Raw genomic sequence first — 56934 nt, 5'->3', positions numbered from 1 at the left:
ACACCCGCAAGGCCGAGCAGGTCTGGGACTGTTGGAAGGAAGGCGTCCAGGCTGGCCTGCAGCACATGCAGGAGGAGGCGGGCTACTCCCGGGCCGGGCACCATGGCCAGGCCGTTGAGGGTCGGGCGAGCGGCCGGTACGTGGACGCCCATGAGTTCGTCGTCGCTGGATTCGCCCAGCACACGAGCCGTAACGACGACCCCCAGCTGCACGTCCATACGGCCGTGCTGGCCAAGGTCAAGACCGTAGATGTCGATGCGGTCACCGGTCAGGAGAAGACCGTGTGGCGCTCCCTCGACGGCCGCGGGCTGTTCAAGCACAAGCAGGCCGCCGGGCACATCGCCGAGTTAGTCGGCAACGAGGCCCTGGAGCGCGTGATGGGCGTCCGCGTCGAGATGCGCCCGGACGGCAAGGCCCGCGAGATCGTGGGCATCAGCCAGGAGAAGCGTGACCTGCACAGCAGCCGTCGCATGGGCATCCTGGAGGGCGTCGCCGAGCTGGAGAAGGCGTACGAGGAGAAGAACGGCGTCAAGCCGAACGCGTACGTGCTGGCCCGCATGTCGGAGTACGTCACGCTCGACCAGCGCAACGCCAAGAAGCACGACGCCACCACCCGTGACCAGCTGCTTCAGCGCTGGGAGACGGCGACCCAGGACCGCTTCCGTGAGAGCCTCGCGGACATCCCGGACCAGGTCGCCGACCGGTCCGCCGTGCACCAGCTGCACCGGCCGGCCAAGGAGTTCGACCCCGAGGTCATCCAACGCCGGGCGATCGAGGCCGTGCAGGAGGCCAAGCCCACCTGGACCAGGCCCGACCTGATCGTGGAGCTGACCAAGCAGCTGCCCGACACGCTCGGTGGGCTGGAGGCCCACCAGGTCACCGACCTGCTCAACAAGCTGGCCGACGACGCGCTCTCCCCCACCGCCGACAACGGCGTGGTGTGTACGAAGGCCCCGGCCCTGGTCGAGATCCCGGCCGAGCTGCAGCGCCGAGACGGCACGTTCGTCTACGAGCCCAACCCGGCAACCTTCGACCGGTACGCCACCGAGGAGCACATCCGCGTCGAGGAACGGCTGCGGCAGTTCGCGGGCGAGCGCGGCGCCCCGACCGTGCCCGCTGAGCTGGTCGAGGAGGTCATCGAGCGCCGCGGCCTCAAGGGCGCCCAGGCCGACTTCGTCCGTTCCGCGGCCACCTCCGGGCGCAAGGTCGACCTGCTGGTCGGCCCGGCCGGCGCCGGTAAGAGCTACACGCTTGCCGCCCTCACCGAGGTCTGGGAGTCCCACAACGACGGCAAGGTCATCGGTCTGGCCAGCGGCCAGCGCGCCGCCGAGGTCCTCAAGGAAGAGGGCATCGAGAACGTCGCCAACATCGAGATGTTGCTGCTCAAGAACAAGGCCATCGCCGAGGGCAAGAACGTCCCCGACGCCGACAAGTACCGGATCCCCCGGGGTGCCCTGGTGGTCCTCGACGAGAACGGCATGACCGACACCACCGACATCAACGAGATCCGCAAGCTGGTCGAGGCCAGTGGCGCCAAGACCATTCCCGCCGGTGACCCCGCGCAGCTGCCCGCCGTCGGCGCGGGCGGCATGTTCGCGCAGTGGGTTGAAGAGGCGCCGGGCGTGCACTTCCTCGATGAGGTCCGCCGTTTCCGGGACGTCGACCCGGTCACCGGCGAGAAGGTCACGCGGCAGTGGGAGGCCGACGCCTCGCTCAAGCTGCGCACCGGCGACCCCGAGGCCCTGGAGCAGTACGAGCTGCGCCGCCGCTTCCGCGGTGGCTCCGCCGAGGAGATGACCGAGCGCGCCTACCAGGCATGGCTGACCGACCACCTTGACGGCAAGAACCCACTGCTCATCGCTTCCGACAACGCTCAGGTTGCGGAGTTGTCGGCCCGGGTGCGTGCCGACCTGGTCCGTGCCAAGCGGGTCTCCGAGGACGGTGTGGTGCTGCGCACCGGCCGCGAGGACCACGGCATCGAGACCAAGGCAGGTGTGGGCGACCTGATCCAGCTGCGCCGCAACGACCGGAAGATCACTGCCGAGAACGGCGACTTCGCGGTCAACCGCACGGTCGCCAAGGTCACCGGGATCAGCGACAACGGGGCGCTGATGGTGCAGCTGGAGGACGGCGCCCGGATGCATCTCCCGGCCGCGTACGTGAAGGAGCACGTCGAGCTGGCCTACGCCGCCACCGTGCACGGTGCCCAGGGCCGCACGGTCGGGGTGTGCCACTCGCTGGTCGACGAGACGACCAGCCGCGAGGCGCTGTACGTCATGCTCACCCGCGGCGAGGCCGGGAACTTCGGCTACGTCATCACCCATCGGGACGACATCAAGCAGGAGGACATTCCCGACTACCTCGCCACGCTCAACTCGGCGCTGCAGCGCAGCAGCCTGGAGAAGACCGCGACGCGCACGATCGAGGGCGAGCTGGAGCGCCGCGAGCACCTCGCGGTCCTCGAACCCGTCTGGTCGGGGGTCAAGGACCAGCAGGCCGAGGAGAAGTACGGCCGGGCCCTGTACCAGGCGCTGGGCTCCGAGGAGTACGAGCGGCTGTGCTCCGAGGAGTCCTACGGCAGCCTCATGCGGCTGGCCCGGCACGTCGAGGAGCAGGGATACGACGCCGAGGACCTGCTGGTCCGCACGGCCCGTTCCCGTGAGCTGGACAGCGCCGACGACCACGCCGCGACCCTGCACTGGCGCCTTGAGCGGGCCTACGAGCACGCCGAGCGCACCAAGGTCCTCGCCGAGGAAGCCGAACAGCGCGCCGCCCTCACCGAGCAGCGCCAGAAGGTCGACGCGGCGATCGAGGCCGCGCACGAGCCGGTGGACCCGGACGAGCTGCAGCAGCTGGTCGACGAGACCCCGCACGCGGAACTGCTCAAGCAGACGCTCGCCAACCAGGAGTACCTGGAGACGCTGCAGCGCGACACCGACGAGGACGGCCAGGCCAAGCAGCAGGACCAGATGGCCAACGCCCGCGAGGCCGCCGAGGAACTGACCGACGCCGACGTCCAGGGCCTGGTGCTCGACGTGCCCGCGGGCCCCGAGGAGGTGAACCCCCACTTCGAGGAGCTGATGAAGCAGAACGACGCCTTCGCGCTGAACGTGGATGTCCTCCACGCTGGCCAGGACAACGAGGTTGCCCAGCGGCAGGCCGCCGAGCGCGAGGCGCAGTGGGAGGCCACGGATTCCTACGCCTCCCGCACCCCGACGCTCCCGGGCGACCTGGGCCGCTTCATGGACGAGTGGGCCACCGAGATGGACCAGCGCGTCGAGCGGCTCGGTCAGCGCGTCGCCGAGCAGGAGCCTCAGTGGGCGATCGAGCGGCTGGGACCGGTACCCGAGGACCCGATCGACCGTGCGGACTGGGAGCTGCGAGCCGGCCGGGTCGAGCGCTACCGCGAGGCCCACGGCCACGACGACGAGCGCAGCGCCATCGGCCAGGCGCCGCCGCGCGGCTCGGTCGAGGCCCGCGCCGACTGGGAGCGGGCACGCCGCGCCCTGGGCGTCGACGAGCGCGAGGCCGACATCGCCCGCGCCTCGGACGAGACGCTGAACAAGATGGTCGAGCGCGGCGAGCGCGAAGAGGACTGGGCACCGCCGTACGTCGCCGACCAGATGCAGCAGGCTTTCGCCGCGCAGCGCGACTTCGCCGACCAGGCCACGCAGATGGAACTGCGCGCCCAGGAGATGGCGGAGAAGGAGACCGCGGCCCACGAGGAGCGCGTCAACCAGGCCATGTACGAGGTCTCGAAGGCAACCGGCTACAACGAGCACCAGCAGGCCCTCGCCCAGTCGATGGCGCTGCAGCAGGTGCCCACGCTCCAGGCGGAGATCGACCCGAGCGACCTGGTGAAGGACACCCTCGACCGGGCGGAGACCAGCCGCAACATCGCCGAGACGATGGGCGACCGCGCGCTCAAGTACCAGGAGGTCCAGCAGGCCCGGGAGCAGTGGGTCGAGGAGACCCAGACCATCCGGGACGAAGCAGACCTCGCACGCACCGAGCTGGAGCGCCGCGCCCCCGAGCCGACCGTCGCAGAAACAGCTGCAACGGCTCCCGAGCCCGAGGACGACTCGTTGACGGCGATCTACGACCGGGAGTACCTGGAGCGAGCCATTGAGCAGGCTCGGCAGGCCGAGGGAATCCTCGCCGAACGTGTCCAGGAGCGGGAGCAGGCCGCCGAGCGGCAGAGGGAGGCAGAGCGGCAGTCGCAGGCCGAGGAGATCGACCGCGAGCGCCGGGACACCGGGATCGACTTCGAGGCCGAGTACGAGCGGCTGGGCCAGGAACTGGCCGGGCACGACCAGGACATGAACTCGTCGGCCCCCAGCTCCCCCGCCGCTCCTGCGCCGGAGATCGCTGCGCCCGAGCCGGAGCCCATCGCTGTCCCGGCCCCGGAGCCGCCGCCGTCCATGCCGGACCTGGACACCGACATCGACATGTAGCTGAAGGGCCAGCGGAGGCGACCGCTGGCCCTTCGTCCTTCTGCCCCGTGTCTGCGTGGCCCGCTACCGTGCCTGTATGGCTGAGAACCCGATGTGGAACAGGCCCGGCGCCATGCCGCCGGCCGAGGCGCCCGTGACGCAGCAGGGGGTCCCTCCCCTGCCAGATACGGCACCTGCAGAAGCCACCACAGTCGGACGGCGAACCATCGCGGAGATCACGGCCCTGGTTGAGAACATCCAGTACGCCCTAAGCCAGGGCTACGAGATGCCGGAGTTCCACGAGGGCGTGCGGGACGCCTACCGGTGGGTGCTTGGCCAGAGCGCTGCTTCGTACACCGGCCGCATGGGCATTCCTGACGGAGCGCAGCTGAGGGCCGAGGACGACGCTGCCGATGAGGCGCTGCGCACGGGCCCTCGCCGCAAGCACGCCAACGGCGTACAGCACGCCGTGATGTGGGTACGCGGCCTGACCGACGACCAGCCGTGGTTCTGGCACGGCTGAAGTTCTGCCTCATTCGCAGTGAAGCCCGCCCCGGTGAACAGGGCGGGTTTCACTCGTTCCGGTGCCGGGGCGATCTCAGGTCGCGGAGCCTTCCAGATGCTCGGCATTGTCGTGTTCTGCCTGGGTGGGCACGGTCAGGTCCATCGGTCCCGGCGCGCGGTCGGTCACGCCGTTCAGCTCGCGCGTGATCGTGCGCAGGTCCGTGATCAGCGCGCTGTACCGCTCGGGGTCGTGTTCGGCGACCGCCTCCCTGAAGGTGGGCGCCTTGATGGTCTTGCGGACCGTCTTGAGGGTGCGGAGTGCTTTGTCCAGCGCATCGAGATGAGGAGTGACGATCTCGGCCTCGACGACGTCGTCCTGCGCTTCCTCGGGCTCCCCTGCGGCCCCGTCCTGGGCTTCGGGACCAATTGGTCCAGCGAGCGCGTCGAGCGCCAGCTCCTGCAGGGTGGCCTTCCGCTGCTCGACTTCCTGGGGCAGCCCGGTCTCCTCGACCTTCTTGCGGAAGTTGGCCAGCACCTTCGCGGTCACCTTGGCGCCGGTCGTGTCCGCCACCTCGTTCGCGACGACGTACATGTCCTCGGCGATGTCCTGGGGCAGGGTCTTCTTCTCCTTGCCTTTGGCCCTGACCAGTTCGCGGATCTGCCCCTCGACGGGGGCCGTGCCGGTGCGGGAGGTGATGGCCAGGGCGAGTGTGGAGCCCGTCACCCAGCGGCGGGCCTGACGTGGTACCACCTCCGGCACCAGGTCGGCCATGTACGCCTCGATGGTGGGGTGGGTTTCGCGGAACCACTGGCCCTTCTTGGCCGCGGCAAAGCCTTGGCCCATCACCCAGATCGCGGCCTTGCCGACCTTGCTTGCCGCGACGATGACGGTCTCGGTCTCCTCCTTCTGCTGCTTCTCCGCGTCCGTCAGCGGGGAGACGTCGCCCTCTTCGACTTCCGCGACGTCGTCGAGGCTGGGCAAGGAGCCGGCCAGGGCCACCACGGAGTCGTAGACGGCGGCAGGGTCCTGCTTCGGGACTTCGAGGAGTTTTCCGGTCTGGGTGCCGACGTCGTCGGTCCCGCTGGATCCGTCGAGGCCGGCGAACTCGTCGTCGGCGACGTCCTGGTTACGTGCCGCCACGTCGTCAGCTCACCTTCTGCTTGGGGGCGACGAGGAGGTCAGCCGCCCGGTCGTAGTCGAGGGTCGGTTTCTCGTTGGGCGTGTGCATTCGCAGCGGGCGCTTCCCCAGCGACGCCCACCCGGCCTGGGTCGACTCGCGGCACGGGACGATCAGGGCGTCGGGGAACGCCTTGTTCATCTCGCGCCCGATCCGGCGGTGCAGGGAGTCCTTCTTGAAGTCCGTGAAGAACACCGCGCGTACCTGCAGCGAGGGGTTCATTCGCTTGCGGACGGTCTTGATGGTGGTGACCACGGAGCCTGTGCCGACGACCTCCAGGCCGCCGTCCTGGACGGCGATGGCGACGTCGTCGGAGGCGACCAGGGCGGCCACGGTGAGCTTGCCGAGGTTGGGGCCGGAGTCGATGATCGTGATGTCCCAGTCTTCGGTGTCGGCCCGCAGCGCGTCGCGCAGCAGCGACTCGGGGCTGAACACCTGCTGGGGCGTGGCGTTCTCCACGTCGCCGAGGCTCGGGTCGGAGGGCACTAGGTACAGGCCCTGGTAGACCGTGGGGTAGGTGGTCTCGCGCAGCGTCGCCTCGCCGAAGAAGACGTCGCGCAGCGTGCGCCGGTCCTTCGCGTCGGCGGGGTAGCAGGTCTCCTTGAGCCAGGCCGAGAGCGCGGCCTTCTGCGGGTCGGCGTCGATCAGCCGCACCCGCAGGCCGCGGGCCGCGTAGGCCATCGCCAGCTCCAGGGCGGTGATGGTCTTGCCCACCCCGCCCTTCTGGTTGGCCAGGGCGATGACGCGCGGCGAGATGGCCGGCCGGAAGGTGGGCGGCACGACAATGCCGGGCCGCCAGTGGTGGAACGTGGTGTCCACGTCCCACTCGGTGACGATATCGAGGAATTCGAGATCCACATCGAGCACCGGCACCGGTACTGTCTGGGGTTGCAGTGCAGTCATAGCCCGGACCGTACCGGGTGCACACGCAGCAACGGCCCGCTCCGTCGTTTGACGGGCGGGCCGTTTGTTGTCTGCTGCAGGCTAGGGCGTCAGTCGCCCGGGGTCTCCTCCTCGCCGTCCTTCTTCTCGGGCTTACGGCGCTTGGCGATGTTGCGCTCCACGTACGGGAAGAAGCCGGGGTCCACGAAGTCGGTGATAGTGAAGGCCGGAGGCGCGGGCGTCTCGTCTCCCACCGTGGGCTGCTTGGGCATCGGCACCGGGTGCTTGGGCTTTTTGAGGTCGTCCCGTGGAAGGCCGCAGTTCTTCAGTTCCTCCTTGAGCAGGGTCTCGGTCTGCGGCCACCAGCGGAACTCCCACTCCAGCGCGCGCGTCGGTGGGACCTTCGTGGTCTCGTACGACCACTGGTGGGCCCCGCGCAGGGCGGTCAGCGCGATGCGCACGCGGGTGTGCCGGTACCAGCAGGGCTTCCACACGTCCTGGGCGTAGATGGGCCACAGGACGTTCTGGCACCACCCGGTCAGCCAGTCCCACAGCTCCCGGGCCTGATCCTGGTCGATGTCGTCGGTCCAGTTCGGGGAGACACCCGGCCAGTCCGGCTCGGGCTCGGGTTCCGGCTCGGCCTGCAGCGCCACGAACGCCTCGGTGACCGCAGTGAGCTGCTCCTTGAGGCCGCCCACTTTGGTGGCCAGCCCCTCCAGCTCCTGCTTGAGTTTCTGGTTCTCCAGGTCCGCCAGGCGCTTGCGGGCATCGGACACGTTGCCCGTCAGCGTCAGCAGCATCTCGCCGACGCTGACCTTCATGTCGTCCGCCATTTAGAACCCTGTCTCGTCGTCGTCGCCCCAGCCGTCGTCCGTTCCGGGGTCGGCGTTGCCGTCGGTGCCGGTCTTGCGCAGCGGGATGGGGGCAGTGCGGTCGGCGGGCTTGTCCGCAGCGGATTCGGGCTGCGGCGGGACCTGCTCGAGGTGACCGGTCGGCTCGAAGTCCGGCTTTTGCGGAACAACGGGGGGCTGCTCGGGCCTGGGCGGTACGACCTCACCGCGGACGACCTGGGCGTCGCGCTGGCCGGGCAGTGGCGCGGGGGACCAGGTGCTGGCCGCCGGGTCGGCCGTCCACGGGCTGATGTCCGGTCCGGTCGGCGCCCACGGGTCCGCGGGCTGCGGCGGACCCCACAGGTCGGCCGGCGCTTCCCGCACGGGAGGTGCGGGGACCGTGGCGGCGACGGACGCCTTGCGCTTGCGGGCCTTGCGTTCCGCTTTCGCTGCCTTCTTGTCCGCCTTCTCGGCGGTCTTGATGTCCTTGCGGTCCCACACCGGGGTGAAGTGCGCGAGGACCGGACCGCCCAGGTGCTTGCGCAGGATCAGAAGCTCTCCGGGCTCCAGATTCATGATCTCCGAGGCCGTCATGGTGTCGACCTCGACCTTGGTCCAGGACACCGACTCCTTCATCGTGCCGTCCGGGCCCGGGGTCCTGGAGCGGCTTTCCTTCTTCTCCTTGTGCTTGCCGCACAGTTCGGACAGGTCTTGCAGGTGCTCCTTGTTGGACAGGCCGCCGAGCACCAACTTCACGCAGTTGTCCCAGATGGTCTGGTAGCCGAACTTCCCCCACCGCTCGTAGATCTGCGCCGGGCTCTGGAAGCACGCGTGGATGTTGATGCCCAGGCCGCGGCTGTCGGCCGTCCACAGCGGCAGCGGCACGCTGCAGATCAGCGCCGCCTCGTCCAGGACCATCGTCCAGGGCGGGTCCAGGCGTCCGCCCCTGTTCATCGGGGCCATCACGCGCGCGGCCTCGTAGATCTCACCGGTGAGGCAGGTGAACAGTGGGCCGATGCTGCCCATGCCGTCCTCGCGGCCGAGCAGGTAGAGAGTGTCGTGCGAGGTGAGGTAGGCGTCGATGTCGAACTGCGGGGTGCCCGGGTCGTGGGCCGCCGCGACGATCTGCTGGACGCGGGGGGCGTCGAGGAACATGAACGTCTTGGACAGCGTGCCGAACACGTTCTCCGACGTCGTGGGCTTGCCCTCGACCTTCTGCACCTGCTCCAGGTCCTCCTTCCAGCCGCGCGGCGCGACCGGACGGGAGGGGTTGAACGGGTCGGGGTGCTCGTACTTCTCGAAGATGGAGATGGCCTCGGTGTTGCGGACGCTCTTGGTCCAGCGGGCCACGTCCAGCAGGCTCAGCCCTTCCGCGTCGGCCGCCCACAGGAACGCCTTGAGCACGCTGTAGGACGCGGTCTGCCAAAAGGTGCGGTTCTCCACGCCCTTGGTCGCGTCGCTGCCTTCGAGCAGGTACTGGGCGCGGCGCATGGACCGTTCGACGCCGAGGTCGCGGTCGGAGCAGCCGATCGTCGGGTCCCACGCGATGTTCGAGGAGCGCCCGGCGATGCCCTGCGGGTTCCAGATCAGGATACGGCCGACGCGGGCCCGCAGCCGCTCCGTCCACTCGACGATGTCGAACTTCGTCGAGGTCGCCAGGACGGCGCCTTCGGCGTCGATGATCCAGTTTGCGATCTTCGCCGTCTTGCCCGCACCCATCGGCGCCAGCATCAGGGAGCTTTCCTCGATCGACATGTACAGGTGCAGCTTGGTCTTGCGGTCCTGCCCGAGGTAGACACCGACGGCACTGGTGGGCACCTTGCGCGCGGGCACATCCGCGAGCGAGGGGCGCAGCGTCTTGCGCTTCTTGACCAGCTGGGCATGACCCAGGTGCTTGCGCAGCTGACGCTTGGCCGCAAACCCGTCCTCGTCCGCGGCGAAGTCGAAGTCCCCCCGGACTTTCATGTAGCCGGCGCCGACCAGGCCCAGGCCCATCGCCACGGTCAGCAGCGGCTGGCTCTCGAACAGCGCCGCCCCGCCGTCGGCGAGGACGCCGAAGATGGTGCTCAGGACGTCGCCAGGGCTGGTGTCGTTGGTCGTGGTCTCCGCCGCGAGGAACGTGGCGGGCACGGTCAGCGCGGTGAGCCGGATGCCGGGCCGGGCCAGGAGGTGAGGGGTGGAGAACAGCACGCTCTTGAGCGCATCGCCCTGGACGGGCTCCCACGTCCCGGGCTGCTCGGCGGATTCCCCGGCCGCCGAACTGGCCGAACTGTTGGTGTCGGCGGGAAGGGTGGTCGAGTGGGTCAGGGTGCTGGCCTTACTGTTGTCGTTCACGAAGGTTCCTTCCTTCGGGCCCCGGTGCTGCAGCCGCCAAGCTTCAGACAGCACTGGGGCCACATCCGTATTCGGTATACGTCGTGGCACTGACAAAAACGGCATGGGTATCGCCGATCGTTACGGACCTGCTGCGCTCTGTCGCGCCGCTTCCCGGCAGGCGGGAGAGCCTGCGAAACGCGTCCGTCGGGCGGGACGCATTCCGTGCCGCGTGCCCATCGTGCGGGCGCGCAGCGAGACCCTCGACGCCGTAGGTGGTCGCCGCTTCCAGCAGCTTGCGCCGACCTGCCTGTGGATAGATTTCGGCGAATCCGGCGATCACGACGGGCCTCCCCGCAGGTACTCCGCCAGCAGCTCCTCGGTGATGTGCGTGCGCCGGACCGTGTCGACCTTCAGCTTGTCGCCGCTGGCCTCGACGATCGCCGCCGCCAGCGGACGCCCCCGCAGCGCCTGGATCTCCCCCGGCAGGCCGCGGTAGATCTCCGCGACCTGGTCCCGAGTACCGCCCCTGCGCCCGGACTTACCGGCCGGAGCCCCGTCCTCGACCTGGTCGTCCTCGACCCGGGCCTGCACGCGCTTGGGCGCCTCGCCACGCGCCGCAGACGCCAGGCCCACCGGCTCGGGCTCGCCCTGGGGGACCTGCTCGGGCACCGGCTCGGGCTGAGTGAGCAGTGCCGACGGCGCGTCAGCCACCTCGACCTGCGGCTGAGCAGCGGGGGCAGAGGCCGTTTCCTCCGGGCGGCCGGGCAGACGCTGGAGGTACCACTGGGCGAAGGCATCCAGGTCCGCCGGCGCCGTATCTCCGGGGACGACCACGCCATACCAGGTGGCGGACGCCTCGACCAGCTGCTCCCAGTCGGGGAAGAACCAGGACTGGTCCGTGCTGTAAGTGGTGGCGTACTGACAGAACACGTCGTACAGGTACTGCTCGGTCAGCTCGAACGGCTCTTCCTGGACCGACGACTGCTCTTCCGCGACCGGCGCTTCGACCGGCTGCTCCGCCTCCGAGACCGCCGTCTCGGCCTCGGTGTCGTCCTCGACGACACGCTCCAGCTCGACCTGCTCCCGGTCGTCCGGGACGCCGGCGGGCGGAAGCTCAGGGGCCCGCTCGCCCGGGAACAGCTCTGCGGGCGCTTCGATCCCCGCCGCAGCGAGCCCGGCCGGGGCCGTCTTCGCCAGCGGCACGCCGTACCGCGCCAAGCGCAGCGGCATCAGCGACTCCACCGGGGCCTTCCGGCGCCAGGTCCGGCCGAAGCGGGAACGCAGCCGGGCTTGGTACACAAGCCGGTCCTGCTCCAGCTGGATGACCTCGTCGTAACTGCGCAGCTCCCACAGCTTCATGCGCCGCCACAGCCGGAATGTCGGTACCGGCGCGAGCAGCCACCGCGTGAAGCGGACGCCCTCCATGTGCTTATCCGCCGTGATGTCCGCGATCCGGCCGACAGCGTGCCGGGCCGCCTCAACCGCGACGACGAAGAGGATCGGGATCACAGCGTGCATGCCCACACCCAGCGGGTCAGGCCAGGCTGCCGCGCCGTTGAAGGCGATGGTCGCGGCTGTCAGCAGCCACGCCGTCTGGCGCAGCAGCGGAAAGGGGATGCGGATCCAGGTCAGGAGCAGGTCCAGGGCCAGCAGGACGCAGATGCCCGCGTCGATGCCGATCGGGAAGGCATAGGCGAAGTCGCCGAACCCCTTCTTCGCGGCCAGCTCTCGCACGGCTGAGTACGACCCGGCGAAGCCGATGGCCGCGATGACGGTGGCACCTACGGCCACCATGCCGATCAGTATTTTGTGTGTCCTGGTCAGCGCCGGTGTCTCGGCAGTCATTCGTCCCTCCCTTCGTCTTCCTTCGGCGGCCCCTGGAGCCGGGCCATGTACGCGAGCGCATGGGCGCGCAGGTCCTCCTCGGTATCCCCCGCGAGGAGTTCGGGGTGCGCGAGCAGCAAGTCGATGCCCACGCGGATCAGGGTGTTCTCTGTGATGCGCTCGATCTTTCGGGTCCGTGCGTCCATCAAGTCCCGGGCGAGAGCGGTCAAGCCGCTGTACTGGTCATCTCGCATCGGCACCCACTTCGGCCGCAGGTCGCTGGCCTGAGCCGAAGAACGCTTGGCCGGCGGGATGTTGTCCGCCATCTGTCCCCCTCGGGATCTTGGGATTGGTGACCCCAAGAGGTTATGGGTCCTGGCGTGTGGATAACTCCCGGTCGGAGCCCGTTCGCGGACCACGGGGCCGATCCCCATCGCCACCTCCTTGTTGTTGGCACAGAAAGAATCTATCCCCTAGACCCTTGAAGTTCAAGGGTCTAGGGGATAGATTGGTTCCGCAAGCGAGAGAGGGCCAGGGCTTGCAGGCCCCAGCCCTCTCTCCGGCCGCGAGTTGCAGCTCCCGGCCACCCCCGGACAGGCGAGCGAACGCCTCCCGGGTTTGGGACACCCCTGACTTGGAGGGATCTCCATGAGCAATTCTCTCAGCCTCATCGCGGGAGTCGACATCAAGGTCGACGACCTCCCGGCCCTTTCCCTGTCGCCCGAGGGCGTCCGGGCTCTGCCGGTCATCTCCGGTCCCCGCCTCGCGGTGACCGGCCGCATCGGGCCGAAGTGGAAGTGCGGCGACTGCCGCGACTTCGAGCGCGTCATCACCCGGACCGGCGTCGCCATCTGCACCAGCCCGGTGCACGCCGCGGACAAGCCGAAGCTGCCGATGCGGCCCACCCCGCACGAGCGGGACGGCCGGCAGGACTCCCCGCAGCCCGCCCGTCCGCATTCGCTGCTGGGGGTCTGACTCACATGGCCTGCATCCAGGACCCCGCCGCGAGCACGCACCTGAACAGCGCCGAGGAAGCCCGCAAAGCCGCCGAGCGAGCCAAGGCTGAGGCCGACGCAATCAGGGCAGCCAGGGCCGCTACGTCCTCGACGACCTCGACGTCGTCCACGACCGGCCGCTGATTCACCCGGTTCAGCCCGGTCCCGGGCGGTAGGCACACGCCGCCGTCCGGGCCGGGCCGCACCCCCCTTCTCTTTCTGCCGCGGAGGCTGCTGTGCGTTCCACCTCTTCCGTCACCACCAGGCTCGCCACGATCCTGTTCGTCTCCCAGGCCCCGGTCGGTGAGTTCACCGCGAGCCCGACCCGGACCCGTGAGCTGATCCACGAGACCATCCGCCAGCTCGGCCGCAACAGCGCCGCGCTCGCGGACGCCGAATTCGCCTACGAGTACGGCAGGCACCCCGAGACCGCCGCCGCCCACATGCGCGTCTGCCTGCAGGCGGTCACCGCGACCCTCGCCCCCGCCGACAAGGCGGTGGCTCGATGAAGACGACCACTCACTTCACCGCCGAGCGCATCACCGCGCTGCTCGCCACCACCGTCGCCGTGCTGGCCGGACTTCTTGCTGCCCGCGTCGGCGCCGGGATCGGCAACATCGCCGCGCTCGCCTTCCTCGGCTACGTGCTCACCATCGTGGTGATCGCCGCCAAGAGGCCGCTACACCTGAGCAAGGTCATCACCGCGACCGGCAAAGGCGCGCTGATCTGCGCCGTACTCACGGTCATCGTGCTCCTCGGGATCGCCCGCTCCTTCAAGGGGCTGGTGTGATGACCATCCGCCTCACCGCCGACCGCGACCTGGCCAAGAAGGTCACCGCGCACGCGCTCGGCGTCGACGACGCCCGGGAGCTGCTGCTCGCCCTGGGCATGGCCGCCGAAGCCCCCGCCGAGCTCGACCAGACCACGCCGGTCGGCAGCGACTACGTGCCGCCCGCCAAGCGCCGCACTGCATGGACTCGGATGGCCGGCGAGATGAACGCCGACGGCAAGACGGTGGCCCAGATCGCCGCCGCGCTCGCCGTGGACGTGGACACCGCCGCTGAGCTGATCGGGGACTACTGGGCGGGGGTCCGCTGATGAACCTGCTCACCTTCGTCACCGCGACCCTGGCCCCCTCTTCTCTCCGGGTAGCCGACTGCCGCACTTGCGGCGAGGTCGCCCGCGTGATCCCACCACTGTGGACGCCGCCGTGCCGGTGCCGCCGTCCCCGGCCGATGTGGCTGACCCGCCGCGCGACCGAGGACGACCTGCTCCACTACCCGCTCTACGTCGTCACCCAGTTCGCGCCGCCCGCCGCCCTCGAACTCCCCGGCGGGGGTGAGGACCAGTGATCTACGCCCTGACCATCCGCCAGCCGTGGGCCGCCCTGATCGCTTACGGGGACAAACGGGTCGAGAACCGGGTGTGGGCCAGCCAGTACCGCGGACCGCTCCTCATCCACGCCGGAAAGACGCTCGACACCAAGGCGATGCGCCTGCCACTGGTGGCCTCCGCCCTGCGCGCACTGCGGGCCCGGGGGGTGGAGCTGACGCTGGGGGCGGTCATCGCGGTGGCCGACCTGGACGGCTACCACGCGCCCGACCACGAGGACGAGCCCTGCAGCCCCTGGGCCTTCCCCGACCACGTCCACTTCGACCTCGGCCAGGTGCTCGCCCTCCCGAAGCCGGTGAGCTGCTCCGGGCGCCAGAAGCTGTGGAAGCCGTCGGAGAAGCTGCTGCAGCGCATCCGCGTCCAACTGAGCGACGAGCAAGCGGGCCGCTTCCTCCGAGAGGAGGCAGCGGCATGCTGAGCGCTCACTCCCTCACCAATCCACTGGGCGCATTTCGCGAGGCGCTGCCCGCCAAGGGAGCCGACGACCTGGCACGCTACGGCGTGGTCCTGGGCCGCCGGGTCCGTCAGGCCCGGCAGTTCCGGCACGTGGGCCTGCCCGCCGGATGGACTGGCCGCGGCGACCGCTTCGGGGTGTGGACGCATGTCGTCGACCAGTACGGACGGACCCGCGCGAGGGTGGGGTGGGAGCCGTTCGACTACCCGCCCGCGGCCCGTACGACCGTCGTCGAGGTCTGGCAGTACGTACTGGCCGCCGCCGAGTTCGCCGAGCCGTTCGCGATGGATGAGGTCTGGGCCACCCCGCAAGCAGTGGCGGACGCCCTCATCGAGCGCATCCGTGGTCTGCGCCAGCTGATCTCCACCGATAACCGGAGCATCGAGCGGTGGGGCGATTACTGGCTGGGTGACCACTTCGGATGGGCCAGTGACCAGCGGCGCAAGCGCGTCGCCAAGCTCGCCGCCAATCAGGCGCTGCTGACCGACGCAGTGGCCGCCGGTGCCCGCCTGCTTGGGGAGGGAGCCGTCTGATGGCCCGAGCATCCAGCAGGAAGCCCCGCACCGCCACCCACCGGCCGGCCGTCAGGCGCCGACGCTTCCGCCACGACGAACACGTCGCCGTCGACCTCTTCAGCGGGTTCGGGGGGCTCACCGAGGGCATCAAGCGCGCCGGGTTCACCACGATCATGGCCGCGAACCACAACGAGTACAAAGTCCAGGTCCACGAGCGGAACCACCCGGAAGCCGAACACTGGATCGCCGACCTGGTCGACCCCGAGGCAGCCGACTACCACTCTGCCCGCGACCTTCCCGCAGCAGACCTGCTCGTGGCGGGCGTGAGCTGCGTCAACCACTCGCAGGCGAACACGATCAAGGCTTACGAGCAGGGCTTGACGTTGTTCGAGTTGGAGGACCCGGAGTTCGAGGCGCGGGTGACGCGGTCCGAGCGGGACCGGGCGACCGCGAACTGTGTCCTGCACTACGCCGACAAGCACCGCCCGCGACTGATCCTGGTCGAGTGCACCACCGAGCTCACCTCATGGGGCAAGGCGGTGCCAGGCAAAAAGTACGGCGACGGATCCACCTACCGGTGGTGGCTCAAGCAGTTCGACCTGATCAACTACCGCCACCGGGTCCTGTACCTGAACTCGATGTTCTTCGGCGTCCCGCAGTCTCGCGACCGCCTGTACATCGCGTTCTGGGACAAGGCGCTCCCCGCGCCGGACCTCGACCACCGGCCGGTATCACGGTGCCACCACTGCGACAAGGACGTCGAGGCGGTGTGGACCTGGAAGACCGGGATCCCCCCGACCGGGTCGGTCCGGTACGGCAAGCAGTACGAGTACCGGTGCCCCAGCTGCCGCCGCGCGGTCGTCCCGCCCATGACCCCGTCGCTGGCCGCCCTTGACCTGACCGACCTCGGGACCCGCATTGGCGACCGGAAGAAGCCGCTCGCGCCCGCGACGATGGCCCGTGCGGAGCGGTGCCGTCAGCGGTTCGCCAACTTCCCGGCTGTGCTCATGCCAGCGAAAGCTGTGCACGGCTCGGAGCGGCATCCGTGGCAGCCGATGGCAACGCAGACCAGCCAGCAGGAGACCTCGATCCTCTCCACCGGCGCGATCCTTGCTGCCGCGGGCAACACGTTCGAGCGTCCGGGATCGGACTGCCGCTCACGCGGCTTCGACCAGCCGCTGTGGGCTCAGCCCGCCACCAACACGACGGGCCTGATCACGCCTCCGGTTGCGGTCGCCACCGGCGCAGTGATCGCGGCGCACCGGCACAACGGCGACGGGCAACACATCGCGCGGCCGATGGACACCGTGACCTCGACCCACGAGAAGGCGCTACTGCTCGCGGTGGACAACTACCAGGGCGGACCGCGCGGGATCAACGAACCACTGCCCACCCAGGTCGGCTCGGAGACCCTCGCCGTGGTGTCCTCCGGAGTCATCCCCTATCGGAAGAACACTCTCCCCGCGGTGCATGCCGAGGCGATGCCGACGTTCACCGCCGAGCAGATCCCCGGCGTCCTCTCCGCCGGCGGCTGGTTCAAGCAGAACGGCGCAACAGGCAACGAGACCGCGCCGCACCCGCTCACCGAGCCGCTCGGCACCCTCACCGCCCGCGACACCACCGGGCTGCTCATGGCCCAGTGGCGGGCTGCGCTGGCGGAACTCCCGCTGGAGGACTGCTACTTCCGCATGATGGCCGCCCACGAGATCGGCAGAGGCTGCGGATTCGACGTCGACTTCGCCGACTACAGCGGCACGTTCATCGTCTGGGGACCCGCCCGCGACCAGGTCGACGGATTCGGTAACGCCGTATCACCGCCAGTCGGCACCTGGATCGGGTCCCGGCTGCGGGCCGTCCTGCACCGGGCGGAGGCGGCATGGTGACCCGGAAGCCATTCGACCCGGAGATGAACGGCGGGCTTCAGCTCGACCTCTTCGGCCAGGGGGTGGCCGTCAGCGCCGAGCATCTGGCCACGACCCCGGGCGTGGCCGGGCCCACCACCGTGGTGTGCCTTAAGGGCCGTCGCGACGACCCCGAGATCCAGGGCGTCGTCTACGTCGGCCGCCCGATGTACCGGGGCGGGTGGCACCTTGCCGGTCACCTGCTTGCCAACCCGTACGTGGTCGGTAAGCACGGCACCGCCGAGGACGTCGTCGCCAAGTACCGCGTGTGGCTCGACAAGCACCGCGACCTGGTCGCGCGCGAGCTTCCCCGGCTCAAGGGCCAGCGGCTGGGCTGCTGGTGCCCCGAGGGCGAGCCGTGCCACGCGCGCGTGCTCGCTGAGCTGGTGGACGCGGCGGAGGTGACGCCGTGACGCTGCCTGAGCAGATCCATGCGTGGGCCGCTGACCAGGGCCTGACTCATCAGCAGGGGGCCGCCGGTACCGCTGTGTTCAGCCCCGACCTGGTCCACCGCTACGCCCTGACCCGCACCTGGGCACCCGGACCGCACCGCGTCTATGTCCTGCTCAACCCGTCGATGGCCACCGCCGACCAGGACGACCCCACGGTCCGGCGACTGGTCGGCTTCGCCCAGCGCGACGGACACGGCGGGCTGGTGCTGGCCAACCTGTTCGCCGTCCGGTCCACCGACCCCAGCATCCTCACCACCGGGCTGCTCGACACCGTCGGCGCCCACAACGACGCGCTGCTGCAGCTGCTGGCCGAGGCCGCCCACGACCTCACCGTCGGCTGGGGTGCGTGGGGCAGGCTCCAGCGCGCCGCCACCGTCGAGAAGGCCCTCACCGCCCACGGCGCTCGGCTGTGGTCCCTGGGCACCACCAAGGCCGGGCACCCGCGCCACCCGCTGTACCTCCCGGCGGTCGTGCCCCTGCACCCGTACGAGCCGGGCGGGGTGGTCCGGTGAAGAAGCTGACGCTCAAGGCCGAGGAAGCGCTGCTCGGGGCGATGCTGCACCGCCCCGAGGCGCTGCCCTCGATGCGCTGGATACCGCCGGGCACCTTCTCCCGCCCGGACTACGCCGCCCTGTGGCAGACGCTGCACCAGGTCGACTTCTCCAAGGTCGCCCCGAATGACGTCCCGGCCGCCGTCACCGCGGCTGTGGCGAAGATCGAGGAGCCGGGCATCCGGCAGACCCTCACCCCGTCCCGCCTGTCCAACCTGGCCAACGCCGGCGTCTGCCCGAACCCCCGAACCGCCCCGCTGTACGGCGGAATGGTGCTGGAGGCCGCGATCCACCGGGCCGTCGAGCACGCCGGCGAGACGCTGCGGGACACCGCCCGGCAGGCCGAGGTCGACCAGGCCCTCAAGGCGCTGGAGCAGGCCGACAGGACCGGGCAGCGCCTCGCCCAGCTGGACGCCGCCTGGAAGACCGCGCCGGAGACCGTGCGCAACCTGCTCGACACCACGCCCGAGCAGGAGGTCACCCCGGTGCCCCGAACCGAGCGGGCCCGGGTCGACATTCAGGCCGAGGGCGAGACCGTTGCTTCCCTGCTCTACGAGCCCCGCCAGCTGCGCGAGGTCACCGGCTGGCTTGAGGACCGGGACTTCTCCCACCCGCAGCTGGCCGCCGTCTACCAGGCGATGCGCACGCTCGACGAGCGGCACGCCCCCATCGACCCGCTGACCGTCGCGTGGGAGGCCCAGCGTCACCCCGGGCCGCAGCCCAGCGACCAGGTCCTCGCCGAGCTGCAGGAGGCCGGGATGGGCGGCAGCGCCGCCTACACCGCCGAGCAGGTCCTGCACACCGCCGCCCTCGACCGGCTCGACGCAGCCGGTCACGACCTGCGCAACTACGCCCGCCACCCGGCCCTGCCGGTCACCGCCCTGGTCGACCACGCCGGGCAGGCCCTGGAACCGGTCCAGGCCGACCACCAGCGCATCCAGCACGCCGAACGCGAGCCGGAGCTGGCCAGCGACAAGGAGCCCGCTCCAGCCGCTCCCTCCCCCACCCGCGAAATTCCCGCCCCCGCACACGAGATGGAGATTGACCTGTGACCCAGCGCGAGCAGACTCCTCCGCCCCCGTTCGCCCCCGCTCTCTACCTGGCCGAGACCGAGCAGCACATCACCGCCCCCATCCACCCGGGCACCGCACCCCTGCCGCCCAGCGGCGGGCTGCGCTGGCTCGGCCACCACTTCCGCCGGATCGCCCCGGGACTGGTGACCTCCGCGGCATGGGGACTGGCCGCCGCATGGCACGAGCAGCTCGAGGCGGGCAGCACCGAGCCGCTGTGGCTCATGGGCGTGCTCACCGCCCTGTCCGGCGCGACCGGGCTCGTCGCCGCCTCCCGCCAGCACGGCAGTTCCGGCGTCATGACGGCCGCCTTCGGTGCCGGCGCCGCGTTCGGCCTGCTGGGCATCGCCGCCTGGACACCGCACTGGCCGGTCAGGGTGCTGATGTGGCTGCTGGGCATCGCCGCCGTCTACGGCCTGTGCGTGCCCCACTGGCGCAAGGACCGACAGCTCCAGTCCGAGCACGAGCGCACGATCCAGCTGGAACAGCTGCGCGGCCTCAACTCCCTGCGTGACACCGCCCTGAAGACCTCCGCCGCTGTGGAGATCGCCCACTCCGCCGAGCGCACGGCCGCCCACCAGATCGACGCGATCGTCGCAGCCTCCGAGGCCCGCACCCAAGAAGCGCTGCTCGCCCGGGACACCCGCAGCCTCGCCCCCGGGCAAGAGCTGGACGTCAAGGCCCTGCTGCGCGCTGCCGGACACACCACCCACCACGATCCGCAGCAACTGGCCGTATCGGCGCAGGACGACGACTTCGATCTCGAAGCCCTGTGGCACGCCACCGCCGACGCCCCGCGCGAGCCGTCCGCCGCCGAACGCGAAAGCCGGGGGCGCCGATGACCAGGGGCATGCACCCGCGCTACTACGAGGACGGCGAACACAGTTGGCGCGAGCACACCCGGGGCGACTGGCAGCAGCATCGGATGGTCGTGCAGCGCCGCGGTCACGAGGTCGCTGTCGACCACCGGGGCTTGACGATCGACGGCCGCAGGATTGTGTCCGACAGCGGGCTCGGCCCCCAGGACGCGGTCCCGCCCACCGCAGATCCCCGCCACAGCACCGCCTTTCAGGTCCTCGACAACGGCGCGGTCGTCTACAAGAACCGCATCGTCGCCGAGCTGACCGGAGGCCAGCTCACCGTGCACGGCGCCGACGGTCCTGTATGGATATCTCCCGGCCAGCTCCCGGCCGACTTACCCGGAGCCCCATCCGACATCTCCTACGAGGAGCAGGAGATCGACCTGTGATGGGGCCCATGGATCTCCTCCAACCGGGATGGCACATGGTCATCGACCCCCGGGACTGGGCACAGGCCACTCGGATGCACGAGAGCACCCACGTCACCGCGAGCGAGGCCCTGGGGATCCCGGTCATCGACGTCTGGGCCAACGTCGACCCGCACGTCGCGCACGGCGGCCAATACCGCAACGGGCTCGGCGACTCCCAGCACCAAGCCACCGTCTATGCGATCGGCTCGGAGGGCGGAGCCCACGAACTGCGCGAACGCGGTTACCCCGACGCCCTCGCCCATGCGTTCACGCTGGCCTGTGGGGCCGCCGACCGGCAGATGGCAGCCGACCTCATTCCCGACGCAGCCGCCCAGGGCTACCGAGTCGATGCCGACCTCGCCTATGACGTCGGTCTGCAGATCCTGCACAGCCCGGGATTCGTCGACACCGCCCGCGCCGTCGCCGACGCGATGGCCGACCGCGGCGACCTCCTCACCGGCACCGATGTCCGCGCCGCCATGGGCGACTTCGAACTCGACCAGGGGCTGTGGCTGCCCACCTCCCCCGATATCACCACCCCCGAAGCGCACCAGCACAGCCTTCAGCCCGCCCTTGAGTACGAGTTCGACGACGACATCGACCTCTGACCCGGCAGGAAGGACTTCGCATGACCGATACCGCCCGCACCCCGGCCGACACGGAGCCCACCGAGCGCGAGCAGGCCGCCGCCGCGGTGCTGCCCGTTCTCACCTCCCTCGACCAGCAGGCCACCGTGTTAGAGCAGGCCAGCGACAAGGGCGAGCAGATCGCCCAGAGCAACGTCGCCGCCTACGAACTGACCGCACACCACGCCAAGCACCTGATCGGCGCAGGCGGACTCAGCACCGACGACATCAAAGCCGCCGCCACGGAACACGGCGGCACCCAGGCCCGGAAAGCAGCCGAACGCGCTCTCGACCACGCCGACCACCCCCGCAACTACGAGACGACCTCGACGGAGGACACACGGGACGTCGAGGAAGAACACGACCTCGACCTGTAGCCGATCCGACCACCAGCCACAGCCCCGGCGGGGCTCTGGCCCAGAAGGAGACCAACGTGACGAACCAGGAACCCCCACCCCCGGCCGAGCTGCTCTACGACCGCGAGAACAGCACCGACGATGTGGGCCCGGTGGACCTGACGACGTGGGACGACATCGAGATCAGCGACACCCGACGGGTGGGCGACACCCAGTACACCCGCGGTGTCGTCAGGGGAACGAGCCAGGAACGGATCTGGGCCGAGTTCGACTTCGGCGAGGGCCTGCGCAACACCGAGGAGGTCACCAACTCCCGCGAGCTGAGCCCGAGTGCCGTCGGACGTGTATGGGAGACCCTCACCGGGCCCGCCGCGCCCACCGACGTGGAACACCAGGCCCTCTACGTGGACACGGTTGTCCTCGGCGAGCGGGCCGAAGAACTCAAGACCCTGCACCTGCACGAGCAGGAACTTCCGCCCGCCCCGGCCGCGCCCGCCGCGGTTGACGTCCCGGACATCGACCTCGACGACGACATCGACATCGATCTGTAGCCCATCCGATGCGCGACAGGCCCCGGCGGTGCTCCGCCGGGGCCAACGCATGTCCGTTACGGTGCGTCCATGTGGGGCAACGGAGCAGAACGCGGCCATGTACTCCTGATCGCGGGAGACCGCGCGGTGCGCCGCCGCACCGTTCAGGTCCTCCCCAGTGGAAACCTCGCCGCCCTCGCCACCGTGCCCACCCCCGTACTGCTCGGCGTCGCCCAGATACCCGCCGACCTGGTTCACCTGGACGGAGTCACCGACCAGAACAGCCTCCGGCTGCGGCTGAGCATCGCTGCCGCCGCCCCCGGCCCGCTGCTGCTGTACCTGTCCGGGCGCCTGACGACCGACCGCAGGACCAACGAGATCTACCTCGCCCTGACCAGCACCAGCGGCTCGAATACCCGCTACGCCGCACTGCCGTGGTCATGGATCCACGCCGAGTTGTCCAGACGACCGCCCGGCACCTCCACGCTGCTCCTCGACCTCGTCGCGGACAAACACGCCTGGCCCCTGCTCCAGGAATACGGCGCGCTGTCCGCCGCCAGTTCCGTCGAGGTCTTCGGTGCGATCGCCCCGCCTGATGCCCATGGGCCCAGCAGCGGCCCGGTCAGCCCCTACACCCGGACCTGGATCGATCAACTGCGCCGCAACCCGCAGCGGCCCACCAACGCCCGGCTGCACGCGCTGACCGTGGGCGCCGCCGCGCTGCCGCCCGGCACGCTCCTCGTGCCCTCCGCCCAGGGGAGCACCGTGCCGGCGGTTGCCGCCCGGCACGCTGCCCAGCAGACCACCCGCCCGCCCATGACGAACCTGCAGCGCATCCTCGCCGGGGACGCGGACTTCATCCGGGGCCTGCACAGACGCCGCCGGGACGCCGCGCCAGGACACAGGCCCCCGGCTCCCCGGCCGGACCTTCCCATGGCTCCGTCCGTGCCGGCATCCACTCGGCCCGGCCCGCAGGCTCCCCCGCCGCCACACCGGCAGCAGCTCACAGAACTCCCCGAGTCCCCGCCGGTCCCGGCTCAGACCCCGGTGCCGGTCCAGCAGCCGCAGCCGTCCCCGCAAACGCAGCCGGATCCCCGGCCGCACATCTACGCCCTGGCCCAGCAGGGGCAGTTCAACGAGGCCGCCCGGCTTGCTCAGGCGTGGGAGACGAACGCGTTGCAGACCTACGGCATCAGCTCGCCGCAGGCCACCCAGTGGGTTGAGATCCGGGCCGACCTCGCCAAACAACAGGAAAACTTCCTGCTGGCAACGCAGCTGTGGATCAGCGCGGGCCGCACTCGCCTCGCTCACCAGCCCGCCGACGCCCCGGAAGTCGTCGCCACCGGCAAGAGCGCCCACTACTGCTGGAGCCAGATCAGCGACCCGGAGAAAGCCCGTGAGTGCGGCCCCGAACTGATCAGCCTGCTGCGGGCTCTTCCCTCGCTCGACCGCAGACACCTGTCGACTGCCCAGCAGCGGCTGGAGTTCCTGGGCAACGCGCCCAGCAGGCGCTGACCTGCGCCGTAACGGCCCTCTTATAAAAACGGGCCCTCGCATGAGGGCCACGCTGCTCAACTCGACCGCACCCCAGGGGCGCAGTCCGTACGATCATCGGCATGACCACCGCACGCCGGCCGCTGGGCCACGGCCCACAGTCCGAGGGCATCGCCGGGCCCTCGCACGGCACGGACCCGCTTCACCGTGTCCGCGCGAGCCAGGCCGACGTCGATGCCGCGCCCCTGTACCGGGGCGGGCTGCCGGAGCTGGAGCAGCTGCGCGAGCGGGGCGTGCTCGGCGCCCCACCCCCGGCGGCGTGACCTGCTTGGGTTCCTGAAATTCGCCCCGGAATGAGGTGCCGTCACCGGGGCAGCCGACGGCCGCGCCCGGAGGGCAGGGCTCCGCGCGATTGCCGCCGCGGCGGCTGGTCATTCCGCTCGACCGTCACCTCGACCCCGTCCGTGACGACGTCGGCCAAGACCTCGATGTAGATGCGGCACCCGGACCCGCGCCGGTTGGGCACCGGGCTGGAGACGTCCCCCACCCGGCACTCGGGCCAGGCCCGCAGCGCCCGCACGACCGCGTCGGCCGTGCGCTGCACGTCGTCTGAGTCCGAGCCCATGAGACGGATCTGCGGCATCAGGCACTCACCTTCTCCGCTTCCTTCGGCTGCGCCCAAGAGGGAGCGACAGCGAGCTGACGGAGGACGTCGAGCGCGGCCAGCACGTCCCCGAGGGCCCGATGCCTGCCGTTGAGCGGCAGCCACTCGCGCAGGCCCTCCCAGGTCGACCGGGCCTCCATGACACAGTCCCAGTTCGCGCTCCGCCCCAGGTGGCCCGCCGACAGTTCCAGCCGTCGGCAGTCGCCCTTGATGGTCTCGCGGTCGTACTCCTCGTTGTAGGCGAGGATCCTCCGGCCGGCCGTGACCCTCAGCAGATCCGGCAGCACCTGGTCGAAGGTGGGCGCGTCGGCGACCATCTCGTCACTGATGCGGTGCACCTCGAACGCACCGTCGGTCACCGGGATTTCCGGGTTCACCAGCGTGTTCAGCAGCGTCTCGCCAGTCGCGCAGTCCACCACGGCGACGTCCATGACGCTGCCCCACAGGGCGTGCGTCTCCGTGTCGATCAGCACGGCGGCGCCGGGCTGCAGCATCTTCCGCGCCCAGTGCACGACGTGGCCCACCTCGCCGAGCAGCTGCACGGTGTCGGCGTGCGGCGCCAGTCCGGCATCGGCAGCGACCAGCGCCTGGACGTCCTCGACCGTCGGCGTGCCGTCCTCGCGCGGCTCCCAGTCGACGATCCAGCGGTTGGCCAGGTTGGCGTACCGGCACCAGGCGACCAGGCCGTGGTCGGCGCGCAGCTGCTCGACGAACGCGCGCACCGCCTCCGCCCTCTTCGGCGCCTGGGAGGCGAACTTCCGCAGAGGGGAGACCTGCCGGGGCTTGAGCGTGCGGACCGTGTCCCACTCGACGTCCTCAATCCGCAGCACCGCGTCCAGGTCCGCCGCCCGGTACAGCGGCACCGTCACCGTCTTGTTGTAGCCGCGGTACTGCCCCGACCACACGGTGCGCCTGATTTGCGAGACGGGCGCCAGCCACCCAGCCTCGATGCAGTAGTCGAACTCCCGGCGCCTCACGCTCATGTACTCCGCCGCCTCATCCGGGCCGAGCATCCGCGCCCCGGCGACATCGGGTTCCTCGACCCCGGCCAGGCGCTCGATGCCCTCCAGCGACCACCGGCCGAACTGCCCCGGCTTCATGCCCGCCTCCCGGGCCCGGTTCTCGAACTCCAGCTCCGTCCAGCCGCAGCGCCCGGCCGCCGCCTCCCGGGTGGCACTCGACGCGTACCAGGCCACCCGCTGCTCGACGATCTCGCGCAGCGCTTCGGCGACCTCCGCTGACGGGGCAGCAGCCACCCGGGGGTCGTACAGGGTGTGGTCCTTCCACTCCCCCGTCTCCTCGATCAGCCCGCGCGCTGCGAGCTGCTCAACGTCGCACGACCACAGCTCCACCCCGGTGGCCTCCTGCAGGAGTTCGGCCGTGCGCTTTGCCCCGAACCCCTGCCGGTCGCCGAGAACCTCGCGGATCTCCCCGCACCGCGCGGCGACGTCGTCCGCCTGCTCATCCGACCACCGCCCCGAAGGCAGCGCCGGCCGAGGCACTAGCCCCTTCACCAGGCCCCGGTCCACCTGCCAGCGGGCCAGCCCCGCGTGGTCGGCCAGCTGCACCGGCCCGAACCCCTTCTGCTTCCCCACGACCGCCTCTCCTTCCGAACCGAAATCCTGTGCTTTCTGAAATACCGTTACTCCGCGAAATGTAAACCCCTCATCGGGGTTTCGCAATCGAAAACAGAAACCCCGGACGAGCCGAAATAAATAGCCGGGCAGAGCCGGAAACGAGTAAACGACGTCGTTAAATTTTTCCGGCTGATGGAGAGTCCGCGGGCTCCTCGTCCTGGAGGACGGGCCAGTGATTCTCGATCGCCTCCCGGGCAATCCGGCTGGACGGGTACAGCTTCGCGGCGAGCCTCTCGCGCTCGGCGCGGGCTTCTTCGCTCATGTCCCGCTGCGGGCCGACCAGGTTCTTGGCTTCCAGCTCTGCGAGAACTGGCTCCGAGATGCGCCAGGCCGCCGTGCGCAGCGCCAGCACCAGGTCTTCATCCAGGGTGAAAGCTCTTTCTGCCGTGCCCCGTTCGCACCCCGACAGACAGGCCGGCCACCGCCCCGACAGCGACAACCTGGTCCGCTCCGACGCGCTCAGGGGCAGCCACGGCCCGGCTGTGTCCGGCAGCTGCAGCCGCTCCTCCAGAGCGCGCTCCAGGAGCACGTCCAGGGACGGCCACCGAGTGGGCCGCATCTCCGCCGCCTCCATACGGGCCTGTCGGCGCAGCCGCGCGACAGCCCGCCTCCACTCCACCGACTCGACGGGCTCCGTCAGCGCCGCCGCCCTCTGCTCCACCAGGCTCCTGGTGAACATTGTTTCGGCTTCCCTGTGGTGCTTTATCAACAGCCGCAGGCGTCCCGCCTGCTGCACGGAGAGCTGCAAGGTGATTCTCTTCTTGGACATGAAATCAGTAAACGACGTCGTTTAATCTCCCGCAAGTACTCTTCCGGCTAATAACAAGCCCTGTGGCGGCGCCACGGCTCCGAACCCGCAGCTCAGAGCAGCAGCCGCAGGAGATGAAGGATCACGAGGATTCCGCCGTCTCGGTGGCGACCGGTGGGGTCTCGGCGATGACGGCCCGGCGCAGCTGCTCCAGCTTGGGCGGGAGCAGGCCGGCGAGCCCGTACCGGGCCCGGCCGCGCCGGTAGCTGGTGATCAGCCCGTTCTCCTCCAGCGGCATCCCGGGCGGGCGGTTGAGGGTCGCGCCCTCCCGGCCGGGGTCGCCGTCGTGGTTGTGCCACAGGGACACCCACAATCGCGAGGTGCCATGGGCGTGTTGGGCCAGCTCCGCGCGTACCGGCAGCCAGCGGCCGAGTGCGGCCCGGGTCAGGGGCGACAGCTCGTACCAGGAGCCCTCGCCGTCCTGGTCGCCACCGCCGCGCTGCGGGCGCCGCTCGATGTACACCGCGGCGATGCCCGCAGCGAGGTCGTCCAGACGCAGCTCGACCAGCTCCCCGGACCGGGGGGCCGCGTCGAGCACCAGGCCGAGCACCGCAGTGAGCCGGGCCTGCCCCGGGGACATGTGCCCGGCGAGGTCCTGGTCAAGCTGACGGCGCAGGGCCGCGAGGTCACCGAACTGCGGGGTGGGCTGGAGCGGCAGCGCCCCGCCGCCGAGCTGCAGCGCGGGCAGCCCGAGCGCCTCGCGGAGCACGTCCAGGACCTGCCGGCGGATCTCGTTGGTGGCCGCCGAGGTGGGCGGGCGCTTCCCGTCGACCAGCCGGGTACGCAGAGCACCGGACTCCGCGAGCCGCAGGTACGGGCCGAGGGAGTCTTCCTCGAGGAGTCGGCGCAGGCTGCGACGGGCGGGGACGGGCAGAGCGCCGCGGGCCAGGGCCCGCAGCAGTTCGCCGCGGACCATGCTCAGCTGGCGGCGCCGCGCCTCGCCGACGACCAGGTCGTCGAGGAGCTGGTCCAGCGCGGTGATTGAGCGGTACTCCGACACGCGCTGATTGTCGCGTACTACCTTTGGCCGCGCTCAGAACAGGGCGGCAATCCGGTCAGCGGCAAGCGTGACGAGGCCCGCTCCCGTGGCGGATGCCGCGCCGAGCGCCGCCCGCCACAGCAGCACCTTTATCCGGCGTCGGCGACGCTCGGGGCGGTCGGCGGTCGAGGGCTTGGTCAGTGAGGTCGTCGGAGCGGGCACAGGTGGTCTCCTTCATCAGGGCGTGGGTGATCGGCACACGGTGAGGTGGCGCGAGGAAGGCAGTCCGCGCGGCGCGAGGTCAGGCCGGACGAACAACGCCGCCCCGGGCATGGCCGGGGCGGCGTGTATCTCGGTGGTGGGGCCCGCAGAGGGAAGCGGGCAAACAGAACGGCCCGGTTGCCGGGCGGGGCGAACGGGCCGTGCGAAGCCGGGGGATTTGGATGGTGCTATCGACCCCGGGAAGGGTGGTGCTGGTCATGCCACGCCCAGTGCGGGACCTCGTGGTTCGTCACCGCGGGCGGTCGTGTCATTCGGTTGTGGGCACCGAGAGTGCCGGGTGAGTCCGTTCAGTGTCAAATCGTGGGCAGACGCGACGAGTTGAGCGTTCCGGTTTCGCTTTTCCGTGGGCAGGGCCCTGTCGGGCCGGGCCATACCCCAGGCCGCCGGCCACGTCACTGACGGCCGGCCGTAGCAGGAGCTGTCATCGCGGAGCCTGAAAGCCAGGCTCCGGCACATGGCGCCCTCGTCCGCTCCTCACCGTTTAGAATCGAACGGGTGAGCGAGGAGCTACCGCCGGACCTGCATCGGCTGCGCGCAGTGGAGACCTATCTACGCCTCCAGCTTCGTACCGTGCAGGCGCGTATCGCGGAGCTGAGGGATGAGCACTCCACCCAAGACGCCGAACCGGCGGCCAGGTGGACACTCCAGCTCCTGCCCAGCCCTGTGGGAGCCTCCCCGCGCGGGTATCTCCACCGTGCCGAGCGGTGCTTCATCCGCGGCGGCCGGGCACTCAGCCGGAAGGAGGCACGGAACGTGCTGACCATGCCCGATGTCGAGGCGTGCGGCGCATGCCATGCCGAGGACGGTTTGCGGTGATCAGGCCGCGCATGATGGAGGCGAGTTCCAGTACAGAGGCGAGGAGCACAGCATGGTGACCAAGCACCTCGCCAGGGTGCAGTTCGCTGTGGGCGGCCCATCCGTCGAGGGCGAATGGGCCGTTCCCGGCACCGCCCAGGACCGGTACACGGAGTGGGTTGGGCTCTACGGGACTAACCCGGATGTAGTGATCCGGCTCATCGAGGAGACAGACGGCCGCCGACGCGTGCGCAAGACCTGGACGGCCCAGGGCGAGGTCGAGGGAACCCGGATAACCTCCCCATATGCGGGATAAAGACAGCACAGCACACCGTCGCGCGGTCGACCTCGCACGTGGCCTGCGAGACAGCCGCGACCACTCGGTGCGATTCGACCTCGCAGAAGAGCTTGAGTTCCTCACGCCGCGGGTTGACACCACAGAACTCATCGAGGCGCTCCTCGACTCCCTTCTCCTCGTCATCGACGAAGCCGCTGCCGAGTCAGGACGGGACGCGGAGGAGTACCTCCTGGCTGTGGAGCTAGAACGGACCGATGCCCATGGGTGATTGACCTGCCCACTCCAGCGGACACAGCCGTCAGGCCGAGCCGTGCTCCAGGACGCTGGCAACGCCGCGGGCCAGGTCGTAGCCAGGACTGTCGTCGAGCAGTTCCTTGCGCCGGTAACGGCTGCCCCCCTTGCACTGCTGTACGGACTTCCGTACAGTCCGGGATGTACGGAAGTCCGTACAGCGACCCGTGAGGGAGATTCACCCATGGATTCCATGGAACTGTCCTCGATCCAGTTTCGCGAAGGCGACGACGCCCGCTTCGGCGGCATCGATATCACGATCAGCCTGACTCGCGACCAGGCCGTAGCCATCCCGGACGTAGGTCTCATGGCCGACGCCGTCCGCGCGGCACTCGACGCACTGGCGACGCTGCGGCTGGGCTACGTGGACCAGAGCCCGTACAACCCGGACCAGCCGCACGCCGACGCCGACGCCGACTACTGGCGCTCCGCCATCTGGGCCCTGGACCGGCGCCTCCTGTCCCAGCTGACGGGCATCCGGGACGCCGCCGTACGCGCCCACATCGACAGCGGCGGGACCGTCGCCGAGACCGCCCGCGCCATGGACGTCGCCCGCAGCACCGCGCAGTACCGGCGCGAGGCCCTCCAGGCCACCGCACCCAGCACCTGGGAGACCTGGGCTACAACCCCGCAACACTGACCCGCCGAACCAGCGCTGAACCTCCGGCACCGAGGAGGCACGTCGAGTCCACGCCGAGCCTGACCGCCTCATCTAACCCAAGGAGTTCGAATCATGAATGACCAGAACCCCGGTGGCTTCGTCAGCACCGAGAAGACCGACGACGGTCAGGGCGCGACCACCGTCATCGTCACCGACCAGGGTGCGACCGCCCACCCCTGTCCCGGCGGCCTCACCGAGGACGAGCTGCTGGACTGACGCGCGGACAGGACTTGTGCCGGAGCCCGTCACCGACCGGTGGCGGGCTCCGTCGCGCCCACTGGGGCGCGCGTGCTGGACTCCGGATAAGCCACGTCCTTTCCGGGGTCTGGCACGGCGCGGTGTTCGACGTCAATAAACCATCGATTCATGACGGGTGACAGACGGAGGTCTGAATCGCCGCGACGCGCCGTCAAAAACCCCGTCAAAAACTCGGAGCGTCAACAACCCACCGGAGGCCCATTTCTGAGAAGATCAGCGAGTGACGACGCTCTCCTTCGATCGCGACGAACTGCTCGCGGCCTCTCCGTCCATCCTGACGGACATCCGGATCGGGTACGCCCGAGTCTCGACCAAGGGCCAGCTGCTCGATCGCCAGATCGATGCCCTGACGAACGCGGGGTGCCGCCGCATCTTCGCCGACAAGAAGTCGGGGAAGAACGCCGAGCGACCCGAGCTCAAAGCCTGCCACGCTTTCCTGACAGAGGGGGACACCCTCGTGGTGCCGAGTCTCGACCGCTACGGCCGGTCCTTGCAGGACCTGGTGAACATGGTCGCCGAGCTCCGGGCGCGCGGCATCGGCTTCCAGAGCTTGCACGAGGCGCTCGACACCACCACCCCCGGCGGCCGCCTGATCTTCCACGTGTTCGCTGCCCTGGCGGAGTTCATCCGTGAGCTCATCGTGGTCGGCACTCACGAGGGCCTGGCCGCCGCACGGGCCCGCGGCAAGGTCGGCGGCCGCCCGACTGTGGTCAATGCCGAGCTGATCCGCGCCGCCCGGGACATGCTGCCCAACCCGGAGAACAGCGTGGCCAGCATCGCCCGCATCCTGGGCGTCTCGGTCGGCACGCTCTACAACCACATCCCGGACCTGCGGGAGTTGAGGGCGAGCCGCCTCCCGCGTCAGATCCAGGCCCCCGCGCAGTAGTCCAGACCGCCGCCCTGACGAGCCGGAGCTGACGCCGGTCGGCGACAGTCGCGAGCAGACCCGTACCCCCCGCCTCGCTCGTGCCTCACGAGGACGGATCAGCATGGGGGTACGGCCGTATCACGGACGTCGAAACAGCGGTACACCCCAAAGGTGCGATGACCAGGGGAAACAGCCGGACCCGTACCCCCGCTGCGCGGAAGAAGGGGAGGGTACGGGTCCAGAGGGTACGGACTGTTTCCCCTGATCAGGCTTCCGCTAACGCTCCGTTCAGCCGTGGAACAGCGAAGACAACGACGAGGAAGCAAAGGGCATAAGGGAACCTGATACCTGCGGACCCTGGGGCGTCGCGTCCTCGTGCTGTCGAGTCGCTCGCGTGTGGCGGGCAGCGGGTCGCGCAGTGGTTGCTCGTTGCGTGACGTCAGCGCGTCGTACCCGTCGGTACAGCTCGCTTTTCCGACGCCTCGACGTGACGGTACTGCCGGCGCCGACGCCGGTAAGCACGGTCTCGACAACGGGCGGAGCAGTACTTTGCGTCCCGTCGCCGGGACCCGGCCGCGTAGGTCATGCGTCCGCACACCGGGCACAGCAACCGACGCAGCAGGCGGTCGTTGTCGGTGGCCACGGCCTTCAGCAGCAGTCGACCGAGCGCGCCGATCCGCTCGGTGATCTGCCGGTCCCTGTACGCCTGGGCCCGGCAGGCCGGACCGCAGTACAGGCGCCGCCGTGTCGCGTTCTTCGGGAGCACGGCGCCGCAGACGTAACAGTGCCAGCGGCGGGCCATACCTCCAGGATCGCTCGTGCGGACGGCTTGCGGTAGCGCCGAGGAAAGCCCCGCCACCTGCACCCTGAAGACCACCGGTTCACGCCACCCGGACGGGTGAATCCAGCCGAACCGTCAAGGTTCCCCTGACGCACAACCCTGTCAGGGCTACCTTTACAGTATGGACGAAGTGAACGAACCCGCCGAGCGCGAGCGGCCCCAGGCCCTTGCCCCGGCCGACGAGGCGATGCTCGCCCGCGCGCAGACCCTGCGCGAGATCACCGACGCCGCCCTGCGCGACGTCGCCCAGCTCTACCCGGCCGACGACCACGGCAGCGTGCTGCGCGACGCCCTGTTCCTCCAGGGCCTCGCCGAGCGGCTGGTCGACCAGGCCGTCGTCGCCGAACGCGAACGCGGCGCCAGCTGGACCGACATCGGCCACGCCGCCAGCAGCTCCCGGCAGTCCGCCCACGAGCGGTGGAACACCACGGTGGGCGCCTGGGTCCTGATGCAGCGCCGGCGCACGGGCATCGGCCGCGGACCGGCCGACCCCGCCACTCACGCCTGCGACCTGGACGAGTGGTACGAGGACCTGGTCGGCGAACAGCGGGCGGTCAGCACGCTGCTGTCTTCCCTGGGCGACGAGGCCGCCCGCGCCGAGGGAGAGACCCGCCGCGCCGAGGCCCGCCATCTGCACGACCGGGCGGAGGAACTGCGCAAGGAGATCGACGCCGCGTACAGCGCGGCGATGGCCGCCACCGGCACCCCGGCCGCGAGGGAGAAGCGGGAGATGTGGGCCGCCAAGCACCTCGCCCGCGCCGCCATCTACGAGCGGCTTGCCACCGTCGAGGAACCGCTCGCCCCCGAACACCGCCGCCGCGCGGCCACCCAGCGCAGCCTCGCGCAGGACATCGCCCGGGACCGCGCCCCCCAGAGCCTGCCCGCGGACGACGGGACCCGCCAGCAGGTGCACGCCGCCTACCTCGAGCTCTCCGACGCCGAGCGCCGGGGCTCCAAGCGCGCCGTGGCCGCGCTGCTCACCGAGCGCCTCAACGGGGTCGGCGCCGACAGTGTCCGCAAGCACCTCGACGCCGTGATCGAAGCAGAACGCACGTCCTACGTCCTCGACATCACCGCCTGCTCGGACCCGGACACGGCCCAGGCGACGGCGACCTCCCTGCTGCAGGACTACGCGCCGAACACCAACTTCTGGCGGAGCCAGAGCCACAGGCTGCTCTCCCGCTACCTGATGGCCGCCGCCCTGGACGACGCCGACGCGGCCACGCTGCACACCTGGATCACCCACCCCGACAACCGCCGCCCGGTGGAACTGCTGCGCTCCGGGCCCATGCCGGAGTGGGCCGACGAGGTCGAGGAGATCCTCTCCTCCCACCGCAAGACCCGCGACAACGTGCTGCTCGTGCTGCAGTCCGTCTTGCAGGCGCGTGTCCCCCCGTTCAAGAGGAGCAGCCGGTGACCGAGACCACCCAGGAACAGCTGACCGCGCAGGTCAGCGAATAACCCACCACGAAGGAGAACCGGATGACATACGAGACCGACCTCGCCGCAGCCAAACGCGCCCGCCGCGCCTGGACGTGCAGGTGTGGCGCCGACAACCCCCCGCACTACGACGCGTGCCACGACTGCCAGCGGCCGTCCTGGACGTGCGCCAGCTGCGGCGCGGTGAACGCCGCAGTGTGGAGCTGCTGCCAGGAGTGCGACGGATCGATCCCCGACGAGGCCATCGGCGACCGCGAGGAGGGATTCGAGATGACCTGGGAGGAGTTCGTCTCCCTCCAGGTGGGCCCCCGCCGGGTCGGAGGCCGCTACGACCACGGGTACGCCGACAGCGAGTACGAGGTCCTCGCCATCGACCGCGGCCCGCGCGAGAGCTGGCCGTCGTGGCAGATCACCGTGCGCGGCCGGGACGGACAGGTGCGCGAACACTGCTCCGGATGGGACTCCCGCAAGGACCGGATCGTCGCCCAGGCGCCGGCCGACGTCACCGTGGTGTCCATCGGCCGCCTGCACGACGACGTCGAGGGCCCGTACGCCGACGTCCTGCAGCATGCGGACATCGCGCTCCGGCTGACCCGGCACTTCCGGGACCCGCACGTGCGCGCCGACCTGCGCGAGCTGACCGCCCACGACCAGGTCGTGCGCGACACCGTGATGAACACCCCGGGCGTCCGGCAGGTCCTCGCCGCGACCGCGCTGCAGGTCCAGGGCTACCTCGCCGGGCCCACGGCCGCGCCGATCACCGTGGTGACGCAGTGCGCCGGCGGACGCCATCGCGCAGCTACTACGGCCATGGCCCTGCGCGCCGTGGTCGCCGGGGACGTCGAGCAGGCCGCCATGTACGGACTGGCCGACAGCGCCAAGGAGTTCGCCGACCAGGACGTGACCGTCGACCTGGTCCACCGCGACCTCGACAAGGACGTCGTCGACCGCTGACCTCCGCGTACAGGAAGGGCGCCCGCAGCCATTGGAGCTGGCTGCGGGCGCCCTTTCGACTGTACCGGCCCCGATCCGTACGGCGGGTGGGTGTCGCACGGTCAGAATCGCGAGGGCTTCAGCCCAGCACCCGCCAGGGCTCCCGGCCGTCCTCGCCGGGACCGGGCTGTGCCCACATCTCACGGTTGAACTGCTCGTACGCCGCCTTCAGGTATTCGGACGACACCCGGGAGCCGCCTGCCAGGGTCTCGAAGGTCTCCCCTTCCGCGAGCGCCCTTTCGACCGCCTCGTGCAGGCTGATCTGAGTCCGGCGGCTGGCTTCGGCCAGGTCCGCGACCAGATCCGTCCAGCGGCCCTCACGCAGGCTCTTCGCAGCGTTGTCGGCGATCAGGTCAGCGACCATGGTCAAGCCCGCATCCATCAGCTGCAGGTCCTCGGACAGTTCCTTACTCTTCTTGCCGGGAATCCTCATGGCGGCACAGTAGAACCCTCTGGCCCTCCCCCGCCGGGGTCTCCTCCATCCCGTCAGCTCGGATGGTCACGCCGCAGGCAGGACATCGGAAGCCCTGGGGGCTTGTGGTGCCCCGGCCGGTGGGCGCCTGACAAAACGACCGAGACCGAGACCGGCACCGCCGCTGAGTGAACCGGTCTGTCCCCGTCCCGGGCACGGCCTACAGACCTACGGCTGGGCAGCGTGGTACCAGGGGCCTTCGCCGGCCCCTGGACCCCGCTGACCCCGTCACTCCCCGGCGCGAAACCGCATCGTCGTGGTACAGATCCGTGCGCGCCGTGAAGCAACGGGGCTGTGGTCAGAAGCTGATCTCCGGTGGCCGCTCCCGCACAAGCAGGGTGCGGCCACCGGCCGTCTGCAGGAACGCGTTGGTCAGCGCCGCTGCCAGGCCCCGCACTTACACGGCTTGTCCTTGTCCTTCGGCTGGATCGGGGCGCCGCAGTTCTGGCACCCGCCTTTCACCGGCATCCTGTGTACCTCCCGTTTCTCGTAGGGCAGTTGGCAGGCTCGCAGCCGACAGAGTGGATCTCAAGGAGAACGGTGATCCGGCGTTCGGTGGCGGGCGTGGCCGACGCGCGGGAAGAATGAGCGGCTTCACCACGAGAGCAGGGGCGGGTACGTGAGCGCGAGCAGGGCCTGGTCGGACGAGTCCTTCCAGGAACACGACGACACCGGGTTCTACATCATCGCCGCGGCCCTCATCCCGGACGACGCCCTCGACCAGGTCCGCGAGCAGATGCTGCACCTACAGGCCAAGCACGCCTCGACGAAGGTGCACTGGACCAAGGCCGACAGCGCCCAGCGCGACCAGCTGGCACGCGCCGTGGCCGCCTTCGACGGGCTGCACGTCGTCGCGGTCGGAGCCCCGGTCAGGCCACGCCGACAGGAACGGGCCCGCGCGCACTGCCTGAATCTGCTGGTCTCCGAGCTGCACGGGTTCGGGGTGGAGCACCTGTTCATGGAGGCCCGCGACCAGGTGCTCAACGCCCGTGACGTTGCCACCGTCCAGCAGGCCCGCTACGCGCTGCCGAAGGACGCCCGCTTCCGCCTGGACCATCTGCTCGGTACCGCGGAGCCACTGCTGTGGGTCGCCGACGTCGTGGCTGGCGCGGTGCGCGCGGAGAAGCTGGGCGACGTGCGGTACCGGGAGATCCTCGGGGAACGGGTCATCGACTTCCCCGTCGACGTGCGCTGAATCCGGGCCCAGACATGCGCCGGGCCAGGCTCCCGGTAATGCCCCAGGTCACCTGGCCCTACGTCTTCCAGGGGCCCACGACCCCTGACGTCCTTATCAGGCTACCGCGCCGGGGCCGCCGACCGGAAGCGCAGCACACCCGGCCGGGCCGCTACGCGCCGCCTACCGGCGCCAGGGCAGCGCGCTGACCTGCGGAAGGAACACTTCATGGAACCGTCCTACGCGTGCGCGCGCGACGAGATGGGTCGGCGAGCCGCTACGGTGACGCCCGTGGAGACCGTGCACCAGCTGAGAGTGTCGATGCCGGACATCGAGCCCGTGGTGTGGCGGCGCATCCACATCTACTCGCACACCACGATGTACGGGCTGCACGCGGTCATCCAGGTCGCCATGGGCTGGGACGACGCCCATCTGTGGGAGTTCGGAGCACGCTGGGAGAGCTACGGCCACAACGGACGGGAAGCCTCCGCGTACACCGTGGCGCAGGTGCTGCCCGAGGTGGGCTCGGGCGCCGGGTACGTGTACGACTTCGGCGACCACTGGGTTCACCACCTCGAAGTCGAGAAGATCCACCGCCCCGCTCCGAACACCCGCTACCCGCGCTGCAGCGCCGGCCGCCGCGCCTGCCCGCCGGAGGACTGCGGCGGGCCGCTCGGCTACGAGCGCACCCTGCGGGCGATCCGGGCCCGCAAGGGAGCGAGGTACCGCGAGCTGCGCGAGTGGGGCCTGCACAAGTACAACCCGGCGCACTTCGACCGCGACGAGGTCAACCGGGCACTGGCCGACCCGCAGTCTGTCGGCTACTCCGAGCCCGCTCCCTGGCAGCGGAAGGTTCTCGACCTCTCCGCCTACCGGTACCCGGGCGAACCCACCACGGGTGGCAAAGGCGTTGACCACCACCCGGCCGAGCCGGAAGAGGAACCCGCCACGCCCGAGCCGGCCGCCGAAGTGGTCAACACGTTGACCACCGAGCCGCCGCCCAGCGTCACCGACGCAGTCGATGCCGTCCTGGACGCCCTCGACAAGGTCGATGAGGCCCGTGCCCGGCTCGGCGCAGCCCTGCGGGCGGAGCAGGCGAAGACCGGCGCCAGCGCCAACGCCCTCGCCGAGCGCGTCAGCGGCGCGATGTCCCGCCCCCTGGTTCTCAGGGCGCTCCGGCAGAAGGACGGGGTCCTGGCTAACGAGCAGCAGCCCCCCGGCACTCCGCAGCCCCGGGCGGAGTGACCACGACGGCGAAGAGTGTCTTCGTCGATAACTTGCTGCTCCCGCCCGGCCCTACGCCCCATCCCTCGGAACCTGAGCCGATGAACGCGGCACCTACCGCCAGGCGCTGGGCGCGGTGGCCAGGGATGTCACGGTGCTGTGCGCAGGTGGTCCCGGCGGGCGGTGACCAGGCCGTGCCATCGGGCGCGAGTCGGCTGTTCTCCATCCAGCCACCGTGCCTGTGAACCGTGCCCGGTGGGGAGGTCGAGGCCGCCCATGAAGTGGGCAATGGGGATGTAGTAGGCGTAGTCGCCGCTGCGGGTGATCTCGCGCAGCCGGGAGATCGTGGCGAGCAGTTGATCGTGGGTGCCGCGGACCGCGTAGTGGAAGGCCATGGCCAGCTCCAGGGTTGCCTCCACGGAAGCCAAGCCGGCGATGCTGATTTCGGTGCGCAGGATGGTGGCGCGGTCCTCCAAGTCGGCGGTGGTGCCGGCGTCACGGAGGAGCGCCGCGATCTGGGTGGTGAGGCCGGTGGCGCGCAGGTCGAGCCCGGACAGCAGCTGCTGGGCCAGCTCCAGTTCGTCGTCGGCAACGTCGGGATCGGTGAAGGCCAGGACGAAGGCGCGCTGCGCCTGGCAGGTAGCCCGCTCCCCGGCGACGCCGTGTTCTTCGGCCTCACCGCGGGCGGCCTCGTACGCGGTGGCCGCGCGGTGCATTTCAGCCTGGACCCACCACACATCGCCTTCGACACGGTGGTGACGGCCGCTCCAGCCGAGGGTGTGGGCGGTGGCCAGGGCGGTGGGGAAGTCGCCGGCGAGGCGGGCGAGGTGGGCCAGGCCGCGCCGGGCCGCGGGGGCGAGGCGGCCGTCGCCGTCGGCGACCAGCTGCATGCCGCGGCGGGAATCATCGGAGTGGCCGAGGTCGCGCTGGGCCTTGGCCTGGTAGTAGACGGCCATCTCGTGCAGGTCGGTGGGCAGCAGGCCGGAGTCGATGACCGCGGTGAGCCGGTCGAGGGTGCGCTCGCGGTGCTCGTGCTGCCGCCGACCGAGGGTGCTGAGGGTTTCGACCAGGGCGTCGGCCGCCGTCTCCAGCCCGGTGGCGGCCGGGCCGTTCGGGGCGGGAGGGGCGAGCGGTTCCCAGATCGAGTCGCTGACGTACGCCCAGGCCGCGCCCGCGAGCCAGTCGAGGCCGAGCCGGAAATCGCGGGCAAGGCGCAGACCCTGGCGCAGGCAGCCGATGAGCAGCAGCCGGTCCTGGGGGCTGGTGCTCCACTGCTCGCCCAGCGCGGCGAAGGCCCGCTCAGCGGCGCCTGCCCAGTCGTTCGGCGACCAGCGGTCGTCGGTTTGGTCGTCGGCGTTGCGGATGGTGGAGCGGATCAGCGCGTGGAGGTGGAAGGGCCACAGGCCGAACCGGTTCTCGCGGACGAAGGGGCGCTCGATCAGCCGCATGGCCGGTGCCTCGTGGGTCATGCCCGCGGCCCGGGTGGCCAGCGCCAGGTCGAAGGCGTCCAGGAGGCTGACGGATCGCAGGACGTGCCGCTCGTCGGGGGTGAGGTCGGACAGGGTGCGGGCGATCAAAGCCGGGAAGTCGTGGTCGAAGTCGGCCGGGGTCGGTGTGCGGCCGGAGCGGCGCAGTTCCAGGAACCGCATCACCGCCAGATCGAGGTACAGCGGCAGGCCGTGCGAGCGGCCGGTGATGACGCGGCGGATGTCGTCGCTGATGAGGGGCTGGCCGTCGCGGGCCAGACGGCGGGCGAGGTAGTCCTCGCAGTCCTCGGGGGAGAAGTCCCCGATCAGGACCTGCCGCGCGCGGCCGTCGGCGGACGAGGTGGTGTGCGTCGGCTCGAGGTCGTGGGTGGCCAGGCCGGGCCAGGCTGCGGGCCCGGTGAAATCGAGCTGGCCCTGGAGGGCTTCGTCGGCCCATTGCAGCCGGGAGCGGCCGGTGATGACGAAGACCGCGTTCGGCATGAGCCACACCACGCGCTGCAGCAGGCGCTCGAAATCGCGGTGGGTGCGGTCGCCGATGTCCTCGAAGGTATCCAGCAGGATCACCGGGGTGACCTGCTTGTCCGCCGGGAGACGGGCGAGCTCCCAGGACAGCAGATGCGGGTAGAAGGACAGCGCCTCCAGGTCCGGCTCCGCCTCCAGCAGGTCGGCGAGCCGTGCGCATCCGGCGAGGGCGCGGACGGTCTGCCGGCGCTCGCGCAGCGCGCGTACCAGGGAGCTGGTCACCTGGCCGACCGCGGAGCCGACGGTGCCCGGCAACAGCAGGGCCTGGGCGACGTCGGACAGCGCGGACTGCATCTGCTGCTGCCCGGCCTGGCCGAACCGGCCCGCGAGCCCGCCGCGGCGCAGGTACTCCTCCAGCGGCTCGCCGGGGTGGTTGTGCTCCCAGTACCGGCGCAGCGCGATGTCGACGGCGGGCAGCGGCCGGCCGAGTCCGGCCAGTGCGAGCCGGATGGTCAGTACCAGGCGCTCGAAGTCGGTTCCGGCCGAGCGGGCGAGGTCGATCCGTATGGGCAGGAAGCGTTCGTTTGACCAGGCGGGCTCGCCCCATTGGACGGGCCGGTGCTCGGCGCCGGTGAGAGCTGCTTCCAGCTTGCGGGAGAGGGTGGTCTTCCCGATGCCGCCGACCCCGTGAAAGACGATCACGTTGTCGCGGGCTGCTTCGAGGTCCTCCACGCTGAAGCCCGGATCGGCGATGCGCCGCAGGTGCTCCGCGAGCGCGGCCCCTACCAGGTCCCACTGTAGCTCGCGGTTGGTGAACGCCTCCGCCGCCGTCAGGCCGCGGTCGTTCGTGCTGAACAGCGCCCTGAGATCCCGACCCGACACGCCCACCCCCGAAACGATGATCACCTGGGCCCAACCTATGCCCGAACCAAGCCCCTTGGAGAAAGCATCCCCTGGATGCTGCGCAGGGCGCACGAGGCGCCAGCCTGCTCCCGGCCGCCTTGCGGCCCTGTCCCAGCGGAATCGGCCAAGGAGACAATGGCCGCCTCAAACCATGATCAGCACGAAGGTGGTAGCGCCATGTCCGACACCCCCAGCCCCGACTCCCCCCACCTGGAAGGAGGGGAGGAACAGCAGGCGCTGGACACCGTCCAGGAGGTGGTGAACTGGTACAACACACAGATCGTCACCGAACGCAGGAACCCGGTACCCGACGAAGAGCGGATCGAAAAGCTGAAGACCGACCGGCAGACCGTGCTGGAGGACCGGAAACGGCTGGAGACCGCCGACCCGAAGGAGACAGCCCAGATCGCTGCGCGCTACGCGGCCCGGCTGAAGGAGCTGACCGACTCGTAGCCCGCGGCCTTCCTCCTCGGCACGGGGAGAGGCCAGACGCGCGGGTGCGGACGGCTGATCCTCACCGGCTGCACCCGCGCGGGCATCAGCGGCCGGGCCAGCGCGGCGATGTCGTCCAGCTCACGGCGGTGCCGGGGCAGCGCCTTCCGCAGCGCCTGGTGCAGCGCGAGGAACCGGGTCGCCTCCGCTTCCGTGTACGGCCGCAGCTGCTCCGCTGCCAGCGCCCACGAAGCCCGCCGGGCACCGGAGGCCCGCTCCTGGCGCAGCAGCGCCTGACCGTCCCGGCGGATGATGGTCACGGCGGCTATGGCTGGGTGAGTCTGCGCAAGCTCGACGACGTCGGACAGAGCACGGAAGCAGGTGGTGTGCCCGGCCCGGGAGGTGAACCGGCCGTTGATCCCGATTTGCAGGGCACGGGCATACCGCAGCGCCGTCGCGAGTCGGCTGTCGGCCTCCCGCACCGCCAGGACCACCAGCTCGACGGGGTAGGCAGCGGTCGCGAACGGCAGTGCGCTGGCCAGGAACTCCTCCGTGCTGCCCGGGGCTCCCTCGATGAGCACGTCGCCGCGCCGCAGGCGTACGTACGCCTCGGCCTCGGCGAACCACGCGCGGTAGTCCGCCCGGATCGCCGCACCCGCGTTGCGGGGATCCTCGGTCAGCAGCCGCGAGTAGTCCGGATGCGATGCCTTGAAGTCGTCGCCCACCAGATGCGTCGTCCCTGGGCGCATGGCCCGCTTGACCATTCTGGCGGCCTTCAGCTTCCCCGCCCCGGGCTGCCCCAGCACGTACACCGCCCGCGGGTCATCTCGGCCGATGATGCCGCTCAGGTAGGACGGCGCGATGAGCTCGTCGAAGATCCACCGGTGCTCCTCGGCCGACAGCCGGTGATAGTCCACGCCCGGAGCCTGACGGCGGGGCTGTCCGATCCGGCGGACCGGCTCGGCGAGGGCGGCAGCACGTTCGGCATCCCGCTGGACAGCAAGGCGCCGGTCCTCTTCCAGTAGCTCGCGGTGCAGACGCTGGTCGGTCCGCGCGAGCTCGCGGCGGAAGACGGCCGTCTCCCGCGCGCTCCACCACCGCGTCCACTCGGCCGCCACCGCCTTGTCCGCGGCCAGCTTCTCTCCGGCCAACTGCCGGCGCCACATCCCGTCGACCAGCTCGTTGCTGTACAGCACCGTGCCATCCCGGCGTACGACGGTGATCCGGTCCGCCAGTTGCTCGGCCTCGATGACGGCCAGCGTCCGCGGCAGCTCCTTCGCGCAGGAGTCATGGTTCTCCCACGACACGTACCGGGGCTCGGTGAGGAAGCGGTCCAGGGTCCCGAGCTGGCTCAGGGCCTCCGGCGTCGCCACAGCCACCACCTCGAGGCGGGAGCCTGCCTGCCGGTAGGCGGCAGCAGACGTGCGGAAGCCGTCGGGGTCGGCCAGGGCCGACTCGACCACCGCGTCGATGCGCTGGGCGCGGACGTGGTCCTCCACAGCGGCCTGCCAGGCGCGTGTGTCGGGCCGGACCTGCACCCCGGCCGTGCGGACGTCGGCGGCCAGCAGCTCGGCGTAGCGGCGGTGCGCGGCCTTGTACAGGTCGCTGCCGATCCGCACCGCGCCGCCACGGCGGTTCAGCGCCGCCTGCACCAGGTCCGCGATGGCGGTCTTCCCGGCGCCCGGTTGACCGCCGACGATCACCACGGTCGGCCGGTCCTGGCGTACGGCTCCCTTCGTCCATGCCGGGAGGATCACCTGGTGCAGGACGTCGTGCCTCTCTTGTTCGGACAGCACGACCGAGTCGGTATCCGTTTCTGCAAGCACCGAGCCTCCCCGTCTTGTGGTCACTCCCCGGTGATCCTAAATCCAGGGATAACGGTAGCGCAAATTCAGGGCTAAATCCATGGTAGTGTTCAGGATGGAGGTGAAGTATGCCGACCGAAGATGAGCTGTTCGCGGCCGTGGATTCGCTCTTGGCAGGTGAACCGGAAATGCCGCCGCCCGCCGAGCGGGCCCGGCTGAGGGAGGCTGCCGGTGTCACACAGGCCCGGCTTGCCCAGGTGCTGCAGACGACAACGCAGACCGTGAAGAACTGGGAGAGCGGCCGGTCCGAACCGCGGCCGCCGCGGCGTCAGCCGTATCTGCGGCTGCTGGACGGATGGGCGGCCCAGTACCCCGCCCGGGACCAGACGCAGGCCCCGGTCCCCGACGACGGCCAGGAGTAGCGCCATCCGGCAAGGCCCTCATGTGGGACTCGCGCACGCGCGCGTATACGCAAAGGAGCCCCGGCAGCTGCGGATGGAGCGCAGCCGCCGGGGCTCCGACGTCGTCCCGGCCCACGGGGGATGGCACTGGACGACGTCCCCAGGGGAGGTCAGTCGACCCAGTATCGGCGGAGGGTCTGCCTGCTCACTGGACCCCCGCGAGCTTGGCCAGGAAGTCGGCATTGGCCTGGATGTCATGGCCGAGTACGACCTGATGGTGCGGGAGTGCTGCGAGCCGTTCGGCGACAGAGGCGCAGGCCAGGTCGTTGCCGCCGCCGTTGATGCCGCGGGCGAGGTGGAAGTGGTCCGGGTAGCGGTCTTCGGTGGAGCCGGTCATGAAGTCGTCCTCGGCGAGTGTCCGGTCGCCGTCGACCAGAGCCGGGGCAGCGGCGGGGTCGATGCGGGGGAAGAGCAGCGTTGCCGCGGTGCCGCTGGTCGCCAGCTCCATGCCGAACCAGGTGGAGAACTGGTCGGGGAACACCTGGACCTTGCGCTCCTTCTTCCCGCCGGGCTCCCACAGCGGCTCGCGGCGTCCGGCCAGCAGTGCGTCGGTGACGTCCTGGTGCTGTGTCGGGTGGAGCTGTTCTCCGGCCTGGAGCCGGTCGCGGACGACGTCGTACAGCCCGAGGGCGTCCAGGAGGCCGAGGCCGATGGCGGCCGCTGACGGCCACGGCAGGACACGCAGTTCGTCACCTACCGGTTTGATGAACACCCGGTCGTTGGCCAGCAGATCAAAGCCGTTCCGGGCGAGCAGCAGCGCTGTGGTGGTCTTGCCGGACCCCTTGGAGCCGAAGGTAAGCAGGGCCTTGCCGTCGCGGACGACGGCGGAGGCGTGCAGAAGCGTCCAGCCGTCCCACAGCAGGGTCGCGCGGACCATCTCCCGCGCGATCCGTGCGGCGGCCAGCGCCACCGGCTCGGGAGCGCAGCCGGAGATCGTCAGGCGCTCGGCCAGCGACTCGGAGCGGTAGGCCAGCCCTTCGTCGGGCGAGACGGCGCTGATGATGGTGCCCGTGCTGTCGCGGGTGAGGAGCAGCTTGGCCTTGGCGTAGGTGACCTCTTCGTGGGAGCAGGCGGCCAACCGTGTGGCCAGGTCGGCGTACTCCAGCTCGTCGACATCGGCGATGACCAGAGGCCCGCTGCAAAGGCTGTGGGCGGGGACCTCGAACGCGTTCCACCAGGGGCCGAAGTAGCGGCGGGACCAGTCGGTGATGAAGGGGGTGTTGCTCAGGACGGTCACGCTCGCGTCCGAGGCGTGGATCCGGGTTGCGGTGGGGGTCTTCACATCGTCTCCAGGTTGAGTGAGGTGGGCCGCCGCGCGGCCAGCGAGCTGTAGGCAGTCCGGAGTTTGACGGCAGCCGCAGCCAGTTGCCGGTCTTCGTCCGGGTCGAGAGCAGGCAGGCACGCTATGGGTTCTCCGGCGGTGAAGCGCAGGGGAATTCCCAGCCAGTCGCCGCGGTATTCAGCAGTCAGTTCCTCGGTGCCGTCGACCAGGCCGAGGGCTTTGCGCAGGGTGGACAGCACGGCTCCGGCCGGGCCGCAGCGGGTGCGGCCGATGCCGTGCCTGATCCGTCCGGGGCGGTCATGAAGGGCTGCGCCTACCTCCGGAAGAGGGACGGCGGCGGGCTGGCCGTTGACGGTGGTCGTCGAGGCGCACACCACGGCTCCGTCGCCGTGCTCGCCGATCACGTGGCCATGCACGGCGTCAGCGGGCACGGCCAGCAGCCGGGCCAGGGTGATGCGGTAGCGGGCGGAGTCGAGGTTGGAGCCGATCCCGAACACGCGCCGGCAGCCGGAGGTCTCGGCGAAGAGCCGGGTCATCAGGTCGACGGGGTTGGTGACCACCAGTACGGTCCCCTGGTAGCCGCGCAGCGCAGTCGCCAGGGCACGGATGACGGGGGCATTGGCGTCCGCACCGCCCATCCGGACTTCGGAGGTGCGGGTGTTGGCGAAGACCGCCCGCGCGGCGATGACGGTGGCCTGGCAGCTCACCAGCTCCGCCACCTGCCGGGCCTCGGAGCGCACCGGTGAAGCGGCGGCCTGACGCATGTCCTCCAGATCAGCGGCCAGCGCTGCGGCTTGGTCCAGGGTGCGGGAGGCGATCAGCAGGCGTTGGGAGAGCCCGGAGGCCACCAGCCCGGCGGCCACGGTCTGACCTACGGCCCCGGCCCCGATGACGCCGACCGTGACCACCGGTTCCGGCGTCATGCGGCGACCGCCTGAACCTGCCCGAGCGCGCTCTCCCACACTGCGCGCCCCTCGGCGCTGGCCATCAGTTCGGCGCTGATCCGCTCGGCCATCCGGCACACATCGACCGCCCGGCCGACGAGGGCGGCGCCCTGGCCGGGCAGAGGCAGCGCGGCGGGGGCCGACAGATACGTGGCGAGGATGTTGACGCTGTCCATCAGCCACAGCACCAGCAGCTCCCGCAGCCAGCCACGGCGGGCCTTGGTAGGCAGCAGTGCCATCCGCGCGGCGACGAAGGCACCGACGCCGTCCACGGCGTGCTGGGCGGTCACGGCGCCGGGCCGGGCGGTGGCCAGCAGCAGCACGGTGCGGCTGAGCAGCTTCGCCACGTCCACCGCCGTCCCGGCGAGCAGCAGCCCCGGATCAATGAACACCGGCCGCCCGCTGGTGCCCTCGGGGAAGACCACATGCTCGGGCTTGAGATCGCCGTAGGCCAGCACACGCCGACGGGCATGGGGCAGCACCGTGGCCCGCAGCCGGTACAGCCGGGCCACCACGTGCCGCAGCAGCTCGACCACCTCTTCCCGTTCGCCGGCCGGGCACCGGTCGACTCCGAGCCGGTCCACGTAGGTACGGCCGCTGATCCCGTTGAACTTGCGGCCAAAGGTGCCCGCGATGCTGCGCTCACCGATAACCCCGCCGGGGGCGAGCAGCTGGACGGCGGACGGACGGTGAAGCTGGACCAGCTCGCCGAATGCGCCACCCAACAGGTCTGCCGCTTCCACCGGCCGGCGCAGAAGCAGGTCCGCCAGAGTCGGGCCGGGCACGGACTCGGTGAACAGCACACCGCGCCGCAGCCCGGCCACCCCGCAGACCCGGGGACGGCCCACCTGGCCCAGCAGCCGCAGCTGCGCGGCCTCCCGCTCCAGCAGCGAGCCGGAACCCCGCACATACTCCTGCTGGGCCTTCAGAACCTCCGGCCAGGGGCCGCAGACTCCCCGCAGGAGCGAGACCAGCGACACCCCCAAGAACCCGTACTTGGCATACAGGACGCGCCCGTCCACGCGGATGCGGCGCACGTAGCCGGTGACACTCGGCACGTGGATCCCTGGATCGATAGCAGCCCGCGGCCACAGAGCGGCGGCCGCTGCGCCGATCTCGTGGTCGGCAAAGGCGAACACCTCGGCAACGGGAACGGGGCCGGGCCTGGGCGATGTGCTCACAACAGTGGTGCTCACGTACGCCTCCAACAGCAATTGAGTGAGACCGCCCCCGACGCGGACCGATAGACATCCCGGGCCGGGGGCGGCGGTCTACGGCGCTCCGGACGGCGGTACGTCCGCAATCTGCGCCACCGGTATCGCGGGAAGCTGCGGCAGGGAGCTGTCCTCCACCGCCATCCACAGCAGCGCGACGGCCGGTACGTGCGCGGCTATCCAGATGGTCTGCCAAGCCGTGTCGAGACGGCCTGGGGCGCGGTGACGACCGGGGCCAGACCGGAGCACGGGGACGGACAACTGGGTCACGGCCGCTTCATCTCCCGGAGCGAGGGGCGGCACGACCGTCCGGCGTTACGGGGAACGACGCCATAGGACGGCCATGCCGCGTCACGGTCGCGCGAGGAAACCGGGACGCTGCCCGGCCCTGCCGCGCGAGGACCTGCTCAGTGAAGCCGGGCGCAGGCCACGGCAATAACCCCTCGCTGGGGCCCCCACGATGGGTAACGTCGTGGGTGACACTTCGTCACAAATCGAGACCCGGGGGCTGTCGTGGACTTACCGCCGTCACCAGCGCAGATTCCGCGCGGTCTGCTGTCCGACCCGGTGTTCGTCCGAGCTCTCGCCGACCGCGACTTCGCCACGGTCCTCGCCACGACACACGGGTCCGGCATCAGCTTCAACCGGATCAGCGAAGCTTGCGGCATCAAGGCCGATCGCATCTCCAAGGTCGCTCGCGGCGAGGCGACGGTGACCGCGCTCGACACCATCGAGCGGATCGCGGATGGACTGCGGATTCCCGGTGCCTTCCTGGGCCTTGCTCAGCGACCCTGGGAACACACCTCCCCGACGCCCAGCACGGAATCCGACGATGGAGACGATCCGATGAAACGCCGCCACATCCTGCGGGGCGCGCTGGCTGCCGGACTCACCGGCCCCGCGCTCACCGCGCTGACCAGCACCCGGCAGTCGCTGGATCAGGCGCTCGCCGCCGAGACCCCGGCCGACCTGTCCGATCTGGAAGCCGCCGCCGAGACCTACGGCTACGGCTACGGCGGCCAGCCGCCCACGCGGGTCCTGGCCGACCTGGTGACCGACTTCGCGGGGATCCGGTCGCTGCTCCACACCCCGCAGCCGGTCACCACCCGGACCCGGCTGTGCCGCGCCGCCGGACAGATGGCGGGCATGGCCGCGATCGTGCTCCACGACCTCGGGGCCCGCAAGGAAGCCCGCGGCTGGTTCGCCACCGCCGGCCGGGCCGCCCGAGAATCCGGTGACCGACAGCTGTGCGCCTGGGTGCTGGCCCGCGAGGCGATGGTCCCCTTGAACTACGGCGCTCCCCGGGCAGCGGCCAGCCTCGCCGAAGAGGCCCGCCACGTCGCCGGCAGCCGCCCGACTGCCGCGGCCACTCTGGCGGCCGCTGTCGCCGCCCGCGCTTACGCCCTCTCCCACAAGCCCGACCAGGCTCGGGAAGCACTCACCGCCGCCGACCAGTTCATGGAGCGACTCGACGGCAGCGAACGGGCGGACACCTGGCTGACCCACGGCGATCAGAAGCATCATGTACACCTGAGCCACGCGTTCACCGCCCTCGGCGACACCCACCGGGCCCGGGAGAGCCAGGAACAGGCACTGAAGCTGTCGGCACCGACCAGCAGCATGACGCGCACGCTGCTGAAGATCGATGGTGCCGCCTGCGCCCACCACGACGGCGACACCGAGCAGGCATGCCACCGCGCAACAGCCGCCCTGACCGCTCTCCCCGCCGACTACCGCACCGGGTTGGTCCGCAAGCGCGCCATGGACCTGTACCGCTCGATCCCCGCCCAGCACCACCAGGAGAACGCCATGCGCGAGCTGCGGAACATCCTGGCCATGTGACCGGCCGCCAAGCCCCTGTCACAGAATCCGGCCGGCGACGTTCCTCCACGGTGACGATGCGAACGACGCTGTGCCCCGCATGTCTCCCGTCCGGCGGGAAGCCGACCCAAGAAGTACCCCCACACCCTGGGACGCCACCTGACGTGCAGAAACTCGTGTCACCGAACCTGCAACGATTCGACGCTCCGCTCCGTTCTCACTCGCATGAAAGAACGTCATGACACAACGCGCGGTGCATCGAGCATGACCCGATCGGGTGAACTCGTCCCGGAGCCAAAGGCGTTCCACAGGGCCCGGGGGACACCAACACTTCACCCTGGAATGCCCCGGAACATCCAGATGCGCCGTCACTTCCCGCGTCACAGACGCCCGGAAGATAAACCTCCGCCCCACGAGAAATCCGGCGACACACCGACCATCCGTAGTGAAAGCGCGCGAGAGTATGGGAAGATCGGCGGCATGCCATCGAAGATCGGTAAGAACGGGAAGCTGGTGCCGTCCGGCCCGCTGCGTGGTCGCGCGCAGACCGGCCGACCGGTGTCTTACGACCCCAAATCCGGTCAGAACTGGCGTACGGGCGTAGTGATCGTCCCGGATATGGCGGAGAAGGCCATCAAAGCCGCAGGCGCCGCCGGGCTGTCCTTCGCGGGATTGGTCAACGAACTGATCAAGCGCATGCCCGTCGATGAGAACGGCCGCCCTGTGTGGGCGGACGAACTCGACGAACAGAAGGCGCTCCCCCTCACCGGGTAGCGCCTTCGAAAGACCGTCGCAGGGCGCCAAAACGCCCCGGCCAAAACCACCGGGGCGGCGCCCTTCCGACGTCCAGGGGTCCAGCTCACTCCCCAGCGAGCCGAATCCCGAATTGTTTTGCCTGTCACAGCAACACCCCCAGAGGTGAGTCGACTCCCCAGCCGACAAACCCAGTCCCGAAGCGCCTACCCAGCGCTCTTGGCCCAGAGGTTCCGGGCTTTCCCAACCCGGCCCCTCGCACCAAAGGAGAGGAGGTGAAACAAGCCCCACAGACGCTTTCCACGGCGACTGTCGGGCGGTGGTGCCCTGACCACACACGTTCGCCGGGTTAGGAGCCCTGCCCCTTTGAGCGACCTGGTTGGCCGCGCACGGAGCCCTCCGCCGCTATGGCGAGAGGGGACTTCGGCGTTCGTATGGAGTTAGGAGCCCTTCCATCGTAGCGGACCGCTACGGTGCCGGACAGCTCATGCCCGCCCCCGGAGTGTCCGGGGAACCGGGCGTGCACAGCCCGTCATCTGCCCCGATTCACAATCCTCATACCGGTGTTCTGCCCCACCCCCGGGCCGCGCGCGCGGACCTGCAGGAGCTGTTCCTGCAGCTGTCCCCGCGGCTGTCGGTGCGCGTCGACACCAAGAACTCTTCGGGCCAGTGGCAGCACAAGTACATCGAGCGCTCCATGCACTCCCTGTCGGACCGGGCCCCGCGCGGCCCGTATGCCATCTACCTGTCGAGCTTCTTCCGCGGCTTCCGCTGGATCTGCTTCGACCTCGACACCAAGCGTGGCGACGTCGGCCCCGACCTCGCAACTCTGCTGCGCTGGTTGGAGGAGGCCGGGCTGACCTACGTGGTCGCCGCCTCCGGGTCCGCCGGCGGACGGCACGTATGGGTGACCGCCGAGACGCTGCTGGACGCGAGGCTGGTCGAGTCCATCGCCGTGGCCGCCGCGAAGCGCCTGCCCACGCTCGACTACGGCCTGCTCAAGTCCCGTACGGGCGCGGTCCGTCCCATCGGTGCCCCGCACCGCAACGGAGGCCGCAGCGAGCTGCTGAGCCCGTTGAGCCAGCGACGGGCCGCCCAGCTGCTCACCCCGGCCACCTGCGGCAACCCGTCGGACGCGTTCGTGCGGCTGCTGCTCGTCATCGACGCCGTCCCGGCCGCCGAGGACATCCGCCCCAAGCTGGTCGGCCGCGACAACTTCGGCCAGATCATCGACGACGACGGCCCCCGGCTGGCCGGCACCCCGAAGACCGTCCTCGACCGCGAGACGATGGCGCTGCTGACCCGCCGTCCGCCCGCCGACCGGGTCAGCGAGGTGTGCGCCTCCGTGCTCACCAGGCTGGCCCTGCGCCGCTGGTCGCAGCCGATGGTCGAGCGGCTGCTGGAGGACCGCCAGTACCGCGAGGGCGGGCTGCTGCACCTGTGCACCTCGCCCGGTGTGGGCCCGCTGCGCGTCATGCTCGACCAGGCCGAGGCGGAGGAGAAGTTCGAGCGCCAGTGGGCGCGGTGCGTGGCGTACGCGGCCAAGCTCCCGATCCCGCAGGAGTCGCTGGAGTGGACCGAGAACCTCGCCGACGTCGTCGCCCTGGTCGAGCAGCTGCAGCAGGCCGCCGACGCCTGCCCGGAGCGCTGGACGAGCGAGTCCGGGCCCGCCGATCGCGCTGCGCTGGACGTGTTCTGTCTGCTCGCCCTGCAGTCCGGCAGCACCGTGCTGAGCCTGGACGCCCGACGGGCCGCCCTCGCCGCTGGCTACGGCCGCTCGACCATGAGCCGGGCGTTCCGGGACCGCCTGAGCCCCGACGGCTGGCTGGCACGAGCCGAGAACAACGGCCCCGCGAACACCTACGAGCTGCTCCCCATCACCGCTTCGCACCCTGCTTTCACCCTCGTTGCACGGGGTGGGACACAAAGGAACCTGCCCCCCCAAGGGGCAGACCGCCCCACCCTCATTTCCCGCCTGGAAAAGCGCCTCGCCGCAGGTCAGGCAGACCTGTTCGCCTACGGCCGCGCCACCGCGAACCACGCCGGCGGGCTGGGTCACCACGCTGGACGTGTCTACCAGCAGCTGATCCTGCACGCCGACCGTGCCCTCAGCCTCACCGAGCTATGCGGGCGGACCGGATACAGCGCCCGCACCGTCTCCAAGCACCTGGGACGGATGCAGAACCTGCTGGTCGCCACACGCGCGGTGATGACAGTTCACCACGAGTGCCCCACCTGCGAGGCCGTGCCCGGGGAACGCTGCCGCACGGCCGCAGGAGCCGTTCTCCGCCGCCGTGGAGCCGACCAGCACGCAGCCCGCCAGACCCTCGCGGCCGAGCGCTCCAGCACCCCGTACTACCGTGCACGGCCCGGAGCCCTGGTTGCCGCGGCGAAGGCCCTGGGCTGCCACGGTGTCACGGCCAGCCGTGCACGCCGGTACGCCGTCGAGATCGAGCTGTACCGGTGGTGGTGCCAGGAGGAGGAGTGGATGCGCGCCCCGAAGGCCGGCATCCGTACAGGCGTCCAGACGCATCCCGAGCAGGCCGCCCTGGTGCTCACCACGCTGGCCCGTCAGCCCCGCCGCCGCTACCCGCGCACCGCCGACGGCCGGGGCGACCACGCCGCTGCTAGGGCCCGCATCGAGCGCCGTATCGCCACCGCCTGACACCACGGCAAGGCCGTGACCCTCCCCGGCTGCTGCCGGGTTATTGCCGATCTTCGGATGACCCCCACCACAGGGCTTGTTATTGGCCGGATCAGGTTCCAGCCAATCCATGTCAACCGGTTGACGTTCACATAACGCGCCGTCAACCTGTTTACATCAGAGCCCACTCAGCGACGAGGAGAACAGGATGAGCAACGAGGCCGTGTCCGTCCCGCAGATCGAGGTGGCCACCTACCGGGCGCCCCGGGTCACCATCACCCCCGTGACCGAGGTGATCCCCTCCGAACCCGTGGTCGGCGCCCACGCCCCCGGGTCCTACCAGCACGTCCTGCTGCACACCGGCACGGGCGAGCTGTCCTGGCACGAGAGCACCGAGCACCGGGAGCCCTGGAACCCGCGCTGGAGGGCCGTCAACGACGTGCCGCGCGAGACCTGGAAGCGCTGGCACCCGGGCGAGCTCTTCCTGCCCGGGTCGGGCCCGCGCATGTGGGCCGAGCCGGTCCCCGAGCTGCTGTGCTGGACCGTCGACTCCGGCTTCACCGGGCACCCGTACCTCGATGTCGAGGCCGCCAATGCGCTGCTGGAGCTGGTGAAGCCGTACGCCCAGGAACTGCTGGACGGCTTCTTCGAGGCCGGGGGTGAGCTGGACTGGTCGGCCGCTTCCGCGCACGCCGGCCGTCAGCTGTGCCGCCTGACCTCCCGCCACCGTGAGGCCGCTCAGCGCGAGGTCGACGCCGACCTGGTCAACTACGCCGAGATCGTCGAGCGGTTCCCCCAGGTCTACCGCCCGGAGCTGCTGGGGCTGTCCCTGGACAAGCTGGCCCGCGAGTGCGAGACCCACACCCTCGGCCTCGGTTCCGAGCACTGGCACCCGGAGATCAAGAAGGTCTTCGGCACCCCCTACCGTGACGGCAGCGGCGTACGCCTGCAGGTGACGGGTGTGCGGTCCTGGTACCGGACCGTTCTGCTGCACGGCGACCCCCGGCCAGCGCGCGACTTCCGCGACTGGGACGCCGAGCATGGCCGCCTGGCCACCAGCGGCATCACCTCCGAGACCGCCGACACCGTCCTGGACGCCTGGATCGAGTACGAGGAGTGGCGCGCCGCACAGCAGGGTGCACGCCTGTTCGGCACCAGGGACGCCGTCTACAGTCACCGGGACCGGCTGCGTGAACAGGACTGGGACCGCCTCGCCGTGGTCGGCGCCGAGTGCGCCCGACTGGAGCAGTACCTCGCCGAGCGCCGACAGCTGGTCGCCCGCGCGATCGACTGGGGCCACGGCGACTCCGACATCGCCGGACGCGCCCGCATCTCACGGCAGGCCGTGCACAAGATGCGCGACAAGACCGGCACCCAAGACCCCAAGCAGGCATGAGCCCGGACCCAAACACCGCAGTGGCCGGAGCCATTGGAGCTGGCTCCGGCCACCGTTCCCTCTCCCGGAAGGACCAGATGAGCACCTCGCACGCCGCCGCCCTCCGTGACGAGCACGACCAGGAGCACACCCATGCCTGACCTGCACATGAGCCCCGAGGTGCGCGCCCTGCTCGGGCCCGAGGGCCTCGCCCGTGCCGCCGAGGTGTCCCTGACCGACGGGCAGTGCGTCACCTGCCGCCAGCCGCTGGACGGCACGGTGAACATGGTGGTGCGCACCAACGGCAGCTTCACCCACGTCGTCTACGTCCACGACCGGTGCGGACCCTCCGAAGTCATCCCGATGGGGCCGGACTTCGCCCCGGCTGCGCCAGCCGACGGCTACGACATGACGATGACCGCCGCTGTCCTGGACCACGGCGGCGCCGACCTGCCGGTCCTGGTCGCCGAGACTGTCGGCAAGGCGTACATCGTCCAGGACGGGCCCGGAGAGCTGACCAACGTGGTCGCCAGCCACCTGCTGGGCCAGGGCTTCCACCTGGTCTCCCGGCTGCGCCAGGCCCCGCCCCAGGTCCCCGAGTGGGTCGGCGTGCTGCTGCTGGGCCACGGCCCGGCCGGTGAGGACGGCCTGCTGGTCCTCGACCCCGAGGGAGGCAAGTTCTACGCCGGGTCCGTCGACCTGCCCGACGGGTGGCTCACCCAGGCCGCCCGTTACGGCTGGGCCATCTTCTACGTCGGCAACGTCGGACTGACCGCCCCGCGCCAGGACGCCCGGACCACCGTGAAGGCCCTGCGCACCGCCGCCCAGGCCGGGCAGCTGGTTGGCGCCCGCATCGCCGTCGGCACCCCGCCAGCCGGGGCGTAGCCGAGCCGCCGTACAGGATGGGGCTGGACCAATTGGTCCAGCCCCATCGCGCTGCACAAGCAGGATTTTGCGCGTTTCGAGCGCTCTCTACGCGCGCGTACGCGTCGGGACATCGCACCGGCTGCGGCCGACACGGGGCGCGGGCCCAGGCAGACGCCTCCGGCGGGCCCTTCCTCCGAGGGGGTGGGGACAGCATTCCCAGCTGCAGACCGGTAGGGGGTGGAGCGGGTGGTGGGGCGCGGTGACCTCCCTCGCCGACCGGGCCCCAGAGGGTGCCACAGAACCCCGGGGCCCTCCGAGGACGCCTACGGCGCCCGCAAGCGGGTCGCGCAAGCGCGATCCTCTCCGTACCCCGGGAACCTGCGGCAGCGCTGCGCGCGCCCGCCCGACGAGGGAGCCCCCCGCTCAGGCCCAGGTCATGGTGCGGGACCGGCACCTCCCGGCCAGCCACGGTCCCCGAGCACGGTCCCCGACGGATCGTCACGGGGACCGTCCCCGCGACGACGTCTCAGCAGGACCTTCCCCGAGCACGCTCCCCAGCGGACAGATGTCTCCCAGGGGACCGGTTTCCGCGAATGTGTACCCTTGGTACACGCAATGCGGTACCATTGGTACATGACCGCAGTTGAGTACGAGCACCCGATCCGCAAGGTCCGCGACGAGATCGCCACCGTCGTCGACCGCGCCAAGGACGGCGGTGCCATCACGTACGTCACCCGCAACGGCGAGCGCGTCGCCGCCGTCGTCCCCCTCCCCGTCGCCGAGCAGGGCACCCGCCCCGCAGGCCGCACCGCCCTCGACTCCCGGGGCGAGCCACTGAGGCCGGCACCGGCCGCGCCCGGCGGGCGCTTCACCTGGGACGCTGGCGGGCCGACACCGCAGGAGGTCGAGTGGACGCGGGCCGGGCTGGAAGCCCTGCATGCGCAGCTGACCACGGCGACCGCCGAGTCCGTCGCCCTGCTCGGCATCGTCGGCCAGGCCCTCGCCGCCGTCAGCGACCGGCACATGGGCACCGTCGAGGAGCTGCTCGACTCCATCGGGCCCCGCCTCGCGGTCCCGGAGGGCGCGTTGTCCGATGCCGTCGAGCTGTACGACGAGCTGACCCGCCCGGACGACGCCCTGTGCGTCACCTGCCGCGAGCCCATCGGCACCTTCTACGGCCACGAGGGTTGGCAGCACTACCGCATGGCAGTCAACGAGCACGGCATCAACGCCACCCAGATCTACGAGGCCGAGGACAAGCACACCCCCGAGCCCACCTACGTCCCGCGCACCCGCCGCGCGTTCGCCGACGGCCGCGTGGTCCGCCCGTACGACAACCCCGCCGCACCGGCCGCCGAGGAGGAGTAGCCGTCGTGGTCTGGTTCGTGGGCATCGTCCTCTTACTCGCCCTGCTCGCCGCGCTGCTGGCCCCGCGGCTGCACCGTCTTGAGCAGGAACGCCGGCAGCGCCAGGGGGACGAGCACTACCGCAAGCTGCTGCAGGCCGCCGCCGACCACGCCATCACCACCGCCGTGCGCGCCCGCCTCGCCGAACCCGTGGTCGACCTGCACATCACCGTCCCGATGCGCGTCAGCGTCGGCGATGTCACCGCCCGCGCCCACGAGGACTTCGCACTGGAGGTCCCCCGGGACCACGCCGCGGCGATGCTCCGCCACCGCCTCGAATTCCGCGGCCACGCCCGCTGGCCTGACCTGATCACCGACGCATTCGACGACGAGGAGGACCCGACCCCATGAACATCCGTCAGCTGTTGCGCCGCTGTACGCCCACGCCTGCCGTCCCGTCCGTTCACGACACCTCTGACGCCTCCACCGTGACCATCACCGACCGTTTGGACGTGCTGCGTCCCGACGGCAGCACCTGGGACCTGTGCCTGGGGCACGGCCACGAGTGCCAGACCGTGGCGCAGGTGCTGAACTGCCTGGTGTGGGAGAACCTCGCGTCCATCCCGCCCGCGGACCTGTACGGCCTCCAAGTTGAGCCGCTTCGCATCGTCCTGCCCGGCGTCGAGTCCTTCGTGGCCGTCTTCTACGGCCCGGACGAGGAATTCCGCAGTGGGCGCACGCTCGACGAGAGCGGCCTGCCGCTGTGCTGGCGCGCGGTCGCCGAAGCGGCCGGCGCGTCCGCCGCCGATGCGGAGTCCATCGGCTGCCCCTCCTGCCAGCACCCGCAGAGCTGACTGAGCCGTTCCTCAACCCGCCCGCCACCACCCCGGAGTGACCCTCATGGCCGACACCGCACTGCGGCTGCTGCCCGCCCACGAGTCCTTCCTCGCCGACTTCTTCGACCTGGAAAAGCCGCTGCTCATCTGGCTCGACCAGACCACCCGCGACGCCCGCGACGGAGCGGACGACGTCTACGAACTTCCCGCCAGCCTCGACGGCGAGGCCGCCCACGAAGCATGGGGCCGGATCTTCGCCGCCCTGCCCGAGGGACTGCGCGACGAGCGGCGCACGCTGCTCACCGGCGAGGAGCACGCGACCGGCAACACGGTGCTGGGCACCGACGGCTACGAGTACACCCCCCTGTACGCCGCGCCCATCGAGGCGGCCGATGTCGAGGTCCTGGTCGCGCTGCTCGACCACTTCCGCAAGGCCGTCGCCCGCGAGAGCGGCTACGCCGACCTGCACAGCCTGCTCGTCCACGCCGGCGAGCAGTACGGCAACGAGGGCGCCGACCGCGTGCCGGAGACCGCCGAGCAGGTCGTGAACCGCCTCGCCCGCGTCGTGGCCGTCCTGCAGCTGCAGGACGACGACGCCCAGGCGCTGCTCGCGGCCGTCACCGCAGCCGGGCTCGACCGGCGGATCGTGCTGACCGAGGAGCAGGAGCAGGCCGCCCGCCGCCACTTCGACCGCGTCATCACCGCCGTCACCGAGGGCAAGCCGCCCGTCGAGCGTGCCCTCGCCCGGTTCGTGGAGTTCGGCGACACCGGCCGCCCCGCCACCAGCTGACCGCCCGCCAGGACCGGGCGCAGGCGCACTGACGCCATGTCGGTGCGCAGCGCTACGGTCCCGGTACAGGCAGCAACAGCCCGACTCGAGGGGGAGTTCAATGACCACCGCATCAGGCCGACGCCGCGACGCCGGAGGCAGTGCCAGGCGGGAATCCGACCGCCGGCGGGCAGCGGAACGGATCGCGCAGCACCAGCGCGCCAGGGTGGCGCTGCCCGTCACTCTCGCCGCCGCCGCTGTCCTCGGCACCACTA

At 70.5% G+C, this 56934-nt stretch carries 60 protein-coding genes (1 of these 60 only partly in view); 41 read left to right on the top strand and 19 right to left on the bottom strand.

The annotated features are described in order from the left end of the window. On the top strand, window positions 1–4454 hold the 3' portion of the coding sequence (gene mobF, locus NP777_RS41940; protein WP_256655445.1) for a MobF family relaxase. Its footprint begins 577 nt before the window's first position; 4454 of the gene's 5031 nt are visible here — the last part of the coding sequence; its start codon lies off the left edge, out of view; its stop codon occupies window positions 4452–4454. Window positions 4455–4530: 76 nt separating this feature from the next. Then, entirely contained in the window at window positions 4531–4956 is a 426-nt protein-coding gene (locus NP777_RS41935; protein ID WP_256655444.1) for a hypothetical protein, read from the top strand. A gap of 75 nt (window positions 4957–5031) precedes the next feature. On the opposite strand, the gene NP777_RS41930 is transcribed toward NP777_RS41935, so the two are convergent. From NP777_RS41930 to NP777_RS41900, 7 genes are all read right to left on the bottom strand, one after another. After that, on the bottom strand, window positions 5032–6078 hold the full coding sequence (locus NP777_RS41930; RefSeq protein ID WP_256655443.1) for a hypothetical protein: 1047 nt from the start codon (window positions 6076–6078) through the stop codon (window positions 5032–5034). A 4-nt stretch (window positions 6079–6082) separates the two neighbouring features. After that, window positions 6083–7018, bottom strand: a complete 936-nt coding sequence (locus tag NP777_RS41925; protein WP_256655442.1) for a ParA family protein — start codon at window positions 7016–7018, stop codon at window positions 6083–6085. An 89-nt stretch (window positions 7019–7107) separates the two neighbouring features. After that, complete coding sequence (locus tag NP777_RS41920; protein ID WP_256655441.1) at window positions 7108–7830, bottom strand: hypothetical protein; 723 nt, start codon at window positions 7828–7830, stop codon at window positions 7108–7110. Next, complete coding sequence (locus NP777_RS41915; RefSeq protein WP_256655440.1) at window positions 7831–10161, bottom strand: type IV secretory system conjugative DNA transfer family protein; 2331 nt, start codon at window positions 10159–10161, stop codon at window positions 7831–7833. A gap of 43 nt (window positions 10162–10204) precedes the next feature. Further along, complete coding sequence (locus NP777_RS41910; protein WP_256655439.1) at window positions 10205–10483, bottom strand: hypothetical protein; 279 nt, start codon at window positions 10481–10483, stop codon at window positions 10205–10207. Next, entirely contained in the window at window positions 10480–11988 is a 1509-nt protein-coding gene (locus NP777_RS41905) for a DUF2637 domain-containing protein (RefSeq protein ID WP_256655438.1), read from the bottom strand. Before NP777_RS41905 ends, NP777_RS41910 begins: the two co-directional genes overlap by 4 nt. Beyond that, a complete protein-coding gene (locus NP777_RS41900) occupies window positions 11985–12293 on the bottom strand; it encodes a chromosome segregation ATPase (protein ID WP_256655437.1) in 309 nt (102 codons plus the stop codon). Before NP777_RS41900 ends, NP777_RS41905 begins: the two co-directional genes overlap by 4 nt. Window positions 12294–12615: 322 nt before the next feature. On the opposite strand from NP777_RS41900, the gene NP777_RS41895 reads away from it, so the two are divergent. The 18 genes from NP777_RS41895 (at window position 12616) to NP777_RS41810 (ending at window position 23896) form a co-directional block, all read left to right on the top strand. After that, window positions 12616–12942 carry a hypothetical protein gene (locus NP777_RS41895; RefSeq protein WP_256655436.1) on the top strand — a complete coding sequence of 109 codons (327 nt, stop codon included), beginning with the start codon at window positions 12616–12618 and terminating at the stop codon, window positions 12940–12942. A 256-nt stretch (window positions 12943–13198) separates the two neighbouring features. Then, on the top strand, window positions 13199–13471 hold the full coding sequence (locus tag NP777_RS41890; RefSeq protein WP_256655435.1) for a hypothetical protein: 273 nt from the start codon (window positions 13199–13201) through the stop codon (window positions 13469–13471). Next, the gene (locus NP777_RS41885; protein ID WP_256655434.1) at window positions 13468–13752 is read left to right on the top strand and encodes a hypothetical protein; all 285 of its coding nucleotides are present in this window, start codon (window positions 13468–13470) and stop codon (window positions 13750–13752) included. Before NP777_RS41890 ends, NP777_RS41885 begins: the two co-directional genes overlap by 4 nt. Then, window positions 13752–14060: a hypothetical protein gene (locus tag NP777_RS41880; protein ID WP_256655433.1), complete on the top strand. Its 309-nt coding sequence runs from the start codon at window positions 13752–13754 to the stop codon at window positions 14058–14060. The genes NP777_RS41885 and NP777_RS41880 overlap by 1 nt, the downstream gene beginning before the upstream one ends. A gap of 86 nt (window positions 14061–14146) precedes the next feature. Next, window positions 14147–14314: a hypothetical protein gene (locus tag NP777_RS41875; protein ID WP_256655432.1), complete on the top strand. Its 168-nt coding sequence runs from the start codon at window positions 14147–14149 to the stop codon at window positions 14312–14314. After that, window positions 14311–14772, top strand: coding sequence for an ASCH domain-containing protein (locus tag NP777_RS41870; RefSeq protein ID WP_256655431.1), 462 nt, complete (start codon window positions 14311–14313; stop codon window positions 14770–14772). The genes NP777_RS41875 and NP777_RS41870 overlap by 4 nt, the downstream gene beginning before the upstream one ends. Further along, window positions 14766–15341, top strand: coding sequence for a hypothetical protein (locus tag NP777_RS41865; RefSeq protein WP_256655430.1), 576 nt, complete (start codon window positions 14766–14768; stop codon window positions 15339–15341). Before NP777_RS41870 ends, NP777_RS41865 begins: the two co-directional genes overlap by 7 nt. After that, complete coding sequence (locus NP777_RS41860; RefSeq protein WP_256655429.1) at window positions 15341–17206, top strand: DNA cytosine methyltransferase; 1866 nt, start codon at window positions 15341–15343, stop codon at window positions 17204–17206. The genes NP777_RS41865 and NP777_RS41860 overlap by 1 nt, the downstream gene beginning before the upstream one ends. After that, window positions 17200–17637 carry a DUF4326 domain-containing protein gene (locus NP777_RS41855; protein WP_256655428.1) on the top strand — a complete coding sequence of 146 codons (438 nt, stop codon included), beginning with the start codon at window positions 17200–17202 and terminating at the stop codon, window positions 17635–17637. The genes NP777_RS41860 and NP777_RS41855 overlap by 7 nt, the downstream gene beginning before the upstream one ends. Further along, window positions 17634–18188 carry a DUF1643 domain-containing protein gene (locus NP777_RS41850; RefSeq protein WP_256655427.1) on the top strand — a complete coding sequence of 185 codons (555 nt, stop codon included), beginning with the start codon at window positions 17634–17636 and terminating at the stop codon, window positions 18186–18188. Before NP777_RS41855 ends, NP777_RS41850 begins: the two co-directional genes overlap by 4 nt. Continuing rightward, window positions 18185–19279, top strand: a complete 1095-nt coding sequence (locus tag NP777_RS41845) for a DnaB-like helicase N-terminal domain-containing protein (RefSeq protein WP_256655426.1) — start codon at window positions 18185–18187, stop codon at window positions 19277–19279. Before NP777_RS41850 ends, NP777_RS41845 begins: the two co-directional genes overlap by 4 nt. Then, a complete protein-coding gene (locus NP777_RS41840) occupies window positions 19276–20139 on the top strand; it encodes a hypothetical protein (RefSeq protein ID WP_256655425.1) in 864 nt (287 codons plus the stop codon). Before NP777_RS41845 ends, NP777_RS41840 begins: the two co-directional genes overlap by 4 nt. Continuing rightward, window positions 20136–20546 carry a hypothetical protein gene (locus NP777_RS41835; RefSeq protein ID WP_256655424.1) on the top strand — a complete coding sequence of 137 codons (411 nt, stop codon included), beginning with the start codon at window positions 20136–20138 and terminating at the stop codon, window positions 20544–20546. The genes NP777_RS41840 and NP777_RS41835 overlap by 4 nt, the downstream gene beginning before the upstream one ends. Window positions 20547–20554: 8 nt before the next feature. Continuing rightward, window positions 20555–21175, top strand: a complete 621-nt coding sequence (locus NP777_RS41830) for a hypothetical protein (RefSeq protein WP_256655423.1) — start codon at window positions 20555–20557, stop codon at window positions 21173–21175. Window positions 21176–21195: 20 nt separating this feature from the next. Then, entirely contained in the window at window positions 21196–21570 is a 375-nt protein-coding gene (locus NP777_RS41825) for a hypothetical protein (protein ID WP_256655422.1), read from the top strand. A 56-nt stretch (window positions 21571–21626) separates the two neighbouring features. Then, a complete protein-coding gene (locus NP777_RS41820; protein ID WP_256655421.1) occupies window positions 21627–22100 on the top strand; it encodes a hypothetical protein in 474 nt (157 codons plus the stop codon). A gap of 69 nt (window positions 22101–22169) precedes the next feature. Further along, complete coding sequence (locus NP777_RS41815) at window positions 22170–23594, top strand: hypothetical protein (RefSeq protein ID WP_256655420.1); 1425 nt, start codon at window positions 22170–22172, stop codon at window positions 23592–23594. Window positions 23595–23695: 101 nt separating this feature from the next. After that, window positions 23696–23896: a hypothetical protein gene (locus NP777_RS41810; RefSeq protein ID WP_256655419.1), complete on the top strand. Its 201-nt coding sequence runs from the start codon at window positions 23696–23698 to the stop codon at window positions 23894–23896. Between the two features lie 41 nt (window positions 23897–23937). Here NP777_RS41810 and NP777_RS41805 read toward each other — a convergent pair whose 3' ends face one another. The 5 genes from NP777_RS41805 to NP777_RS41785 form a co-directional block, all read right to left on the bottom strand. Next, entirely contained in the window at window positions 23938–24216 is a 279-nt protein-coding gene (locus NP777_RS41805; RefSeq protein WP_256655418.1) for a hypothetical protein, read from the bottom strand. Then, complete coding sequence (locus NP777_RS48325; RefSeq protein WP_256655417.1) at window positions 24216–25832, bottom strand: 3'-5' exonuclease; 1617 nt, start codon at window positions 25830–25832, stop codon at window positions 24216–24218. Before NP777_RS48325 ends, NP777_RS41805 begins: the two co-directional genes overlap by 1 nt. Window positions 25833–25989: 157 nt before the next feature. Next, on the bottom strand, window positions 25990–26622 hold the full coding sequence (locus NP777_RS41795; RefSeq protein WP_256655416.1) for a hypothetical protein: 633 nt from the start codon (window positions 26620–26622) through the stop codon (window positions 25990–25992). A 142-nt stretch (window positions 26623–26764) separates the two neighbouring features. After that, on the bottom strand, window positions 26765–27682 hold the full coding sequence (locus tag NP777_RS41790; RefSeq protein ID WP_256655415.1) for a hypothetical protein: 918 nt from the start codon (window positions 27680–27682) through the stop codon (window positions 26765–26767). Between the two features lie 33 nt (window positions 27683–27715). Next, window positions 27716–27883: a hypothetical protein gene (locus NP777_RS41785; protein ID WP_256655414.1), complete on the bottom strand. Its 168-nt coding sequence runs from the start codon at window positions 27881–27883 to the stop codon at window positions 27716–27718. Window positions 27884–28438: 555 nt separating this feature from the next. Between NP777_RS41785 and NP777_RS41780 the strand changes: the two genes are divergently transcribed. The 8 genes from NP777_RS41780 (at window position 28439) to NP777_RS41745 (ending at window position 34349) form a co-directional block, all read left to right on the top strand. Then, a complete protein-coding gene (locus NP777_RS41780; RefSeq protein WP_256655413.1) occupies window positions 28439–28759 on the top strand; it encodes a DUF6233 domain-containing protein in 321 nt (106 codons plus the stop codon). Between the two features lie 52 nt (window positions 28760–28811). After that, a complete protein-coding gene (locus NP777_RS41775; RefSeq protein WP_256655412.1) occupies window positions 28812–29054 on the top strand; it encodes a hypothetical protein in 243 nt (80 codons plus the stop codon). Further along, a complete protein-coding gene (locus tag NP777_RS41770; protein ID WP_256655411.1) occupies window positions 29044–29304 on the top strand; it encodes a hypothetical protein in 261 nt (86 codons plus the stop codon). The genes NP777_RS41775 and NP777_RS41770 overlap by 11 nt, the downstream gene beginning before the upstream one ends. Before the next feature lie 207 nt (window positions 29305–29511). Then, window positions 29512–29967, top strand: coding sequence for a hypothetical protein (locus NP777_RS41765; protein ID WP_256655410.1), 456 nt, complete (start codon window positions 29512–29514; stop codon window positions 29965–29967). A 93-nt stretch (window positions 29968–30060) separates the two neighbouring features. Next, window positions 30061–30204 (top strand): hypothetical protein, encoded by a 144-nt coding sequence (locus tag NP777_RS41760; RefSeq protein WP_256655409.1) that lies wholly within the window; start codon window positions 30061–30063, stop codon window positions 30202–30204. 262 nt (window positions 30205–30466) lie between these two features. Beyond that, window positions 30467–31132, top strand: a complete 666-nt coding sequence (locus tag NP777_RS41755; protein WP_308405371.1) for a recombinase family protein — start codon at window positions 30467–30469, stop codon at window positions 31130–31132. 944 nt (window positions 31133–32076) lie between these two features. Further along, window positions 32077–33372: a hypothetical protein gene (locus tag NP777_RS41750; protein WP_256655408.1), complete on the top strand. Its 1296-nt coding sequence runs from the start codon at window positions 32077–32079 to the stop codon at window positions 33370–33372. Window positions 33373–33437: 65 nt separating this feature from the next. After that, window positions 33438–34349 (top strand): RapZ C-terminal domain-containing protein, encoded by a 912-nt coding sequence (locus NP777_RS41745; protein WP_256655407.1) that lies wholly within the window; start codon window positions 33438–33440, stop codon window positions 34347–34349. A gap of 118 nt (window positions 34350–34467) precedes the next feature. Here the strand turns inward: NP777_RS41745 and NP777_RS41740 are convergent, their stop codons facing one another. Next, window positions 34468–34821 (bottom strand): hypothetical protein, encoded by a 354-nt coding sequence (locus NP777_RS41740; RefSeq protein ID WP_256655406.1) that lies wholly within the window; start codon window positions 34819–34821, stop codon window positions 34468–34470. Between the two features lie 658 nt (window positions 34822–35479). Between NP777_RS41740 and NP777_RS41735 the strand changes: the two genes are divergently transcribed. Then, window positions 35480–36055, top strand: coding sequence for a hypothetical protein (locus NP777_RS41735; RefSeq protein ID WP_256655405.1), 576 nt, complete (start codon window positions 35480–35482; stop codon window positions 36053–36055). Window positions 36056–36325: 270 nt separating this feature from the next. Continuing rightward, a complete protein-coding gene (locus NP777_RS41730) occupies window positions 36326–37279 on the top strand; it encodes a plasmid pRiA4b ORF-3 family protein (protein WP_256655404.1) in 954 nt (317 codons plus the stop codon). A gap of 128 nt (window positions 37280–37407) precedes the next feature. Here NP777_RS41730 and NP777_RS41725 read toward each other — a convergent pair whose 3' ends face one another. After that, entirely contained in the window at window positions 37408–40089 is a 2682-nt protein-coding gene (locus tag NP777_RS41725) for an ATP/GTP-binding protein (RefSeq protein ID WP_256655452.1), read from the bottom strand. A 198-nt stretch (window positions 40090–40287) separates the two neighbouring features. Between NP777_RS41725 and NP777_RS41720 the strand changes: the two genes are divergently transcribed. Further along, complete coding sequence (locus NP777_RS41720; RefSeq protein ID WP_256655403.1) at window positions 40288–40563, top strand: hypothetical protein; 276 nt, start codon at window positions 40288–40290, stop codon at window positions 40561–40563. Here the strand turns inward: NP777_RS41720 and NP777_RS41715 are convergent. Next, window positions 40527–42338, bottom strand: a complete 1812-nt coding sequence (locus NP777_RS41715; protein ID WP_256655402.1) for a zeta toxin family protein — start codon at window positions 42336–42338, stop codon at window positions 40527–40529. The genes NP777_RS41720 and NP777_RS41715 overlap by 37 nt on opposite strands. 137 nt (window positions 42339–42475) lie before the next feature. Between NP777_RS41715 and NP777_RS41710 the strand changes: the two genes are divergently transcribed. After that, window positions 42476–42769, top strand: a complete 294-nt coding sequence (locus NP777_RS41710; protein ID WP_256655401.1) for a helix-turn-helix domain-containing protein — start codon at window positions 42476–42478, stop codon at window positions 42767–42769. Window positions 42770–42953: 184 nt separating this feature from the next. On the opposite strand, the gene NP777_RS41705 is transcribed toward NP777_RS41710, so the two are convergent. The 4 genes from NP777_RS41705 to NP777_RS41690 all read right to left on the bottom strand — a co-directional run bounded on the left by NP777_RS41705 (window position 42954) and on the right by NP777_RS41690 (window position 46518). Further along, window positions 42954–44090, bottom strand: coding sequence for a hypothetical protein (locus tag NP777_RS41705; protein ID WP_256655400.1), 1137 nt, complete (start codon window positions 44088–44090; stop codon window positions 42954–42956). Next, a complete protein-coding gene (locus NP777_RS41700) occupies window positions 44087–45013 on the bottom strand; it encodes a lactate/malate family dehydrogenase (RefSeq protein ID WP_256655399.1) in 927 nt (308 codons plus the stop codon). The genes NP777_RS41705 and NP777_RS41700 overlap by 4 nt, the downstream gene beginning before the upstream one ends. Next, window positions 45010–46092 (bottom strand): phosphotransferase, encoded by a 1083-nt coding sequence (locus NP777_RS41695; protein ID WP_256655398.1) that lies wholly within the window; start codon window positions 46090–46092, stop codon window positions 45010–45012. Before NP777_RS41695 ends, NP777_RS41700 begins: the two co-directional genes overlap by 4 nt. Window positions 46093–46305: 213 nt before the next feature. Further along, window positions 46306–46518, bottom strand: a complete 213-nt coding sequence (locus NP777_RS41690; protein WP_256655397.1) for a hypothetical protein — start codon at window positions 46516–46518, stop codon at window positions 46306–46308. 243 nt (window positions 46519–46761) lie between these two features. Here NP777_RS41690 and NP777_RS41685 point away from each other — a divergent pair, with 243 nt between their 5' ends. The 9 genes from NP777_RS41685 (at window position 46762) to NP777_RS41645 (ending at window position 56680) form a co-directional block, all read left to right on the top strand. After that, window positions 46762–48090 (top strand): helix-turn-helix domain-containing protein, encoded by a 1329-nt coding sequence (locus NP777_RS41685; RefSeq protein ID WP_256655396.1) that lies wholly within the window; start codon window positions 46762–46764, stop codon window positions 48088–48090. A gap of 459 nt (window positions 48091–48549) precedes the next feature. Beyond that, entirely contained in the window at window positions 48550–48843 is a 294-nt protein-coding gene (locus tag NP777_RS41680; protein WP_256655395.1) for a hypothetical protein, read from the top strand. Between the two features lie 499 nt (window positions 48844–49342). Continuing rightward, entirely contained in the window at window positions 49343–51487 is a 2145-nt protein-coding gene (locus tag NP777_RS41675; RefSeq protein WP_256655394.1) for a zinc finger domain-containing protein, read from the top strand. A 187-nt stretch (window positions 51488–51674) separates the two neighbouring features. Then, complete coding sequence (locus NP777_RS41670; RefSeq protein WP_256655393.1) at window positions 51675–52862, top strand: hypothetical protein; 1188 nt, start codon at window positions 51675–51677, stop codon at window positions 52860–52862. Between the two features lie 132 nt (window positions 52863–52994). Then, a complete protein-coding gene (locus NP777_RS41665) occupies window positions 52995–53726 on the top strand; it encodes a hypothetical protein (RefSeq protein ID WP_256655392.1) in 732 nt (243 codons plus the stop codon). A gap of 615 nt (window positions 53727–54341) precedes the next feature. Then, on the top strand, window positions 54342–55076 hold the full coding sequence (locus NP777_RS41660) for a type II toxin-antitoxin system Phd/YefM family antitoxin (protein WP_256655391.1): 735 nt from the start codon (window positions 54342–54344) through the stop codon (window positions 55074–55076). A 5-nt stretch (window positions 55077–55081) separates the two neighbouring features. Beyond that, window positions 55082–55465, top strand: coding sequence for a hypothetical protein (locus tag NP777_RS41655; RefSeq protein WP_256655390.1), 384 nt, complete (start codon window positions 55082–55084; stop codon window positions 55463–55465). Then, window positions 55462–55908 carry a hypothetical protein gene (locus NP777_RS41650; protein WP_256655389.1) on the top strand — a complete coding sequence of 149 codons (447 nt, stop codon included), beginning with the start codon at window positions 55462–55464 and terminating at the stop codon, window positions 55906–55908. Before NP777_RS41655 ends, NP777_RS41650 begins: the two co-directional genes overlap by 4 nt. A 46-nt stretch (window positions 55909–55954) precedes the next feature. After that, on the top strand, window positions 55955–56680 hold the full coding sequence (locus tag NP777_RS41645; protein ID WP_256655388.1) for a hypothetical protein: 726 nt from the start codon (window positions 55955–55957) through the stop codon (window positions 56678–56680). Window positions 56681–56934 lie beyond the last annotated feature (254 nt).

It is taken from the genome of Streptomyces rugosispiralis (assembly GCF_024505145.1).
In the GTDB taxonomy this organism is placed as follows: domain Bacteria; phylum Actinomycetota; class Actinomycetes; order Streptomycetales; family Streptomycetaceae; genus Streptomyces; species Streptomyces rugosispiralis.
This window is presented reverse-complemented; position numbering and strand designations above follow the sequence as displayed.

Coding starts and splice junctions, on each gene's coding strand:
- NP777_RS41935 (WP_256655444.1), top strand. CDS start 4,531: ATGGCTGAGAACCCGATGTGGAACAGGCCCGGCGCCATGCCGCCGGCC.
- NP777_RS41925 (WP_256655442.1), bottom strand. CDS start 7,018: ATGACTGCACTGCAACCCCAGACAGTACCGGTGCCGGTGCTCGATGTG.
- NP777_RS41920 (WP_256655441.1), bottom strand. CDS start 7,830: ATGGCGGACGACATGAAGGTCAGCGTCGGCGAGATGCTGCTGACGCTG.
- NP777_RS41905 (WP_256655438.1), bottom strand. CDS start 11,988: ATGACTGCCGAGACACCGGCGCTGACCAGGACACACAAAATACTGATC.
- NP777_RS41900 (WP_256655437.1), bottom strand. CDS start 12,293: ATGGCGGACAACATCCCGCCGGCCAAGCGTTCTTCGGCTCAGGCCAGC.
- NP777_RS41895 (WP_256655436.1), top strand. CDS start 12,616: ATGAGCAATTCTCTCAGCCTCATCGCGGGAGTCGACATCAAGGTCGAC.
- NP777_RS41885 (WP_256655434.1), top strand. CDS start 13,468: ATGAAGACGACCACTCACTTCACCGCCGAGCGCATCACCGCGCTGCTC.
- NP777_RS41880 (WP_256655433.1), top strand. CDS start 13,752: ATGACCATCCGCCTCACCGCCGACCGCGACCTGGCCAAGAAGGTCACC.
- NP777_RS41865 (WP_256655430.1), top strand. CDS start 14,766: ATGCTGAGCGCTCACTCCCTCACCAATCCACTGGGCGCATTTCGCGAG.
- NP777_RS41860 (WP_256655429.1), top strand. CDS start 15,341: ATGGCCCGAGCATCCAGCAGGAAGCCCCGCACCGCCACCCACCGGCCG.
- NP777_RS41855 (WP_256655428.1), top strand. CDS start 17,200: ATGGTGACCCGGAAGCCATTCGACCCGGAGATGAACGGCGGGCTTCAG.
- NP777_RS41835 (WP_256655424.1), top strand. CDS start 20,136: ATGACCAGGGGCATGCACCCGCGCTACTACGAGGACGGCGAACACAGT.
- NP777_RS41830 (WP_256655423.1), top strand. CDS start 20,555: ATGGATCTCCTCCAACCGGGATGGCACATGGTCATCGACCCCCGGGAC.
- NP777_RS41825 (WP_256655422.1), top strand. CDS start 21,196: ATGACCGATACCGCCCGCACCCCGGCCGACACGGAGCCCACCGAGCGC.
- NP777_RS41815 (WP_256655420.1), top strand. CDS start 22,170: ATGTGGGGCAACGGAGCAGAACGCGGCCATGTACTCCTGATCGCGGGA.
- NP777_RS41810 (WP_256655419.1), top strand. CDS start 23,696: ATGACCACCGCACGCCGGCCGCTGGGCCACGGCCCACAGTCCGAGGGC.
- NP777_RS41805 (WP_256655418.1), bottom strand. CDS start 24,216: ATGCCGCAGATCCGTCTCATGGGCTCGGACTCAGACGACGTGCAGCGC.
- NP777_RS41775 (WP_256655412.1), top strand. CDS start 28,812: ATGGTGACCAAGCACCTCGCCAGGGTGCAGTTCGCTGTGGGCGGCCCA.
- NP777_RS41770 (WP_256655411.1), top strand. CDS start 29,044: ATGCGGGATAAAGACAGCACAGCACACCGTCGCGCGGTCGACCTCGCA.
- NP777_RS41765 (WP_256655410.1), top strand. CDS start 29,512: ATGGATTCCATGGAACTGTCCTCGATCCAGTTTCGCGAAGGCGACGAC.
- NP777_RS41760 (WP_256655409.1), top strand. CDS start 30,061: ATGAATGACCAGAACCCCGGTGGCTTCGTCAGCACCGAGAAGACCGAC.
- NP777_RS41750 (WP_256655408.1), top strand. CDS start 32,077: ATGGACGAAGTGAACGAACCCGCCGAGCGCGAGCGGCCCCAGGCCCTT.
- NP777_RS41745 (WP_256655407.1), top strand. CDS start 33,438: ATGACATACGAGACCGACCTCGCCGCAGCCAAACGCGCCCGCCGCGCC.
- NP777_RS41740 (WP_256655406.1), bottom strand. CDS start 34,821: ATGAGGATTCCCGGCAAGAAGAGTAAGGAACTGTCCGAGGACCTGCAG.
- NP777_RS41720 (WP_256655403.1), top strand. CDS start 40,288: ATGTCCGACACCCCCAGCCCCGACTCCCCCCACCTGGAAGGAGGGGAG.
- NP777_RS41710 (WP_256655401.1), top strand. CDS start 42,476: ATGCCGACCGAAGATGAGCTGTTCGCGGCCGTGGATTCGCTCTTGGCA.
- NP777_RS41700 (WP_256655399.1), bottom strand. CDS start 45,013: ATGACGCCGGAACCGGTGGTCACGGTCGGCGTCATCGGGGCCGGGGCC.
- NP777_RS41680 (WP_256655395.1), top strand. CDS start 48,550: ATGCCATCGAAGATCGGTAAGAACGGGAAGCTGGTGCCGTCCGGCCCG.
- NP777_RS41670 (WP_256655393.1), top strand. CDS start 51,675: ATGAGCAACGAGGCCGTGTCCGTCCCGCAGATCGAGGTGGCCACCTAC.
- NP777_RS41665 (WP_256655392.1), top strand. CDS start 52,995: ATGCCTGACCTGCACATGAGCCCCGAGGTGCGCGCCCTGCTCGGGCCC.
- NP777_RS41660 (WP_256655391.1), top strand. CDS start 54,342: ATGACCGCAGTTGAGTACGAGCACCCGATCCGCAAGGTCCGCGACGAG.
- NP777_RS41650 (WP_256655389.1), top strand. CDS start 55,462: ATGAACATCCGTCAGCTGTTGCGCCGCTGTACGCCCACGCCTGCCGTC.
- NP777_RS41645 (WP_256655388.1), top strand. CDS start 55,955: ATGGCCGACACCGCACTGCGGCTGCTGCCCGCCCACGAGTCCTTCCTC.